Annotated in this window: 57 protein-coding genes; 34 read left to right on the top strand and 23 right to left on the bottom strand. The window is 74.0% G+C overall.

Annotation, left to right across the window (positions count from 1 at the left end; genetic code table 11):
• Positions 1-2899 (bottom strand): AfsR/SARP family transcriptional regulator (locus ABD944_RS37645; RefSeq protein WP_345185522.1); only part of this gene is annotated, 2899 nt, incomplete at its 3' end.
• 91 nt (positions 2900-2990) lie between these two features.
• Here ABD944_RS37645 and ABD944_RS37640 point away from each other — a divergent pair.
• Positions 2991-3863, top strand: a complete 873-nt coding sequence (locus ABD944_RS37640; protein ID WP_345185520.1) for an NAD(P)-dependent oxidoreductase — start codon at positions 2991-2993, stop codon at positions 3861-3863.
• Here ABD944_RS37640 and ABD944_RS37635 read toward each other — a convergent pair.
• On the bottom strand, positions 3838-5232 hold the full coding sequence (locus tag ABD944_RS37635) for a sensor histidine kinase (RefSeq protein ID WP_345185517.1): 1395 nt from the start codon (positions 5230-5232) through the stop codon (positions 3838-3840). The genes ABD944_RS37640 and ABD944_RS37635 overlap by 26 nt on opposite strands.
• Before the next feature lie 180 nt (positions 5233-5412).
• On the opposite strand from ABD944_RS37635, the gene ABD944_RS37630 reads away from it, so the two are divergent.
• Positions 5413-5928 carry an ATP-binding protein gene (locus ABD944_RS37630; RefSeq protein ID WP_345185513.1) on the top strand — a complete coding sequence of 172 codons (516 nt, stop codon included), beginning with the start codon at positions 5413-5415 and terminating at the stop codon, positions 5926-5928.
• Here ABD944_RS37630 and ABD944_RS37625 read toward each other — a convergent pair.
• Entirely contained in the window at positions 5912-6067 is a 156-nt protein-coding gene (locus ABD944_RS37625) for a hypothetical protein (RefSeq protein WP_345185511.1), read from the bottom strand. The two genes, ABD944_RS37630 and ABD944_RS37625, sit on opposite strands and share 17 nt — an antisense overlap.
• A 286-nt stretch (positions 6068-6353) precedes the next feature.
• On the opposite strand from ABD944_RS37625, the gene ABD944_RS37620 reads away from it, so the two are divergent.
• The 5 genes from ABD944_RS37620 (at position 6354) to ABD944_RS37600 (ending at position 9819) form a co-directional block, all read left to right on the top strand.
• Positions 6354-7691, top strand: coding sequence for an LCP family protein (locus ABD944_RS37620; RefSeq protein ID WP_345185507.1), 1338 nt, complete (start codon positions 6354-6356; stop codon positions 7689-7691).
• Positions 7692-7745: 54 nt separating this feature from the next.
• Positions 7746-7868, top strand: a complete 123-nt coding sequence (locus tag ABD944_RS37615; protein WP_345185496.1) for a hypothetical protein — start codon at positions 7746-7748, stop codon at positions 7866-7868.
• Positions 7869-7897: 29 nt separating this feature from the next.
• Positions 7898-8038 carry a hypothetical protein gene (locus ABD944_RS37610; protein WP_378189723.1) on the top strand — a complete coding sequence of 47 codons (141 nt, stop codon included), beginning with the start codon at positions 7898-7900 and terminating at the stop codon, positions 8036-8038.
• A 171-nt stretch (positions 8039-8209) separates the two neighbouring features.
• Positions 8210-8626 carry a DJ-1/PfpI family protein gene (locus tag ABD944_RS37605; protein ID WP_345185494.1) on the top strand — a complete coding sequence of 139 codons (417 nt, stop codon included), beginning with the start codon at positions 8210-8212 and terminating at the stop codon, positions 8624-8626.
• 77 nt (positions 8627-8703) lie between these two features.
• Positions 8704-9819: a hypothetical protein gene (locus ABD944_RS37600; RefSeq protein ID WP_345185491.1), complete on the top strand. Its 1116-nt coding sequence runs from the start codon at positions 8704-8706 to the stop codon at positions 9817-9819.
• Between the two features lie 21 nt (positions 9820-9840).
• Here the strand turns inward: ABD944_RS37600 and ABD944_RS37595 are convergent, their stop codons facing one another.
• A complete protein-coding gene (locus ABD944_RS37595) occupies positions 9841-10746 on the bottom strand; it encodes an arginase family protein (RefSeq protein WP_345185489.1) in 906 nt (301 codons plus the stop codon).
• A gap of 106 nt (positions 10747-10852) precedes the next feature.
• On the opposite strand from ABD944_RS37595, the gene ABD944_RS37590 reads away from it, so the two are divergent.
• The 3 genes from ABD944_RS37590 to ABD944_RS37580 all read left to right on the top strand — a co-directional run bounded on the left by ABD944_RS37590 (position 10853) and on the right by ABD944_RS37580 (position 14090).
• Complete coding sequence (locus ABD944_RS37590) at positions 10853-12445, top strand: CocE/NonD family hydrolase (protein ID WP_345185486.1); 1593 nt, start codon at positions 10853-10855, stop codon at positions 12443-12445.
• Positions 12446-13028: 583 nt separating this feature from the next.
• Entirely contained in the window at positions 13029-13280 is a 252-nt protein-coding gene (locus ABD944_RS37585; RefSeq protein WP_345185484.1) for a hypothetical protein, read from the top strand.
• Positions 13281-13289: 9 nt separating this feature from the next.
• Positions 13290-14090 (top strand): hypothetical protein, encoded by an 801-nt coding sequence (locus tag ABD944_RS37580; protein ID WP_345185481.1) that lies wholly within the window; start codon positions 13290-13292, stop codon positions 14088-14090.
• Positions 14091-14152: 62 nt separating this feature from the next.
• Here ABD944_RS37580 and ABD944_RS37575 read toward each other — a convergent pair whose 3' ends face one another.
• A complete protein-coding gene (locus ABD944_RS37575) occupies positions 14153-14344 on the bottom strand; it encodes a hypothetical protein (RefSeq protein WP_345185478.1) in 192 nt (63 codons plus the stop codon).
• Between the two features lie 104 nt (positions 14345-14448).
• On the opposite strand from ABD944_RS37575, the gene ABD944_RS37570 reads away from it, so the two are divergent.
• Positions 14449-14763, top strand: coding sequence for a hypothetical protein (locus ABD944_RS37570; RefSeq protein WP_345185473.1), 315 nt, complete (start codon positions 14449-14451; stop codon positions 14761-14763).
• Between the two features lie 83 nt (positions 14764-14846).
• Positions 14847-15203, top strand: coding sequence for a DUF488 domain-containing protein (locus tag ABD944_RS37565; protein WP_345185471.1), 357 nt, complete (start codon positions 14847-14849; stop codon positions 15201-15203).
• A 57-nt stretch (positions 15204-15260) separates the two neighbouring features.
• On the opposite strand, the gene ABD944_RS37560 is transcribed toward ABD944_RS37565, so the two are convergent.
• A complete protein-coding gene (locus ABD944_RS37560) occupies positions 15261-15689 on the bottom strand; it encodes a hypothetical protein (protein WP_345185469.1) in 429 nt (142 codons plus the stop codon).
• A gap of 283 nt (positions 15690-15972) precedes the next feature.
• Between ABD944_RS37560 and gdhA the strand changes: the two genes are divergently transcribed.
• The gene (gene gdhA, locus ABD944_RS37555) at positions 15973-17310 is read left to right on the top strand and encodes an NADP-specific glutamate dehydrogenase (RefSeq protein WP_345185531.1); all 1338 of its coding nucleotides are present in this window, start codon (positions 15973-15975) and stop codon (positions 17308-17310) included.
• 155 nt (positions 17311-17465) lie between these two features.
• Positions 17466-17957, top strand: coding sequence for a potassium channel family protein (locus tag ABD944_RS37550; protein ID WP_345185466.1), 492 nt, complete (start codon positions 17466-17468; stop codon positions 17955-17957).
• Positions 17958-17998: 41 nt separating this feature from the next.
• Here ABD944_RS37550 and ABD944_RS37545 read toward each other — a convergent pair whose 3' ends face one another.
• On the bottom strand, positions 17999-18697 hold the full coding sequence (locus ABD944_RS37545; RefSeq protein ID WP_345185463.1) for a hypothetical protein: 699 nt from the start codon (positions 18695-18697) through the stop codon (positions 17999-18001).
• Positions 18698-18819: 122 nt separating this feature from the next.
• On the opposite strand from ABD944_RS37545, the gene ABD944_RS37540 reads away from it, so the two are divergent.
• Positions 18820-19137 (top strand): DUF6191 domain-containing protein, encoded by a 318-nt coding sequence (locus ABD944_RS37540; protein WP_345185461.1) that lies wholly within the window; start codon positions 18820-18822, stop codon positions 19135-19137.
• 27 nt (positions 19138-19164) lie between these two features.
• Here the strand turns inward: ABD944_RS37540 and ABD944_RS37535 are convergent, their stop codons facing one another.
• Positions 19165-19785: a TetR/AcrR family transcriptional regulator gene (locus ABD944_RS37535; protein ID WP_345185458.1), complete on the bottom strand. Its 621-nt coding sequence runs from the start codon at positions 19783-19785 to the stop codon at positions 19165-19167.
• Positions 19786-19872: 87 nt separating this feature from the next.
• Between ABD944_RS37535 and ABD944_RS37530 the strand changes: the two genes are divergently transcribed.
• Together ABD944_RS37530 and ABD944_RS37525 are read left to right on the top strand one after the other, a co-directional pair.
• A complete protein-coding gene (locus tag ABD944_RS37530; RefSeq protein WP_345185455.1) occupies positions 19873-20646 on the top strand; it encodes an SDR family oxidoreductase in 774 nt (257 codons plus the stop codon).
• Positions 20643-21632, top strand: coding sequence for a threonine ammonia-lyase (locus ABD944_RS37525; RefSeq protein ID WP_345185448.1), 990 nt, complete (start codon positions 20643-20645; stop codon positions 21630-21632). The genes ABD944_RS37530 and ABD944_RS37525 overlap by 4 nt, the downstream gene beginning before the upstream one ends.
• Before the next feature lie 35 nt (positions 21633-21667).
• Here the strand turns inward: ABD944_RS37525 and ABD944_RS37520 are convergent, their stop codons facing one another.
• Complete coding sequence (locus ABD944_RS37520; RefSeq protein ID WP_345185442.1) at positions 21668-21790, bottom strand: hypothetical protein; 123 nt, start codon at positions 21788-21790, stop codon at positions 21668-21670.
• Positions 21791-21891: 101 nt separating this feature from the next.
• Here ABD944_RS37520 and ABD944_RS37515 point away from each other — a divergent pair, with 101 nt between their 5' ends.
• Complete coding sequence (locus ABD944_RS37515) at positions 21892-22314, top strand: VOC family protein (RefSeq protein WP_345185528.1); 423 nt, start codon at positions 21892-21894, stop codon at positions 22312-22314.
• 50 nt (positions 22315-22364) lie between these two features.
• Here ABD944_RS37515 and ABD944_RS37510 read toward each other — a convergent pair whose 3' ends face one another.
• Positions 22365-22811, bottom strand: a complete 447-nt coding sequence (locus tag ABD944_RS37510) for a nitroreductase family deazaflavin-dependent oxidoreductase (protein ID WP_345185440.1) — start codon at positions 22809-22811, stop codon at positions 22365-22367.
• Between the two features lie 206 nt (positions 22812-23017).
• Here ABD944_RS37510 and ABD944_RS37505 point away from each other — a divergent pair, with 206 nt between their 5' ends.
• The 3 genes from ABD944_RS37505 to ABD944_RS37495 are packed head-to-tail and all read left to right on the top strand — an operon-like array spanning position 23018 to position 26590.
• Complete coding sequence (locus tag ABD944_RS37505; protein ID WP_345185437.1) at positions 23018-25513, top strand: ATP-dependent Clp protease ATP-binding subunit; 2496 nt, start codon at positions 23018-23020, stop codon at positions 25511-25513.
• 49 nt (positions 25514-25562) lie between these two features.
• Positions 25563-26162, top strand: coding sequence for a CGNR zinc finger domain-containing protein (locus ABD944_RS37500; protein WP_345185426.1), 600 nt, complete (start codon positions 25563-25565; stop codon positions 26160-26162).
• Positions 26159-26590 carry a phosphatase domain-containing protein gene (locus ABD944_RS37495; protein WP_345185423.1) on the top strand — a complete coding sequence of 144 codons (432 nt, stop codon included), beginning with the start codon at positions 26159-26161 and terminating at the stop codon, positions 26588-26590. Before ABD944_RS37500 ends, ABD944_RS37495 begins: the two co-directional genes overlap by 4 nt.
• A 42-nt stretch (positions 26591-26632) precedes the next feature.
• Here ABD944_RS37495 and ABD944_RS37490 read toward each other — a convergent pair whose 3' ends face one another.
• Positions 26633-28240, bottom strand: coding sequence for a GMC family oxidoreductase (locus ABD944_RS37490; protein WP_345185421.1), 1608 nt, complete (start codon positions 28238-28240; stop codon positions 26633-26635).
• A 545-nt stretch (positions 28241-28785) separates the two neighbouring features.
• Between ABD944_RS37490 and ABD944_RS37485 the strand changes: the two genes are divergently transcribed.
• Positions 28786-29340: a lytic polysaccharide monooxygenase auxiliary activity family 9 protein gene (locus ABD944_RS37485; protein ID WP_345185418.1), complete on the top strand. Its 555-nt coding sequence runs from the start codon at positions 28786-28788 to the stop codon at positions 29338-29340.
• Positions 29337-30257, top strand: coding sequence for a glycoside hydrolase family 19 protein (locus tag ABD944_RS37480; protein WP_345185414.1), 921 nt, complete (start codon positions 29337-29339; stop codon positions 30255-30257). Before ABD944_RS37485 ends, ABD944_RS37480 begins: the two co-directional genes overlap by 4 nt.
• A gap of 174 nt (positions 30258-30431) precedes the next feature.
• On the opposite strand, the gene ABD944_RS37475 is transcribed toward ABD944_RS37480, so the two are convergent.
• The 3 genes from ABD944_RS37475 to ABD944_RS37465 all read right to left on the bottom strand — a co-directional run bounded on the left by ABD944_RS37475 (position 30432) and on the right by ABD944_RS37465 (position 32696).
• Complete coding sequence (locus tag ABD944_RS37475; protein ID WP_345185411.1) at positions 30432-31193, bottom strand: TIGR03943 family putative permease subunit; 762 nt, start codon at positions 31191-31193, stop codon at positions 30432-30434.
• Positions 31190-32221, bottom strand: a complete 1032-nt coding sequence (locus ABD944_RS37470) for a permease (RefSeq protein WP_378189704.1) — start codon at positions 32219-32221, stop codon at positions 31190-31192. Before ABD944_RS37470 ends, ABD944_RS37475 begins: the two co-directional genes overlap by 4 nt.
• Before the next feature lie 181 nt (positions 32222-32402).
• On the bottom strand, positions 32403-32696 hold the full coding sequence (locus tag ABD944_RS37465; protein ID WP_345185404.1) for a hypothetical protein: 294 nt from the start codon (positions 32694-32696) through the stop codon (positions 32403-32405).
• A gap of 232 nt (positions 32697-32928) precedes the next feature.
• Here ABD944_RS37465 and ABD944_RS37460 point away from each other — a divergent pair, with 232 nt between their 5' ends.
• Positions 32929-33423 (top strand): Rossmann-fold NAD(P)-binding domain-containing protein, encoded by a 495-nt coding sequence (locus tag ABD944_RS37460; protein ID WP_345185401.1) that lies wholly within the window; start codon positions 32929-32931, stop codon positions 33421-33423.
• Between the two features lie 118 nt (positions 33424-33541).
• Here ABD944_RS37460 and ABD944_RS37455 read toward each other — a convergent pair whose 3' ends face one another.
• Entirely contained in the window at positions 33542-34897 is a 1356-nt protein-coding gene (locus tag ABD944_RS37455) for a carbohydrate-binding protein (protein ID WP_345185398.1), read from the bottom strand.
• A 178-nt stretch (positions 34898-35075) separates the two neighbouring features.
• Between ABD944_RS37455 and ABD944_RS37450 the strand changes: the two genes are divergently transcribed.
• The gene (locus ABD944_RS37450; protein WP_345185394.1) at positions 35076-36083 is read left to right on the top strand and encodes a LuxR C-terminal-related transcriptional regulator; all 1008 of its coding nucleotides are present in this window, start codon (positions 35076-35078) and stop codon (positions 36081-36083) included.
• A 51-nt stretch (positions 36084-36134) separates the two neighbouring features.
• Here ABD944_RS37450 and ABD944_RS37445 read toward each other — a convergent pair whose 3' ends face one another.
• A complete protein-coding gene (locus tag ABD944_RS37445) occupies positions 36135-36590 on the bottom strand; it encodes a MarR family winged helix-turn-helix transcriptional regulator (RefSeq protein ID WP_345185391.1) in 456 nt (151 codons plus the stop codon).
• 77 nt (positions 36591-36667) lie between these two features.
• On the opposite strand from ABD944_RS37445, the gene wrbA reads away from it, so the two are divergent.
• The 5 genes from wrbA to ABD944_RS37420 all read left to right on the top strand — a co-directional run bounded on the left by wrbA (position 36668) and on the right by ABD944_RS37420 (position 42317).
• Positions 36668-37309, top strand: a complete 642-nt coding sequence (gene wrbA, locus ABD944_RS37440) for an NAD(P)H:quinone oxidoreductase (protein WP_345185379.1) — start codon at positions 36668-36670, stop codon at positions 37307-37309.
• Between the two features lie 116 nt (positions 37310-37425).
• On the top strand, positions 37426-38868 hold the full coding sequence (locus ABD944_RS37435; protein ID WP_345185372.1) for an MFS transporter: 1443 nt from the start codon (positions 37426-37428) through the stop codon (positions 38866-38868).
• 61 nt (positions 38869-38929) lie between these two features.
• Entirely contained in the window at positions 38930-39733 is an 804-nt protein-coding gene (locus ABD944_RS37430) for a carotenoid biosynthesis protein (RefSeq protein ID WP_345185525.1), read from the top strand.
• A complete protein-coding gene (locus ABD944_RS37425; RefSeq protein ID WP_345185367.1) occupies positions 39721-41190 on the top strand; it encodes a phytoene desaturase family protein in 1470 nt (489 codons plus the stop codon). The genes ABD944_RS37430 and ABD944_RS37425 overlap by 13 nt, the downstream gene beginning before the upstream one ends.
• On the top strand, positions 41187-42317 hold the full coding sequence (locus tag ABD944_RS37420; protein WP_345185364.1) for a glycosyltransferase family 2 protein: 1131 nt from the start codon (positions 41187-41189) through the stop codon (positions 42315-42317). Before ABD944_RS37425 ends, ABD944_RS37420 begins: the two co-directional genes overlap by 4 nt.
• Here the strand turns inward: ABD944_RS37420 and ABD944_RS37415 are convergent.
• Complete coding sequence (locus ABD944_RS37415; RefSeq protein ID WP_345185360.1) at positions 42268-42873, bottom strand: glycerol-3-phosphate acyltransferase; 606 nt, start codon at positions 42871-42873, stop codon at positions 42268-42270. The genes ABD944_RS37420 and ABD944_RS37415 overlap by 50 nt on opposite strands.
• 32 nt (positions 42874-42905) lie before the next feature.
• Here ABD944_RS37415 and ABD944_RS37410 point away from each other — a divergent pair, with 32 nt between their 5' ends.
• Entirely contained in the window at positions 42906-43646 is a 741-nt protein-coding gene (locus ABD944_RS37410) for a spheroidene monooxygenase (RefSeq protein WP_345185358.1), read from the top strand.
• On the opposite strand, the gene ABD944_RS37405 is transcribed toward ABD944_RS37410, so the two are convergent.
• The 4 genes from ABD944_RS37405 to ABD944_RS37390 all read right to left on the bottom strand — a co-directional run bounded on the left by ABD944_RS37405 (position 43619) and on the right by ABD944_RS37390 (position 48679).
• The gene (locus tag ABD944_RS37405) at positions 43619-44536 is read right to left on the bottom strand and encodes a phosphate acyltransferase (protein WP_345185355.1); all 918 of its coding nucleotides are present in this window, start codon (positions 44534-44536) and stop codon (positions 43619-43621) included. The two genes, ABD944_RS37410 and ABD944_RS37405, sit on opposite strands and share 28 nt — an antisense overlap.
• A 91-nt stretch (positions 44537-44627) precedes the next feature.
• Positions 44628-45533 (bottom strand): phytoene/squalene synthase family protein, encoded by a 906-nt coding sequence (locus ABD944_RS37400; RefSeq protein WP_345185353.1) that lies wholly within the window; start codon positions 45531-45533, stop codon positions 44628-44630.
• Positions 45530-47008: a phytoene desaturase family protein gene (locus ABD944_RS37395; RefSeq protein ID WP_345185351.1), complete on the bottom strand. Its 1479-nt coding sequence runs from the start codon at positions 47006-47008 to the stop codon at positions 45530-45532. Before ABD944_RS37395 ends, ABD944_RS37400 begins: the two co-directional genes overlap by 4 nt.
• 165 nt (positions 47009-47173) lie before the next feature.
• Entirely contained in the window at positions 47174-48679 is a 1506-nt protein-coding gene (locus ABD944_RS37390) for an SDR family oxidoreductase (RefSeq protein WP_345185348.1), read from the bottom strand.
• Between the two features lie 68 nt (positions 48680-48747).
• On the opposite strand from ABD944_RS37390, the gene ABD944_RS37385 reads away from it, so the two are divergent.
• Positions 48748-49047, top strand: a complete 300-nt coding sequence (locus ABD944_RS37385) for a hypervirulence associated TUDOR domain-containing protein (RefSeq protein WP_345185345.1) — start codon at positions 48748-48750, stop codon at positions 49045-49047.
• Entirely contained in the window at positions 49044-49178 is a 135-nt protein-coding gene (locus ABD944_RS37380) for a hypothetical protein (protein ID WP_345185342.1), read from the top strand. The genes ABD944_RS37385 and ABD944_RS37380 overlap by 4 nt, the downstream gene beginning before the upstream one ends.
• A 33-nt stretch (positions 49179-49211) precedes the next feature.
• Here ABD944_RS37380 and ABD944_RS37375 read toward each other — a convergent pair whose 3' ends face one another.
• Positions 49212-50528: a cryptochrome/photolyase family protein gene (locus ABD944_RS37375; RefSeq protein WP_345185339.1), complete on the bottom strand. Its 1317-nt coding sequence runs from the start codon at positions 50526-50528 to the stop codon at positions 49212-49214.
• A complete protein-coding gene (locus tag ABD944_RS37370; RefSeq protein ID WP_345185336.1) occupies positions 50528-51058 on the bottom strand; it encodes a TspO/MBR family protein in 531 nt (176 codons plus the stop codon). Before ABD944_RS37370 ends, ABD944_RS37375 begins: the two co-directional genes overlap by 1 nt.
• Before the next feature lie 263 nt (positions 51059-51321).
• Here ABD944_RS37370 and ABD944_RS37365 point away from each other — a divergent pair.
• Positions 51322-51594 (top strand): MerR family transcriptional regulator (locus ABD944_RS37365; RefSeq protein WP_345185333.1); only part of this gene is annotated, 273 nt, incomplete at its 3' end.

Here is a 51594-nt window from a genome sequence, read left to right as displayed (position 1 = left end):
GCCCGGCCGCGGCCGCGTGGTCGCCCGCCAGGGACCGGGCACCGGCCAGCCCCTCCAGCGCGAGCGCGATCGCGCGCGGGTCGCCGACGGCGGGGGCGCCGGCGAGCCCCTCGGTGTGCAGGGCCAGCGCCCGGTCGGCGTCGCCGCGCTCCTCGGCGACGAAGCCGAGCTGGGCGTGCGCGAACGCCAGGCCCGCCGTCCCGCCGATGCCGCGCAGCCAGTCGAGCCGGGCGCGCAGGTGCCTCTCGGCGGCGTCGAGGTCGCCGCGGGCCCGCGCGACCAGCCCGAGCCCGACCTCGGCGAACTCCTCGGCCGACCGCGCCATGTGCCGCCGCGCCAGGTCCAGGGCGCGCTCGTGCAGGTCGCGGGCCTCGTCGAGGGCGCCGGTGAGGAGCGCGACGCGGCCGAGGCCGGCCAGCCGGAACGAGGCCTCCGGCCACATCCGCGACTCCTCGGCCAGCCGGAGCCCGTCGCGGAGCAGCCGGGCGGCCTCGGCGTAGTCACCGGTGATCTCGGCGCGCCGGACGAGCGCGTCGGACGCCTCCAGCCGCCCCCACGGGTCGCCGATCTCGGCGAACAGCGCGGCGCTCCGCACGGCGTCCCTCTCCATGGAGCCCAGATCGCCATGCCCGACGGCCAGCTTGGCCCGTGTCGCGAGCGCGGCGGCCGTGAACCAGCGGTCGTCCCGCTCCCGGAACACCGCCAGAGCGCGGTCGACGCGTCGCTCGTTCTCGGTCAGATCTCCGTACGCCCAATGGACGTGGCTCAGAAGCCACTCGGCCCTGGCCTTGGCGAACGGGTCGTCGTGTTCGGCCAGCGCGGCCTGTCGAAGCTCTTCCGAATCGGCGCCTTCGCCGACCAGCATGGTGAAGGCGGTCAGCCACGTCGCGGCCTCGGTTCTGGCCGGTGACGCCTGCCCGTCGGCGGACAGGGCCCCGGCGAACGCGCGGCGGGCCTCCCCGAAGCGGCCCCGCAGGTACCAGTACCAGGCGAGCGCGTTCACGAGCCGGAATCCCGTCCCGTCGCCCAGCGCGGCGCGCAGGTTCGCGGCCTCCTCGTCGAGCAGCTTCAGCCAGCACCCCTGCTCGGGCCCGCGCAGCCGCTGCGCGGCCTGTTCGGCCAGGCCGGTGTAGTGGAGGACGTGGCGGCGGCGGAGCTCGTCCTCCTCGCCCGCCTCCCGCAGGCGTTCCAGCGCGTAGGCGGCGACCGACTCCAGCAGCCGGTACCGGCCCTCCTCCGTCCGGACGACGAGGGAGCGGTCGACCAGCCGGGCGAGCACGTCGACGCCGGTGTCGCCGACCGCCTCCGCCGCGTCCAGCGTGCAGCCGCCCGCGTGGACGGCGAGGCGCCGCAGCGCGACCCGCTCGGGCCCGGTGAGCAGCTCCCAGCTCCAGTCGATCACCGCGCGGAGCGTCCGCTGCCGGGTCGGGCCGCCGCGCCGGCCGCCCGCCAGCACGCGGAAGCGGTCGTCCAGCCGCGCCGCCAGCTCCCGCGCTCCGAGCGCGCGGACGCGGGTCGCCGCCAGCTCCAGCGCGAGCGGCACCCCGTCCAGGCGCCGGCAGATCGCCGCGACCCACGGTGCCGTGCCGTCGTCGAGAGCGAAGCCGGGGGAGGCCGCGGCGGCCCGCGCGACGAACAGCCGGACCGCGCTCGACTCCCGCAGTGCGTCCGGCGCGGTCTCGTGACCGGGCAGGTCGAGCGGCGGGACGGCCTCCAGCCGTTCACCGGCGATCCCCAGGGGCTCCCGCGACGTCGCGAGGACGCGCAGCCCCGGCGCGTCGGCGAGCAGCCGCCCGGCCAGCTCGGCGACGGGTTCGAGCACGTGCTCGCAGTTGTCGAGGACGAGCAGCGCCCGCCGCCCCCGCAGCGCCTCCGCGAACGGGGCCCCGCCGGACTCCTCGCGCAGCCCCAGCGTGCGGGCGACCTGCCCGGCCACGTCGTCGGGCCCGGTCAGCTCGACCATCCACACCCCGTCGGGGTGGTCGGCGATCGACCGGGACGCGATCTCCACGGCCAGCCGGGTCTTGCCGACGCCGCCCGGCCCGGTGAGCGTCACCAGCCGGTGCCCGGCCAGCAGGGCCCGGCCCCGCTCGACCGCGTCCTCGCGGCCGATCAGCTCGTCGAGCGCGGCGGGCAGCCGGGGAGCCGCCCGCGGCGGCGGGGCGGGGCCCTCCGCGAGCATCGACCGGTGGAGCTCCGCGAGCTCGGGGCCCGGGTCGGCGCCGAGCTCCTCGGCGAGCCGCTCGCGCAGCGCGTGGTAGCCCGCGAACGCCTCGTCCTGCCGGCCGGCCAGGTGGAGGGCGCGCAGGTGGAGGGCGTGGAGCGGCTCGCGGAGCGGATGGCGGGCCGCCGGCGCGGCCAGCTCGGCCGCCACCGCCGCGTGCTCGCCGAGGTCCAGCCGGGCGCGCGCGTGCCGCTCCAGCGCGACGAGCCGCCCCTCCTCCAGCTCGATGATCGCGGCGCGGGCGAACTCGGCGTCGGCGAAGTCGGCGAACGCGGGGCCGCGCCAGAGCGCCAGCGCGTCGCCGAGCAGCCGCCTGCGGGCGAGGGGGTCGGCGGCCTCGCGGCCGAGCGCCGCCGCGAACCGCGCGGCGTCGACCGCCTCCGGGGCGGCGTCGAGCACGTAACCGGGCGGGCGGGCGGCGACGAGGCTCCGGCCGCCCGGCTCGCCCACCTCCAGCGCCTTCCGGAGCTGCGAGACCCGGGCCTGGAGCGTTCCGAGCGGGTTGCGGGGCGGCCGGTCGCCCCACAGCGCGTCGATCAGCCGGTCGACGGACACGGGCTCTCCGGGCCGGGTGAGCAGGACGGCGAGCAGCGTCCGGACCTTCGCCTCGGGCACGCGCACGGGCGCCTCGCCGTCCGTCCACACCGCGAGCGGCCCCAGCACCCCGAAACGCACGACGTCAGGGTAGTCGCCGCTACGGACAGACCCGCAGCACGTCCGTAGCGCCCAAGGCGAGGGTGGAGGAAACACACACCCAGGAGGACACGTGAAGTCTCCAGTGACCGTCATCGGTCTCGGACCCATGGGCGCGACGATGGCCAAGACGTTCCTTGCGAAGGGCCGCCCGACCACGGTCTGGAACCGGACGGCGTCCAAGGCGGCCCCTTTGGTGAAGGACGGCGCGACCCTCGCCCCCACCGCCGCCGACGCCCTCGCGGACGCCGAGCTGGTCGTCGTGAGCCAGACCGACTACAAGGCGATGTACGACTCGCTCAACGGCGCGGACCTCCAGGGACGCGTCATCGTCAACCTCAGCTCCGGCAGCCCCGGCGAACTGCGCCGTGCGAGCGAATGGGCGTCCGAGCGGGGCGGCGTCCTGGTCACCGGCGGCATCATGGTGCCTCCGCCAGGGATCGGCCAGCCGGGGGCGTACGTCTTCTACAGCGGTCCGGAGCAGGTACTGGACCGCCACCGCGAGGCCCTGGGCGAGCTGGGGGACGTCACCTTCGTCGGTGAGGACCCGGGCTTGTCGATGCTCTACTACCAGTCGCAGCTCTACCTCTTCTGGTCCACCCTGACCGCCTACATGCACGCCGTGGCCTTGCTGGGCTCCGCGGGAGCCTCCGCCCGGGAGTTCCGCCCGTTCGCCACGTCCCTGCTGCTCGACCTGGCCGGCGACGGGCCGATGGGCTTCGTGAAGCACCTCACGGGAGAGATCGAGGCCGGCGTCTACCCGGGCGAGGACAACACCCTGCGGATGCAGGCCGTCGGCGCCGACCACGTCGTGGAGGCCGCCCGCGAAGCCGGGATCGACGTCGCGGGCCCGACCGCCCTGCGGAACCTGTTCTGGCGTGCCGTCGACGCCGGTCACGGCGAGGACGGGCTGTCCAGCGTCATCGAGGCGGTTCGCTGCCCGTGACCAGCGGGAGGCGCAGGACGAACCGGGCGCCCCTGCGGGAGTCGGCGATGCGCAGGGAACCGCCGTAGATCTCGGCGATCTCGCGGGCGATGGGCAGCCCGAGACCGGTGCCCTGGGGGTCCCGGGCGCGCGACTCGCTGAGGCGGGCGAAGCGCTCGAAGACGCGTTCGCGGGCCTCCTCGGGAATCCCGGAGCCGTCGTCGAGGACCTCCACGACCGCGTCGCCGCCCTCGCGCGCCACGGTCACCTCGATGCGCGACTCGGCGTGCCGCTCGGCGTTGCCCAGCAGGTTGCCGAGCACCCGGCTCAGCCGCACCGGGTTGGCGCGCACGACCACGCCGGGCTCCAGCCGCGTCCTGATCGGCACGTCGCCGGCCCGCAGGCCGACCTCCCGGCGGACGAGGCCGGCGAGGTCGACCGGCTCCACGGGCTTCGGCGTGCGGGCGTCGAGCCGGGACAGCTCCAGCAGGTCGGCGACGATGTCGTTCAGGCGCCGCGTGTCGCGGAGCGCGGCGCGGACCGCCGGCTTCCAGTCGGCGTCGTCCGGCTCGCCGAGGGCGACCTCCAGCCGCGTCTGGAGGCCCGCGATCGGGTTGCGCAGGTCGTGGGAGGCGTCGGAGACGAAGCGGCGCTCCCGGTTCACCGCCTCCTCCAGCCGGTCCAGGGTGGCGTTGACCGTCTCGGCGAGGCTCTGGATCCCCCCGGCGGCCTGCGGGACGGGCACCCGGTGGTCCAGGCCCCGGGCGTCCAGGTCGGCCATCTCGGAGCGGATGATGTCGACCGGGACGAACGCCTGCCCGATCGTGTGCCACGTCCACCACGCGATCAGGCTGAGCAGGGCGACCAGCAGGCCGAAGAGGGCGACGGGCAGCAGCCACACGTTCAGCAGGCCGGGCAGCGGCGCCGCGGCGATGACCATGACGTCCGGGCCCCACGGGGACGTGCGGATGCGGAGGCCGAACGCCCACACGCACCCCCTGGGGAAACGGGGGCAGACCCGCTGGTCGATCAGCAGTTCGCCCCTCGCCAGGTCGGCGGTCGCGAGCGCGCGACGTCCGCGGATCGCGTCGCTGGCGGCCACGACCCTTCCCCCCGGGGTGACCACCTGCACCAACTGCGCCTCGTTCGGGCGGACGTCGATGACGCCGGGGTTCCGGCCCCTGGAGAGGTCGAACGCGATCCGTTCGGCGGTCCGCTCCGTCTGGCGGCCGACCCTGTTCTCCGCCCAGTCCCGCGCCAGCAGCAGCATCAGGACCAGCGCCAGCACCAGGATCAGCGCGGACACCGCGACGGTGATGAGCGTCGCGCGTCCCCGCACCGAGAAGAGCAGCGGCGTGCCCCAGAGTCGGGCTTGACGCCGCTTCCCCATCGTCACAGTGGATTCCCGGAACCGTCCACACCGTCACTCTAAGTGACGCGACGTGAGATGCTCGCACCGCGTGCGGCACCGGTAGAGGCGCCGTGAACAGGACAAGGGCCGCGATCCGTACTTCGAGGGTGACGGGCAGCTTTCCGGACGTGAGGGCGGCCGGGACGGGGAGGCGGTGCTGTGGTCGGGACGCGGGACCGTGTGGTGATCGGCGAGATCACGTTGCCGGGCGTGCGGCGGTCGGTCGGGTGCGCGCGGGGCTTCGTCCGGAACGCGGCGGCCGGTCATCCCGCCCTGGACGACATGGTGCTGGTGGTGAGCGAGACGGTCGCGAACGCGATCGCGCACACGGCGTCCGGGCTGGAGGGCGGGCTGGTGAGGGTCGCCGTCCTGGCCGGGCACGGCGCGTACAGGCTGGAGGTCGCCGACCAGGGCGCGGCCGGCGGGCGCCCCCACGTGAAAGGAGGGGACGCCGACGACGAGCAGGCGGGGGAGGGCGCCGAGTCGGGACGCGGGATGCGGATCGTCGAGGCGCTCGCGTCGCGGTGGGGATTCCGCGCGGACGGCGTCCGGACGGTGGTGTGGGCGGAGTTCCCGGCCGGGGAGGCCCTGCCCGCCCCGGGGGCGCCGCAGGCCCCGGCCGCCGCGGTGCAGCGGGGCCGGGGCCGGGGGACGCCGGTCAGCGGCCCCGGTTGAGCTGCCGGGTCGGCATCTGCCGGGCGTTGCGGCGGTTGTTCGCGAAATTCGCCGACCTGAAGTCGGAGTTCTTCCGCCTGCCCTTCTTTCGGGATTTGGCGAAGGGGCCGCTGTTCATTTCCTGGTTCATGGCACGCATGAAGGAATCACCTCCGGGCACGTCTGAATTCGGCCGTGAAAGGCCGCGAGAAGGTGTGGCAGGGCGCGCCGCGTCGCCGCAGGACACACGCGTGCCATGCGGAAGAGGGGCGCGATGGAGAGAGACGGGAGCGGGCCCACGGCAACGCCGGGGGCGGCTCAACCGGAGAAGTATCAAAGCTTCATGGGGAACATTCAGCCATAACCCCGAGCGGTGTGTCAACCATTAATTCCCGCGGGCGTGAACTCGAAGGCGGGGGAGCGGCGATACATGGCGGGAGGGCTTCATGAAGCTGCTTGCTTGGATCGCCGTCGCTGCGGCCGCGGTGATGGTGACGGGCGGCCTGTCCGCGTACGGGTACTACTGGCGGCTGCAGAACGCCGTCCAGCATGAGGACGCGGACCGGTTGATCGGGGGAGACCGGCCCAGGAAGCTCAACGGCGCGATCAACATCTTCGTGCTGGGGTCGGACACGCGCGAGGGCGCCAACGCCCAGTACGGGCGGGGCCTGCGGGGCAAGCCGCCCGCGTCCGACACGATGGTGCTGCTGCACCTGTCGCCGGGCGGCGGCCAGGCGATCGCCGTCAGTTTCCCCCGCGACCTGATGGTGTCCATCCCGGCGTGCACCCGCCGGGACGGGACGAAGGCGCCGGGCAGCGCGGTCGCCCTGCTGAACGAGGCGATCGGCCGCGCGGGCCCCACCTGCACGGTCCACACCGTCGAGCGGCTCACGAAGATCCGCATCGACCATTTCGTCCAGGTGGACTTCACGGGCTTCAAGCGGATCGCGACGGCGGTCGGCGGGGTGCCCGTGTGCGTGACGGCCGACGTCCACGACAAGGACTCCGGGCTCACCCTCGCCAAGGGCAGTCACCGGCTGAAGGGCGAGGACGCCCTGGCCTACGTCCGCAGCCGCAAGGGCTTCGGAGACGGCAGCGACACCGAGCGCATCCGGCGGCAGCAGCACTTCTTCGGCGCGCTCGCCAGGGAGGCGATGAGCGCGGGCGTCCTCACCGATCCGGGCCGCCTGAACGCACTGCTCAGGGCGACGGCCGAGTCCCTGACGACCGACAGGGGGCTGTCCGTCGCGGAGATGCTGAAGATCGCCCAGGGCATGCGCGACCTCGACGCGGGGAAGCTGCGCTTCGTCACCGTGCCGTCCGCGCCGTACCCGCTGGATCACAACCGCGTGGCGCTCACCCGGCCCGCCGCGGACGAGTTCTTCGACGCGCTCCGCAAGGACGTGGTGGCGCCGGCTCCGGCGAAGGCCCCGGCCGTCCGGCCCGGGAAGGTGCGGGTGTTCAACGCGTCCGGGGTCGAGGGCCGCGCCGCGCAGGTGGCGGCGCAGCTCGGGGACGCCGGCTGGCAGGTCGCCGGGGTCGGTGACCTCCCTTCCCGTCCGCGGGCCACCGGCGTCCGCTACGGGACGGGCGCGGAGGCGCAGGCGAGGGCGCTCGCGGCCCTCCTGCCCGGCGCCCGGGTCGCGCCGCGCGCCGGGACGCCCCCCGGCGTCGTCGACCTCGTCATCGGGACGGGGTTCACCCGCGTCCGGACTTCCGGCGGCGTCCCGGTCCAGCGCGGCGAGAGCCGGGCGAGCGACGAAGGGTGCGAGCGGGTGGCGTGATGTGTGGGGTGCCCGTCGTGGACGCCACGGGGACCCCGGTGCCAGCCTGGAGCCATGCGCGTCGCCTTCGTGATCTATGACGGCTTCCAGATCCTGGACCTGACACCATCGCCGGCCTGGCCGAACGTTCCGGTCTCAGCACGCGGCACCTGCAACGCCGGTTCACCGCCGAGCTGAGCGTCCCGCCCGCCGCGTATGTGGAGCGCGTGCGGATCGAGGCGGCCCGGCGGGCGCTGGCGGAGGGGGACGAGCCGGTCGAGACGCTGCGCCGGGCGTTCCACCGGCATGTCGGCGTCGCGCCGTCGGACTACCGGGTTCGGTTCAGAGGAACGAGGGAGTACGCATGACCACGTATGGGCTGCTGGTGTTCGAGGACGCCGAGGAACTGGACTTCGTGGGCCCGTGGGAGGTGTTCACGGCATCGGCCATGGTGCGCGACCAGGGCGACAAGGCGGTGCTGGTCGCCGAACGGACGGAGCCCGTCCGCTGCAACAAGGGCATGAGGGCCAGACCACACCTTGGACGACCACCCCGCGCTGGACGTCCTCCTGGTTCCCGGCGGGCGCGGCGCCAGGGAGACGCAGGTGAACAACCCGTCCGTCACCGGCTGGATAGCGAAGGTCGCCGAACAGGCCGATTGGGTGACGAGCGTATGCACCGGGTCTTTCCTGCTGCACGCCGCAGGTCCGGCCAAGGGACGCAGGGTCTCGACTCACTGGGCTTCCGAGGACGCTCTGGAGGCCCGCGGGAACGTGACCGTCGTCCGGGACGCGCGCTACGTCGTCGACGGCGACCTCGTCACGAGCCAAGGCGTCTCGGCCGGGATCGACATGGCCCTCTGGCTGGTCGGACGCATCCACGGCCGCGACCACGCGCGCGAGGTTCGCCGCTACATCCAGTACGAGCCCGCGCCCCCGTACCTGGCGGACGAGTAGAGGGCCGGGACGACCCGATCGGAACGAACATTCGGCCATACCGGTGATGATCTTCGCTTATCGGCATAATCACCCGAATGGCGATGTCGCTTCCGGTGCGGTTCCGCAGCGATGGGGTGCGGGTGGCGGTAGAAACCGACCCCCTGCACGCCCCGCTGCGCGACTTTCTCATCAACGACCTGGGCGAGGACGTCTCCGCGATAGCGCGCGCCCAGGGACGGCTGAGCGACGGCGCGGTCCGTCCCTGGCAGGAGCAGTACCGCTACCACCGCCTCGACTTCGACGGCACGACCGTGCACGTGCGCGACGTCGCCGGATGGGCGTCCTGCGACCTCGACCCGGCCGTCCTGCGACGGTGCCTGGACGAGTACCTCCACCAGGTCGGCGCCCTCAAGAGCCGCCGCAGCCTGGAGCGCGAACTCGGCGGGCAGGGCAACGGCGAGCCGATGGCGGCGTCCCTCGCCCTCGGGTCGGTGTCCCGGCGGACGCAGGGATGGGGCCTCGTCCAGACCCCGCGCGCCGTGCTGGAGGATCTGGCCGGGCTGACCCCGCACCCCGACGCCTGCCTCCCGCACGGCGTCATGGAGACCGGCTCCGGCGCCTGCTGGGCCGACCTCGCCGTCCTGGACGAGGCGGGCAAGCGCCTCCGCGGCGGCACCAAGACCTTCATGCCGAAGGGCGTCGAGGCGGAACGCGTCATGGGCGAACTGGGAAACGCCCTGACCCGGGCCCGCTTCCTCGACGGGATCCCCGGGGCGTGGGCGGGCACGGTGGCGGGGGTGCCGGTGCACGGCTATGTCGATCCGGATGCCGTCCTGCGGCTGCCCTGCCAGCCCATCGAGATCGGCGGCGTCGTCCGGCGCGTCCGGGTGTTCTTCCCCGAACTCGCCGATTCCGGTGTCGACCTGGCGGCCGCAGCGTCCAGTGCGAGCGCGTTCACGCCCTCGGTGCACGGACCACGGCACGTCCTCACGGCGTTCCTGCTCCACGACGTGCAGAGCCACCGCCACCATCTGGAGGTCGTCCGCGCGGCACGTCCCGGCTGGGAGCACACGGGGAACGCCTGCCACATCCGCATGGACGTCCAGACCGTCCGCCTGGAGCATCTCTGGCTGCCAGGACACACCTGCGAGCTGCCGACAGGCGAGTTCGCCAGCGTCCTCTACGAATACGAACGCCTGACGGCCCCCTGAGCCCGGCGGCGGCGACCCGGCCTAGGAGAGCGCGGCGACGAGCGTGTCGGTGAGGGCCGCGCCGGCCATGCCGTCCGGGTCCCGTTCCGGGTCGTAGATGGCCACGTGCAGGCCGACCGCGCGCGGGCTCGCCGCCAGCGTCCGCAGGACGGACGTCAGCTCCTCGAACGACAGGCCGTCCGGGTTGGGGGAGTCGACGGCCGGCATGACGCTCTTGTCGAGGATGTCGGCGTCCAGGTGGATCCAGTACCCCTCGATCGGGGCGGCCTCCAGATGCGCCCGGGCCCCCTCGGCGGCCGCGTCCGCGCCGTGCTCGCGGATGTACTCGATCGGGAAGCGCCGCACGCGCGAGGCCTCGAAGGCGTCCAGGTCGAACAGCTCGAAGTCCTCCGGTTCCCGCTGGACGCCGATGTGCGCGACGTGCTCCTCCTCCACGTAGGGGCGCAGCCCCCCGGCGTCGGTGAGAGCGGCGGGGCCGTGCCCGGTGACGAGGCCGAGCGCCGTCCCGCCGGCGACCAGCCGGCCCGCGGCGGCCGCGGGGTCGCGCCGCGGCGAGTAGTCGTCGTGCCCGTCCAGGTGCGCCAGCCCGTACACGCCGCGGCGGCGCAGCGCGAGCATCGGGCCGAGCAGGATGCCGCAGTCGCCGCCGAGCACGACCGGGAAGTCGCCGCGGTCCAGCACCTCGCCGACGCAGACCGCGAGCCGCTCGGTGTAGTCGACGAGGCCGGGTCCGTTCAGGTAGCCGGTCTCGTGGTCCGGGCCGAACACGTAGGGCGGCGGGTCCACCCGGCCCGCGTCCTCGGCCCGCAGGCGGCCGACGACGCCGTGGCCGCGCAGCGCGCGGGCCAGCCGCCGCACGCCGGGCTCGTGCCCCTCGCGCGGCGGACGGAGCCCCAGGTTGGACGGTGCGTCGAGCACTGCGATCATTCTTGCAATCTAGAACACCGGGACACCCCGGCACATCGCCGGGCAGCCGGAACATCGGGAAAAGCCGGAACATCGGTGAACGGCCGGAACAACGGGAAGGTGTTCGATGACCGCATCGGGACGACTCGTCGACCGCCTCCTCGGTCTCCCGGAGTCGCCGTCCCCCCGCGTCGAGTCGGCGCGGAACCTGCGGGTGCCCATGCCGGACGGCGTCGTGCTCGTCGCCGACCTGCACCGGCCGCGCGGCGCGGGACCGCTGCCCGTCGTGCTGATGCGCACCCCGTACGGCAAGCGGCAGGCCGTGGTCCGGCTGTTCACCGGGGTCCTGGTCCGGCGCGGGTTCCAGGTCGTCGTGCAGGACGTGCGCGGCGTCTTCGGCTCCGGCGGCGAGTTCCAAGCCTTCCACAACGAGAGGGACGACGGCCTGGCGACGCTCACGTGGCTCCGCGCGCAGCCCTGGTGCGACGGCAGGGTGGCGATGGTCGGCGCCAGCTACCTCGGGTTCACCGAGTGGGCCGTCGCGCCCTACGCGGACCCGCCGCTCACCGCGATGGGGGCGGGCATCACCGCGTCCGAGTTCGCCAGTTCGTTCTACCCCGGTGGTGCGCTCGCCCTGCACAACACGCTCGTCTGGTCATCGTTGATGGGGACGCAGGAGGAGAGAAGGCGGCCCTTCCACAACAGGCGCGTGAAGCACGCGATGCGGCACCTGCCGGTAGGGGAGGCCGACCTGGCGGCCATCGGCCGTCCCGAATCGTTCCTGCGCGAGGTCGCGGCCCATGCCGAGGCGGGCGACGACTTCTGGAAGGCCACCGACCACAGCGCCGCCGTTCCCGCGACCACCACGCCCACCACGATGGTCACGGGCTGGTGGGACCTCTTCCTGCGCGGCCAGCTCAGGGACTTCGCCGCCCTGCACGCGAAGGGACGGCAGGTCCGCATCACCATCGGGCCCTGGGGGCACGATGCCAAAGCCCTTCGCGCGACGCTCCACGACCAGGTCTCCTGGCTGAACGCCCACCTGAACGGTGACAAGGCCCAACTCCGCAGGGCGCCGGTAAGGCTGCACCTGCAACAGGCCAACACCTGGCTGGACTTCGACCAATGGCCCCCGCCCGAAACCAAGCCCACGCCGCTCTACCTCTCTCACGGCCTCGTTTGGGACGAGCCTGACGCGGCCCCTGCCACGTTCACCTACGACCCCTTCGACCCGACCCCGAACGTCGGCGGCCCGCTCCTGTCACCGGGCAAGGGACGGCAGCGCGACAACGCCCCGCTCGAACGCCGCGACGACACGGTCGTCCTCACCGGCGCGCCGCTGCCGGAGGACCTCGACGTGATCGGACCCGTCTCGGCGACGATCCACGTGCGCACCAGCACCGGGCGAGGCGACCTGTTCGTCCGGCTCTGCGACGTCGACCGGGACGGCGTCTCCCGCAACGTCACCGACGGCATCCTGCGCATCACGTCCACCGGGACCGTGCGCGCCGAGATCGAGATGCATCCGACCGCGTACCGCTTCCGGCGCGGCCACCGCCTGCGCGTCATGCTCGCGGGCGGCGCGTTCCCCCGATTCGCCCGCAACCACGGGACTCGGGAGCCCGCCGGGCAGGCCGTCGCGTCCCGCCGCACCCGCTTCGAGATCCTCCGCGACGCCGCGCACCCCTCCGCCGTCCACCTCCCTCTCTGGAGACCCTGAGCCGGGCGAGGGGCCGGGACCGCCTGACCGCCGCCCAGCGCGCCGAACGCTCAGCGTGTTCCGCTCATCGCACACGGTGGCCCACTCGTCGACAAGGCCGGGCAAAGCCCCGATGTGCCGGCGACCCTCTCGCTACGTTCTTCACATCCGCCGAACGGCCGGCGCGAGCCGCTTCGGGGGGAGCGGCCGGTTCTGCGTCCGTGCCGGGACCGCGACGGCGGAACGGGGGGAGAGGGGTCACTCGGGGGGAGTGGCCCCTCCGTCCGTTTCCAGGCTCTGAACCGGCAGCGGGCGGGCGCACCCCCGGCGTGTCGGGAGCCGCGAGGTCCGGCGGCGCGGGGCGGGCGGCCGCCGAATAAATGGGGATCTCCCCTCGCGGGTCTCGCAGCGTCTTGTCGCCAATTCAGGTAAAGGAAGCTTCACTTCCGTCCCAGCATCCCGTTCAACGCTTCAAGGGAGCTTAGATCGTAGGGTCGGGCGGACGTTTCCGATTTGACGGAGAACGGTGCCTCTGCGGGGCCGGACGGAAAAATTGACTCCCAGGGGTTCGACTTCCGGGCACGGCTGCGGAATGGTCTCCCGCATGGATTCAAGAATTCGAGCCGCCGGCAGGGCGTCGGGCCCCGTCAAGTGGCTGCTGGCCTTTCTCGGCGCCCGCGAGAAGGCCCTGCGCACGCACTCCGGGAACGCCTCCGGCCCGGCCGAGTGGCTGCTGGTCTTCCTGGAGGTCGAACGCGCCGGGCTCGCGGCCCGGCGGCGCCCCGCCGCCCTGCCGTCCCGGCGCGGCAGGACCGAGGAGCCACCGTTCGGCCGGCTGTCCGCCCGCAGCGCGTAAAGGAAGATCATGACCATCGAGATGCTCCTCGCCGCCCTCATCGGCGGCGCGATCGGCTTCGCCGAGCTCGTCGCGCGCTACCGCGACCGGCCCGCCGCGGCCCTGCTCTCCCCGGGCGGGCTGCTGTTCGTCTTCGTCAACGCCAGCGCGTCGACCGTCGCGCTGATCGCGGTGACCGCCTCCGGCTGGACGTTCGGGCTGCCTCCCACCACGCCCCCGGCGAGCCTCGTGGTCGTCCGGGTCATCGCCGCCGGACTCGGCTCCGCGGCGGTGCTGCGCATGTCGTTCGCCCCCGCGCAGGGCCGCGGCGCCGGCACCGGCCCCGTCGCCCTCCTCAACGGCATCCTGCGGATCGCCGACAGCGAGCTCGAACGCAAACGCGCGCTCAGCCGGCTGTCGCACGACGACCTGGCGGGGCTGTCGTTCGAACGCGACCACGCGGCCCTCGCGGAGCTGTGCTGCCACCTCATGCGGGAGTTCGACCTCGCCGAGGCGCAACGGCTCGGCGGCCTGGCGGCCGAGCTGAGCGGCCGCGAGGACCTCACCGACGCCGACAAGCTCGACTGCTGGGGGCTGGAGCTGGCGCGGCTCGTCGGCGAGCGCGCCCTCCGGCAGGCGGCCCGGCGGCTGCGGGACCGGCCCCGCGCAGAGGCCCGCCCGGCGGCCGAACCCGACCAGCGCCCCGCCGCCCCGGCGCCCGAGCACGACTACCTGGCCGAGACCGCGCCGCGACCCTCGGTCGCCAAGACCTCCCGCCTCGCGCCGAGCGCGAACGGCAGGACGGAACGCAAATCCTTCAGCGACGCCTGACGCCCCGTGAGGTACCGGTGCGCCCCCTGGCCGGGCGCACCGGTATTTTCTCCGGCGCGCCGCTATCTCGGCCGGACGGAAAGGGCCGCCTCGGAATCGTCGCGCGCCTCCAGCGCCGCCGCGATGCGGTGCAGCGCCTCCGCCACGGAGACGAGCGCCTGCACCTGCGCGGCGGCCATGAGATTCCCCGGCGAGGGATCGGCGGCCTGGGCCTCCGCGGCCGCCTCGCAGGCCTGCTGGTTCCACCAATGCACGTGCCGATTCTATTCGGTGTCACGAATGCGGCCCATTGCGCCGCGCCGCCCCGCCGCCGGCACGGAAAAGGCTTTGCCGGCACCGGAATTGAAAGGACCCCGCCGTGACCACCGAACCCCGCGCCGCCCCGTCCGCCGGCCCTCCGCGCTGGACCGGGAAGCCGGTTCGGGGGCTGACCGCCGCGGAACTCGCCGAGGCCCTCGAATACCTGGAAAGGCACCGCCCCGACGACGACGTCCTCGGCCGCGCCCTCGCCGGCGAGTTCGCCAGCCGGACGGCCGCCGCCGAGTTCGCCCGCCGCGCCGCTGCCGGCCGCGGACCGGCCGCCGGAGGGCCCCGGCCCGCCTCCCCGGATCTCGACGGGCCGCGCCGCCCGCCCCTGACGTCGCCGCCGGGACGCCCGCGAACCTCGCAGTGAGCCGGAACGCCCGGAAGGGGGCCCGCGCACGCACGGGCCGTGGGGCCGAGCGTCACTTCCGTGACTCCGGGTATGGAAGCGCCATGGACGTACGGCTGCGCAGGGTGTACGAGGAGCCGTCGGCCGACGACGGCGCGCGGATCCTGGTCGACAGGGTGTGGCCCCGGGGCCTGTCGAAGGACAAGGCCCGCCTGGACGAGTGGGAGAAGGACGTCGCCCCCTCCACCGAACTCCGCAAGTGGTACGGCCACGACGCCGCCAGGTTCGAGGAGTTCACCCGCCGCTACGACGCCGAACTGGCCGAGCCGGAACGCGCCGCGGCCCTCAACCACCTGCGGGAACTCGCCCGGAAGGGCACGGTCACCCTGCTCACGGCGACCAAGGAGATCGACCGCAGCCAGGCGGCCGTCATCGCCGCCCGCCTCCGCGACTCCTCCTGACCGGCCCTCTTTCACGAAGCAGGGACCCGGCGGCGACGCCGGGCCCCTGCGACTGCCTCAGCCGCCGTCGAAGACGCGGACGTAGCGGCCCTCGACGATGCGGTTGTAGATGGCGGGACCTGTGAGGTAGCCGACGAGGCCGGCGGCCGCGGTGGCCCCGTCGATGACACCGGTGTCGATGGCGACAGCACCGATGATGCCGCTGCCGACGATGAACAGCGTGCTGATGGCATGGGCTCGGCGGACGGCCCGGTAGATCGCCTCCCTGGTCCGGGCGCTGATCCTGCGCTGGAACCAGAGGAGCTGCAAGGCCCCGATATGGCCGAGAGCGGCGCTGACGGCGAAGGCGAGGGTGCCGTCGATGCCGCGGCCGGCCCCGGTGAGGGCCTCGACGAGGACGCTGACGAGGATGCCGGCGGTGGTGCCGGCGACGCCCCCGGCGAGGCAAGCGGCGCCGAGGGCCAGTAAGGACACGCGTCTGCGCATGGCTGTCTTCTCCTTTTGGTTTGTGGTGGCGCCCTTGCCAGCGCGCCGTTACGGGCTTCGTGTCAGACCGTGTCGAGTCCGGGCGGTGAGGCATGCACCGCCAGAGCGGCGGCCGGAAGAGGCCCGCGTTCCCGCCATGAGGACGCGGCCCCGGCGCCGGCGGCGAGGGGTGCTGCGGCGGGGCGTCCTGGTGGAGTCCGGGACGGGTTCTAGAGTGAGGGGGTCTCAAGGAAGGATCCTCACCATGCCCCTCGCCTCACGCCTGCCGGCCCCGCCCGAGACCATGGCGGTCCTGGAGGAGACCTACGCGGGGGTGCTGCGCCGCGATCCCGGCGAGGCCGAGTTCCACCAGGCCGTGCACGAGGTGCTGGAGTCGCTCGGCCCGGTGCTGGCCGCCCGGCCGGGCCTCGCCACCGCCAAGCTGGTCGAGCGGGTGATCGAGCCGGAGCGCCAGATCATGTTCCGCGTCCCGTGGCAGGACGACAACGGCGAGATCCACGTCAACCGCGGCTTCCGCGTCGAGTACAACGGCGCGCTCGGGCCGTACAAGGGCGGGCTCCGCTTCCACCCCACGGTGAACCTCGGCATCGTCAAGTTCCTCGGCTTCGAGCAGATCTTCAAGAACGCGCTCACCGGGCTCGGTATCGGCGGCGGCAAGGGCGGCAGCGACTTCGACCCGCACGGACGCTCCGACGCGGAGGTCATGCGCTTCTGCCAGTCGTTCATGACCGAGCTGCACCGCCACGTCGGCGAGCACACCGACGTCCCGGCCGGTGACATCGGCGTCGGCGCCCGCGAGATCGGCTACCTGTTCGGCCAGTACCGCCGCGTCACGAACCGGTGGGAGGCCGGGATGCTGACCGGCAAGGGCATGCTGTGGGGCGGCTCCGCGGTCCGGACCGAGGCGACCGGCTACGGCAACGTGATGTTCACGGCCGAGATGCTGCGCCGCCGCGGCGAGGACCTGGACGGCCAGCAGATCGTCGTCTCCGGCTCCGGAAACGTCGCGATCTACACGATCGAGAAGGCGCAGCAGCTCGGCGCCAACGTCATCACCGTCTCCGACTCCGGCGGCTACGTCGTGGACGAGAAGGGCATCGACCTCGACCTGATCAAGCAGGTGAAGGAGGTCGACCGGGGCCGCGTCTCCGACTACGCCGACCTGCGCGGCTCCTCCGCCCGGTTCGTCCCGGGCGGCCGGGTGTGGGACGTCCCCGCCGACATCGCGCTGCCGTCGGCGACGCAGAACGAGCTCGACGCCGACGCCGCCGCGATCCTCGTCCGCAACGGCGTGAAGGCCGTGTCGGAGGGCGCCAACATGCCGACCACCCCCGACGCCGTGCGCGTCCTCCAGGAGGCGGGCGTCGCCTTCGGTCCCGGCAAGGCCGCCAACGCGGGCGGCGTCGCGGTGAGCGCACTGGAGATGCGGCAGAACGCGAGCCGCTCCTCCTGGCGCTTCTCCCAGGTGGAGGAGGAGCTGCTGGCCATCATGACGAGCATCCACGACACCTGCTACGAGACCGCCGACCGGTACGGCGCCCCCGGCGACTACGTGGTCGGCGCCAACATCGCCGGCTTCGAGCGCGTGGCCGACGCGATGCTCGCCCAGGGCCTCATCTAGGGAGCCACGGCCGCCCGGAGGCGCCCGCCGCCTCCGGGGCGGTCGTCTCCCGGCCCGCCGGAGGGCTCAGGGGCGCCGGTCCTGGGCATGGACGGAGAGTGACCGCGCGATCGCGAAGAGCCCGCTTCCGGCCCCTGGCCCGGGTGGCGGTGCGCATGACGCTGATCACGGTGGCTCTGATCGCCGTCTACTTCACGGCCCCGTTGAACAGGTCGTTCACGGTGGTGACGGGCGTGGTGCTGACCACGGCGCTGCTCTCCCTGGGAGTGCTCGTCGCGTGGCAGGCGAGGTCGATCGCGCGCTCGCGCTCCCCGAGGCTCCGCGCCGTCGAGGCCCTCGGGACGACCGTCGCGCTGTTCCTTCTGGTGTTCGCCTCCAGCTACCGCCTGATGAGCCACGACACGCCGCCCGGATTCTCCGAGCCCCTGACGCACATCGACGCCCTGTTCTTCACCATCACGATCTTCACTTCGGTCGGTTTCAGCGACATCGTCCCCGTCTCGCAGACGGCCCGCGCCCTGACGGCCGTCCAGATGCTCGGCGACCTGGCCTTCCTGGGCATCGTCGCCAAGGTCTTCCTTGAGGCGATGCAACGAGGCGTCGAACGCAAGACGGACGAATCCCCCGAGGGCGGCGAAGACCTCTGAGAGCCGCGGCGAAGGCTCCGTGAGCCCGCCGCCGGACGCCTTCACTGGCTCGGGGCCAGCCACGTGAGCCGGAGCTCGCGGGCCGTCCGCGCTGCCAGCTCGTTCAGCTGGTCGGCCTCGGCGCCCGGGGGAAGCTCGGAGGCGTACGCGGCCGCCGCTGCCGCGGTCTGGGGACGTGCGCCGAGCGCGGCGCGCAGGTGGTACGACCTGCGCAGCTGGTCGAGCCCGGTGCCGTCGCCCTCCACCAGTGCCAGGGCCCCCAGGTGCCGGATCGCGTAGGACTCCAGCAGGAGATCCGCGTCCTTCAGCGCGGAATCGAGGGCCTCGGTGTAGCGCGCCTTCGCCCGATCCGAGTCGTCGTCGAACTTCTCGATGACGATGCCCGTCCAGAACGTCGCCCAGCTCGCGACGCGTTCGTCCTCCAGCGAGGCGGAGAACCCGGCACGCGCCCGCGCCTCGTCGTCGGGGCGGGGGTCGAGCTCGAAGAGCAGGCGGGTGTAGGCGAGCTGCGCGTCGTAGAAACCCCCGAGCGCAGGATCGTCCTGGGACAGCGCGGCGACGGCGTCCTCGGCCTCGGCCGCCTTGTCGAGCCGCCAGAAGAACCTGTCCGTCAGAACCTCCGCCCGGAGCGCCACCGTCTCGGCCGCCGGTGATTCCAGCGCCAGATCCCAGAGCCCGGCACGCGTCAACGACCGCGCGGCGCTCGCGGCGCCGTCAATGTAGGTGGTGTTCAGGTTCATGCCGCCTACTATGGGGATCGGCAAGGTAGGTAGTCAAGGTCCGTATGTCACCTACATCACCGCACCGCCATCGCGGGGGCCGGAGATCGCAACCGCCGTGGAGGCGGGATCGTTGGAGGAACGTGGCACTCATCGGCTTCATGACGATCCCCGGACTCGTTCTCGGACTGGTCGCCTTCGCCGCCCTCGATCGCGCGGGCCTGTGGGCGAACCGCAGGTTCCGCCTGCCCTGGAGAAGGGACGAGGTGGGGCGGCCGATCTCGGCGATCGCCGTCGGGGAACTCGACGCCTTCTTCCACGGCACGCACCGCCACCAGCAGGAGCAGCGCCGTTCCTCCCTGATGCTGCGGGACGAGGAGAACGACGGCGCGCCCCCGCGAAGCCGCGTCGATCTCGACGCCGGAACCGCCGTCGTGCGGCGTCCGCCCGACTCCGCCTGAGCGACCGCCGCTTCGGCCGGGCGGGGGTCAGCGGCCCTGTGGCGTGGGCCAGGCGGCGAGGGCCAGTTCGGCGATCTCGGTCAGCTCGGCCGCTGAGGCTCCGTCGCAGGCGCGCTGCGACATGCCCTGGATGACGGCGGCGAAGTACGAGGCCAGGGCGCCGGGATCCGTCGCGGCGGGCAGCTCGCCGGCCTGCCGGGCCGCCTGGAGGCGGGACCGGAAGACCTCCAGGTTCCTGTTCCGCAGATCGCGCAGGAAGGCCGCCACCTCGGCGTCCTGCGGGGTGACGTTGGTGGCCGCGCTGATCGTCAGGCAGCCGGCCGGGTGGGACGGGTCGGCGTAGTTGGCGGCCGCCTCGCGCAGGATCCGGGCGAAGGCGCCGTAGGCGGTGGGCTCCTCGTCGAGGGCGACGCCCATGAAGGCGCCCGCGGGGGACCGCCCGTAGCTGTGCACCACCTCTTTGAACAGCGACTTCTTGTCGCCGAAGGCCGCGTAGAGGCTGCCGGGCCTGATGCCCATCGCCTCGGTCAGCTCGCCGACGGAGGTGGCCTCGTAGCCGCGCTCCCAGAACAGCCGTGTGGCCGCGGTCAGCGCCGCGTCGCGGTCGAACGCCCTCGGCCGCCCTCGCTTCACCCGTGTGTCGCTCACCCCCACATTCTAGAGCGAACACTCAAGAAGTCGTGCTACCTTCTTTTTTGAGTCATCGCTCAAGAATGTGGAGAGGGGTTCGCGACCATGGACGCACGCGCTCTTGAGGGCAAGGTCGCGCTGGTCACCGGTGGGAGCCGCGGCATCGGACGGGCCATCGCGCAACGCCTCGGCCGGGACGGAGCGGCCGTCGCCGTCGCCTATGCCCGCGACGAGGCGGCCGCGAACGAGGTGGTCGAGCGCATCCGCAAGGACGGCGGCCGGGCCTTCGCCCTGCGGGAGGAACTGGGGCACCACGGCGACGCGGCCCGGCTGTGGGAGGCCTTCGACGCCCAGGCGGCCGAGCACGCGCCGGGCGGGGGCGTCGACATCATCGTCAACAACGCCGGCATCGGCCGCAGCTCCGACCTGGCCTCGCTGACCGAGCGCGAGTTCGACGAGGTCTTCGCCGTGAACGTCCGCGCACCGTTCTTCATCGTCCAGCAGGGGCTGCCGCGGCTGCGCGACGGGGGCCGGATCATCAACATCTCCAGCGGCGTGTCCCGCATCGCCATGCCGGAGATCATGGCTTACGGCGCCACCAAGGGCGCGCTCGACAACTTCACGCTCAACCTCGCCAAGGAACTGGGCCCCCGGGGCATCACGGCGAACTCGGTCGCGCCCGGCATCATCGACACCGACGTCAACGCGGGCTGGCTGCGCGGCGATCCGCAGGCCGAGGCCCGCGCGGCGTCGCTGGCCGCGCTCGGCCGGGTCGGACGGCCCGAGGACGTGGCCGACATCGTGGCCTTCCTCGCCTCCGACGACGCGCGCTGGGTGACCGGACGGGTGATCGACGCGACGGGCGGGTCCTGCCTGTGAGCCCTCCGCCGGAGACGCGGCTCGACACCGCCCGGATCCGGGCGGCCCGCCGGGTGATCGACCCGGTCTTCCTCGACAGCCCCCAGTACCGCTGCGAGGCGCTGGAGCCCGACCTCGGGTGCGCGGTGACCGTCAAGCTGGAGACGGCGAACCCGGTCCGCAGCTTCAAGGGCCGCGGCACCGAGCTCGTCGCCGCCCTGCTCGACGAGAACGGTCCGCGCGCGGCGGTGTGCGCCAGCGCGGGCAACCTCGGCCAGGCCCTCGCCTGGTCCGGGCGCGCCCGGGGCCTCGACGTCACCGTCGTGGCCTCCCGCTTCGCGCCCGCGGCCAAGCTCGACCGCATCCGCGCGCTGGACGCGCGGCTGGAGCTGGTGGACGGCGACTTCGACACGGCGCGCGAGCGGGCGGCGGCCATCGCGCGGCACGACGGCGTCCGGCTGGTCGAGGACAGCCTGGACATCGAGACCTGCGAGGGCGCGGCGACCATCGGCCTGGAACTGGTGGAGGCCGCGCCGCCGTTCGACGCCGTTCTGATCGCTCTCGGCGGCGGGGCGATGGCCACCGGCGTCGGACACGTGCTCAGGACGCTCGCGCCCGGGGTCGAGGTGATCTGCGTCCAGCCGGCGGGCGCGCCAGCGATGACGCGTTCCTGGCACCGGCGGCGCGTCGTCACGACCGAGTCGACCGACACCATCGCCGACGGCGTCGCCGGACGGCGTCCCATCCCGGACGTCCTGGACGACCTCCTCCTGGTCGCCGACGACGCCGTCCTGGTCGAGGAGGCGTCGATCGTCGCCGGAATGCGGGGGCTCTTCGAGCATGCCGGTCTCGTGGTCGAGCCGTCGGCCGCGCTCGGCGTCGCGGCGATCCTCGAAGACCGCGACCGCTTCGCCGGCCGGCACGTCGTCACCATCGTGTGCGGCGGCAACGTCGACCCGGACGCCCATCGCCGCTGGGTCGGCGCGACCCCCGGCCCCGGGCCGTGACGTCCGCGGCCGGGGCCGCCGGGCCGGCGCGGCGGTCAGTCCCTCCGCAGCCAGGCGAGCATGATCTCCACCTCGCTGAACCGCCAGCCCTCCGGCGTGCGCGCGACGTCGTCGGTGAAGACGGTGGCCGCGTCCTCGTGCCGCGCCTTATACGGCATCTCGTTGGCGATGCCAACGAAACAGTGCCGGGGAAACCCGGAACGGCCGGAGCCGCCGGCCGCGAACCCTTCGAGGAGAACGGCGCATGACGCTTCAACGGATGGACCACATCGGCATCGTCGTCGACGACCTCGACGCCGCCGTCGCGTTCTTCACCGAACTCGGCATGGAGGCGGGAGGAAGAATGCCGGTCCAGGGGCAGTGGGTGGACCACGTCGTCGGGCTCGACGGCGTCGAGGTCGAGATCGTGATGATGCGGACCCCGGACGGCCACGGCGCCGTCGAGCTGACGAAGTTCCACGCGCCGGAGCCGATCGGACGGGAGGAGGAGGCGCCCCCGAACACGCTCGGCCTGCGCCGCGTCATGTTCGCCGTGGACGACATCAGGGACACCGTCGACCGCCTGCGCGCCCACGGCGGCGAACTCATCGGCGAGATCGACCGGTTCGAGGACCTCTTCCTGCTCTGCTATCTCCGCGGCCCGGCGGGCATCATCGTCGCCCTGGCCGAACAACTGAGGTGACGCCCGCCGAAGGCCGGTGGCCGGGCCGCTGACCCGCCCCGCCCGGCGGGTCAGCGGCGGGTGAGGCGGACGATGGGGTACTGGCGGTCCGACTTGCTCTGGTACTTCGCGTAGCGGGGCTGGGCGGCGGTGATGCGCTCCCACGCCTCGTCGCGGTCGGCGCCGTCGAGGCGGTGCGGCGTCACCGGCACCGCGCCGCCGCCGGCGGGCTCGATCGTCGCCCGCTCGGGATGCGCCATGAGGTTGGCGTACCAGTCCGGGTCCTGGCCGCCGCCGCCGGACGCGACGACCAGCCAGGCGTCGTCGCCGTCGGGGAACCACGACACGGGCGTCTCGCGCGCCCGCCCGCTCCGGCGGCCCACCGTGTTCAGGACCAGGACGTCCATGCCCATGAACGTCCCGCGGCCGCGCCGGATCTTGCGCGTGATGCGGGCGTTCATCGTCTGCTGCAACCACCGTGACACGGCCCCGGGCTTCCCGCTCCTGCGGGCTTTCACCTGCTGATTCTGTGCCATCGCCTGCCTCCGGTCGGCGGTGCTGGTATCCGTTGACTTCACGCTAGGCGCGGCCCGGTCAAGGGCGCTTCTCGATTCCTGACCGCTTGCCGCGGGACGGTTGGCGTGAGGGTTTCCTGGGGCATGCCATGGGCAGGGGGATGTCCGTTGTTATGACGTGTCCTTCGACTACCGGGGGGTTTTCGGAGATGACCGCGGGATGGTACGGGCCGGGGGGATCGGATCCGTTCGAGGAGATGCTCGCCCGCTTCTTCGGGTCGCGCGCGCAACGGCGGCCCATGGAGCGGATCAGCATCGCGCGGCTGATGAGCGAGCCCGCGCGGGAACTCGTGCGGGACGCGGCCGCGCAGGCGGCGCAGTGGGGCAGCGACGATCTGGACACCGATCACCTGCTGTGGGCGGCGACGCGCCAGCAGGGGACCCGGCAGTGGATGGTGCGGGCCGGCGCCGACCCGGACAAGATCCGGGACGAGATCGAGGACCACGCGCGGCGCGGAGAGCCCCGGGAGGTCCCGCCCGAGCTGACCCCGTCCGCCAAGCGGGCGCTGCTCGACTCGCACCAGGTGTCGCGGGCGCTCGGATCGTCCTACATCGGGCCCGAGCACCTTCTGTTCGCGCTGGCGCTGGACCGCGGGTCGAGCGCGGGACGGATCCTCGACCACGAGCACGTCACGCCCGACTCGCTGCAGCAGGCGGCGTCCGGCGGAGGCTCCGGGCAGCCGCCGGCCGGCGGCGGGCAGCCGAGCGGGACACCCACGCTGGACGAGTTCGGACGCGACCTCACCGCCCTCGCCCGCGAGGGGCGCATCGACCCGGTGATCGGGCGCGAGGACCAGATCGAGGAGACGGTCGAGGTCCTCTCGCGGCGCACCAAGAACAACCCGGTGCTGATCGGAGACCCGGGGGTCGGCAAGACCGCGATCGCCGAGGGGCTGGCCCAGCGGATCGTGGACGACGAGGTCCCCGAGACGCTGCGCGGCAAGCGCATCGTCCAGATCGACCTGGGCGGCGTCGTCGCGGGCACCCGCTACCGGGGCGACTTCGAGGAGCGGCTGAAGAAGCTCGTGGACGAGATCCGTGAGCACGCCGATGGCCTGGTCGTGTTCATCGACGAGATCCACACGATCGTGGGCGCGGGCAGCGCGGAGGGCGCGATGTCGGCGGGGAACATGCTGAAGCCCCCGCTCGCCCGCGGCGAGCTGCACGTGGTCGGCGCGACGACGATCGACGAGTACCGCCGCAACATCGAGAAGGACGCGGCGCTGGAGCGGCGCTTCCAGCCGATCCTCGTGCCGGAGCCGAGCGCGGACGACAGCATCGAGATCCTGCGGGGCCTCCGCGACCGGTACGAGGCGCACCACCAGGTGCGCTTCACCGACGAGGCGCTCGTCGCGGCCGTCGACCTGTCCAGCCGCTACCTGACCGACCGGTTCCTTCCGGACAAGGCGATCGACCTCATCGACCAGGCGGGCGCCCGCGTCCGGCTGCGCAGCACGCGCAACGGCGGGCGCCGCGAGCTGGAGCAGCGCCTCGACCAGCGGCGCCGGGAGAAGGACCAGGCCGTCGCCGACGAGGACTACGAGCGCGCCTGCGAGCTGCGCGACGAGGTCTCCCGGCTGGAGAAGGACCTCACCGAGACGCGCGGGAACGGCGCGCCGGCCACGGTCCCGGAGGTGACCACGGAGGACATCGCCGAGGTGGTCTCCCGGATCTCCGGCGTCCCCGTCACCCAGCTCACCCAGGCCGAGCGGGAGCGCCTGGCGGACCTGGAGGGCCACCTGCACCAGCGCGTGGTCGGGCAGGAGGAGGCGGTCGCGGCGGTGGCGCGGGCCGTGCGGCGGTCCCGCGCCGGGATGGGCGATCCGAACCGGCCGATCGGCGGGTTCCTGTTCCTCGGCCCGACCGGCGTCGGCAAGACCGAACTGGCGAAGGCGCTGGCGGAGGCCCTGTTCGGCAGCCAGGACCGGATGATCCGGTTCGACATGAGCGAGTTCCAGGAGCGGCACACCGTCAGCCGCCTGATGGGCGCTCCGCCCGGATACGTCGGCTACGAGGAGGCGGGGCAGCTCACCGACGCCGTCCGCCGCCAGCCGTACTCGGTGATCCTGCTGGACGAGATCGAGAAGGCGCACCAGGACGTGTTCAACGTCCTGCTCCAGCTCCTCGACGACGGCCGCCTCACCGACGCGCAGGGCCGCACGGTCGACTTCCGCAACACCGTCGTGATCATGACGAGCAACCTCGGCTCGGAACTGATCACCGGCACGACCGAGATCGGCTTCGGCGCGTCCGGCGACGGCGGCGGCGCGCTGCGCGACCGGATCATGCGGCGGCTGCGCGAGTCGTTCCGGCCCGAGTTCCTCAACCGGATCGACGAGATCATCGTCTTCCGGCGGCTGGAGCAGGGCCAGCTCCGCCAGATCACCGACCTGCTGCTGGACGAGACGCGCCGCCGCCTGCGCGCCCAGGACGTCTCCGTCTCCTTCAGCACCGAGGCCGTGGACTGGCTCGCCGAGCGCGGCTACCAGCCCGAGTTCGGCGCCCGTCCGCTGCGCCGCACGATCCAGCGGGAGGTGGACGACCGGCTCTCCGACCTGCTCCTGTCCGGCGACCTGGGCCCCGGCGGACACGTCGACGTGTCCGTGGTGAACGGCGGCCTCCAGTTCGACGTCGCGACTCGGTAAGGTCTACAGTCCTCCTATAACCCTTACTGACGCGGGTGCGGGAGGACGTGTGCTCATTCCGATGGCCGACTACGCGGCGGGCGTCGAGGTCGCGAACGACCTCGTCGCCACGTCGCCGGACGTGCGGGGGGCCGAGGCGCTCTCCGGACCCGGCGACCTGGCCGCGCTGCTCTCCGGATACGACTTCGCCGCCTATGACGTGGTGCCCCTTGAGCCCGCCGCCGGCGGGGCCGGGGCGCCGAGCGCGGAGGACGTGGAGAAGGTCCGCTTCCTGCGCCGCGAGGTGCGGGCCGTGCTGGAGTCCGGGACGGAGGACGAGGCGGTGGAGCGCGCGGCGATGCTGGCCGGGCACGTCGGGCTCGCGCCGGTGCTGCGCCGCGACCCCTCCGGCCGGTGGCAGTGGCACGTCCCGACGGCGCGGGACGCGTCCCTCGTCGCCGAACTGGCCGCCGTCGTCGGCGTCTCGCTGCTCGGCCTCGTCAGGGCGCTCGGCCACGGCCGTTTCCGCGCGTGCGCCGCCCCCGGCTGCGGCGGAGTGTTCGCCGACGCCAGCCGCGCCGGGCGCCGCCGCTACTGCATGCCCGAGGTGTGCGGGAACAGGGTCAACGTCGCCAACCACCGCGCGCGCCGCCGGGCGGTGACCCGATGACGCTCGACGGTGCGATCCCGCTTCCCGACGGGACCCTGATCCGCGGGCGCGGCCTGCGGCGACCGCTCCCCGACGGGCCCGTGCCCGACTTCGGGCTCTACCTGGGCTCCGGCCGCCTCCGCCGCAGGCACGCGCCGGAGCTGGACTGGCCGTCCGCATGGATCGACTGGCCGGACTTCCTGCTGCCCCGTGACCGGGACGAGGCCGTGCGGCAGATCCGCGCCCTGCACGAACGGGCCCGCTCCGGCGCCGCCGTCGAGGTCGCCTGCGGAGGCGGCGTCGGCCGCACCGGAACGGTCATCGCGTGCCTGGCCGTCCTGTCCGGGACGGCCCCGTCCGAGGCCGTCGCCTGGACGCGTCAGCACCATCATCCCCGCGCCGTCGAAACCCCCTGGCAGCGCCGCTGGGTCATGGCCTTCCCGTCCTGAACCGCCGGTCCAGGACGGGAACGCCTCCGGCTCGCCGGGGGGTCAGCCCGCGTCGAGGATCAGCTTCGCGGCGTGCTCGCCGATCATCATGCTGGGGGCGTTGGTGTTGCCGCCGATGATGCTCGGCATGATCGACGCGTCCGCCACGCGGAGGCCCTCGACGCCCCGCACGCGCAGCCTGGGGTCGACGACGGCCCGCTCGTCGGCGCCCATCCGGCACGACCCCACCGGGTGGTAGACGGTCGTGGCGCGGTTCGGCAGCTCCCTGGCCAGCGCCTTCCGGTCGGCGTACCGCGGCCCGGGGGAGAGCTCCTCCTTGACGTCCCCGGCGATGGCCTGGTTCGCCATGACCTCGCGGACGAGCTCCATGCCGTCCAGCAGCAGCCGGGCGTCGTCGGGCTCGGTGAGGTATCCGGGGTCGATGACCGGCGCGGCGGACGGGTCCGCCGAGCCCAGCCGGAGCGTGCCGCGGCTCTTCGGGTAGATCAGCGTCGGCATGATCGTGAGCGCGGAGCGCTTGTCGACGGCGTGCCGCACCGGCGCGTCCTGGTTCGGGAACGGGTACGACCACGGCAACGCGTGCAACTGGATGTCGGGGATGGCGCCCGCCTGCCCGCTGCGGACGAAGCCGACCGCCTCGAACACGCTGCGGGCCACCCACGTCCCGCCCCGCGTCCACTCCTTGGCGACGCCCCTGGCGAAGTAGGGCGCGGTGCCCTTGTGGCGGGCCGTGTCCATGACGAACGTCATCGGCACGAACATGTGGTCGTGCAGGTTGTCGCCCACGGGAAGGTCGGCGCGCACCTCGATGCCGTGGTCCTTCAGGTGGGCGGCCGGGCCGACGCCGGACAGCATCAGCAGGTGCGGGGAGCCGAACGCCCCCGCCGAGAGGACGACCTCCCGGGACGCCCGGATCGTCGCGGTGCCCTTCTTGCCGGCGACCTCGACGCCCGTGGCCCGCCCCTTCTCGATCACGACCCGCCGCACGGTCACGTTCGTCAGGACCGTCAGGTTCGCCAGGCCGTGGTCGTCCAGGTAGCCGACGGACGAGCTGTAGCGCAGGCCGTCCGCGACGCTCTGCTGGAAGACCCCCACGCCCTCCTGCTCGGCGCCGTTGTAGTCGTCGTTGCGCTTGACGCCCGCCGTCTGGACGACCGCCTCGATGAACGCTTCGGAGGCGGGAGTGAGGTCACGCTGCCGTGTCACCTGGATGGGGCCACCTGAACCACGCAGGTCGGAAGCCCCGTCCTCCCAGTTCTCCAACCGCCGGTAGCTGTCGAGGACGTCGTCGAAGCCCCACCCGGTGCAGCCCTCGGCGGCCCAGTCGTCGTAGTTCCTGCGGTGGCCGCGCACGAACAGCATGCCGTTGATCGACCCCGAACCCCCGAGGACGCGCCCCCTGACCTGCGGGATCTTCCGGTCGAGCGCGTTCTTCTGCGGGGCGCTGTAGAAGCCCCAGTCCAGCCGCTTCTTCAGCTGCGGGACGTTGTGGAAGACGGCGATCAGCCCCGGCTTGCGGACCAGCGGCGTGCGGTCCGGACCGCCCGCCTCCACCAGGACGACGCTCGCCCCGGACTCGGCCAGCCGCTTGGCCAGCACGCAGCCGGCGCTGCCGGCCCCCACCACGACGTAATCAGCGCTCCGGTCCATGTGTTCCTCTCAGCGGACGCCGTGCAGCGAGGCGACCGCTAACGAGGGCCCGCGCCTGGCCCTTGTCGGCGCCGCCGTCCCGGCCGGACGCGGGAGTTCCCGCCGGTCGGGCGACAGAAATGGGTGGCCCGATCGTAGAAGGGCGGGGACGGGCCTCCAAGTGGTGTCCCGGTGACCGGAACCTCACCGTCGCCGACGCCCTGTCCCGGGCCTCCGGCGGTCCGTTGGCAGAAGTCGCCGACCCCAGGCGTCCGGTTGCGGGGAATGGTGCCGAATCTCCCGACCGGAATCGGGTGGTTCGCTTCCCTGCCTGCACTGGTCCGGCCGGGCCGCCGCGGCGCCGTTCCGGCTGTTTCCGGCGGGCTCTTGCCCGCGATCGGGCACGGGGTTAGCGTTCGCTCAATCCGATAGGAAAGTTTCCTATCCGATGGAGTGTTCATGCCCCGCCCCCGCGCCCCGCCACCGCGTTCGTCGACTGCTCCCCCCGCGGCAGGCCCTGCCGCGACGACGTCCCATGACCACCCCCATCACGCGAGGACCCCCGCATGGAAACCACCCCCCGCACGAAGAAGACCCCCCGCACGAAGCGCTCGCGCAGAATCGCCGCCGTCACGGCGGGCGTCGGAATCGCCCCCCTCGTCGCCGTGGTGATCCCGGCGACCTCGGCCTGGGCCCACGGGTACGTGTCGGCGCCGATGAGCCGGCAGGCCCAGTGCGCGCAGCGCATCGTCCAGTGCGGCTCCATCCAGTGGGAGCCGCAGAGCGTCGAGGGCCCGAAGGGCCTGCGCAGCTGCAGCGGAGGCAACGCGCGGTTCGCCGAGCTCGACGACGACGGCAAGGGCTGGAGGGCCACGACGGTCGGCCAGACGGTGACCTTCACCTGGACGTTCACCGCCCGGCACCGCACGTCGAACTACGAGTACTACGTCGGCGGCAGGCGCGTCGCCGTGGTCGACGGCAACAACCAGCAGCCCCCGTCCACCGTCTCGCACTCGGTCAACCTCGGCGGCGTCACCGGGCGGCAGAAGGTGCTGGCGATCTGGAACATCGCCGACACGGCGAACGCCTTCTACGCCTGCGTCGACGTGAACGTCCAGTGACGCCGGCACGCAAGGCGCGGCGCGTCCCCCTGCCGGCGGGCGCCCGGCTGACCGGTGCGCTCCTGCTCGCGGCGGGGACGCTGTCGGCCGTCCTGCCGGCGGCGCCCGCCTCCGCCGCGGCCTGCGCGGCGGCGTGGAGCTCCTCCGCCGTCTACACCGGCGGCGCCGCGGTGTCCTACAACGGGCACAACTGGTCGGCGAAGTGGTGGACGCAGAACGAGACCCCGGGCCGCGCCGACGTGTGGGCCGACAAGGGAGCCTGCGGGTCGTCCGACCCCGGCGATCCGCCCGGCCAGGGCGGGTTCGTGGTGAGCGAGTCGCAGTTCAACCAGATGTTCCCGAGCCGCAACTCGTTCTACGGCTACAGCGGTCTGACCGCGGCCATGGCCGCGTTCCCCGCGTTCGCCGCCACCGGAAGCGACACGGTGAAGAAGCAGGAGGCCGCCGCCTTCCTGGCCAACGTCAACCACGAGACCGGCGGGCTGGTCTACATCGTCGAGCAGAACACTGGGAACTACCCGCACTACTGCGACGCGAGCCGGCCTTACGGGTGCCCGGCGGGGCAGGCGGCCTACTACGGGCGCGGTCCCATCCAGCTGAGCTGGAACTTCAACTACAAGGCGGCGGGCGACGCCCTCGGCATCGACCTGCTGAACAACCCGTGGCTCGTGGAGCGGGACGCGTCGGTCTCGTGGCGGACCGGGCTCTGGTACTGGATGACCCAGAACGGCCCGGGCACCATGACCGGCCACAGCGCCATGGTCAACGGCCGCGGGTTCGGCGAGACGATCCGCAGCATCAACGGCGCCCTGGAATGCGACGGCCGGAATCCGGCCCAGGTGCAGAGCCGGGTGAACGCCTACCAGCGCTTCACCCAGATCCTCGGCGTCCCCGCGGGGAGCAACCTGACCTGCTGAAACGACCCCGCACGCAGGACACGGCCCGCCGGTGAGCCCCAGCCCGCCGTCGGCCGGGGCCCTGACGGCGGCCCGCACCCGGAACCCCGGGTGCGGGCCGTCCGCCGTGCCCGGATCCGCGAAGGCTGGTGGGCCGTGCGGTGAAAGAGTTGTTGACGGCCGTGGCGGGCCCGGTCACTCGTAGGGGTCGCCGGGCCTGCCGATCCGCTGGAGGGACCGCCCGCGCAGCGTCTGGACGACGGTTGCCCGCCGCCCGGTCGCGGGCGGCACCCACACCCCGTCGACCCGCACCCACGTGTCGGCGGGCGGTCGCGGCAGGCCCCGCACGATGACGGGGAACGGGATGGCGTCGCCCGCGCAGCACGCGACCTTCAGCCGGGTGAGGCGCCAGCCGCGCTCGCCCTTCGCCGGCGGGGTCACGAAGCCCGTCAGCCGCACCGGGACCCCCTCGAACGAGGCGGGGTCGCCGGTCTGCGCCAGGTAGGCGCGTCCGATGAACTCGCCCATGCTCATCGGGGCGGGCGCCCCTGTCCTCGGCAGCGGGGCGAAGCCCTCGGCGGGGGACGGCGGGGGCGGTGCGGCGCCACCGGCGCCGCGCGCGGCGGTGAACGAGCCGAGCGCGGGCGGCGCGATCACGAAGATCGCCAGCACCGGCGCGCAGAGCAGCCACGCCACGCCCGGACCGTGCGCATGACCGCCGCCGTGCTCGCCGTGGTGTTCGCCGCCGTGTTCGCCGCCGTGCCCGTCGTCGCCGGTGTCCCGCCATTCCCGGCGCAGGCCGGCGGCGCCCAGCACGACCAGCGCGATGGCCGCGGCCACCAGCGGATAGCGGAATCCGGGCCGCACGTAGTTGACGTACTCGCCGCTGCCCAGCGTGATCCACAGCATCGCGCCGCCGAGCAGGACCAGCAGCAGGTTCTGGGCGGGCCTGCTCATGACACCAGCCCTCCCACCAGCGCGCTGACGCCCACCGCCAGGCAGAACGTCAGCGGGACGAACCGGACCGCGAAGCTCCGGCCGAAGAACCCCGCCTGGAGGGCGATCAGCTTCAGGTCCACCATCGGGCCGACCACCAGGAACGTCAGCCGCGCGGTGGTGGAGAACTGCGACAGGCTGGCCGCCACGAACGCGTCGGCCTCCGAGCAGATGGACATCAGGACGGCCAGCACCGCCAGGAGCAGGACCGACACCACGGCATCGCCCGCCGCCGACGAGACCCAGGACGAGGGCACCGCGGCGTTGATGGTCGCGGCCGCCGCGGCGCCCACGACCAGGAACCCTCCGGCGTGCATGATGTCGTGCCGCATGGCCTGCCGGAACGCGTCGAGGCGTCCGGCCGCCCCGTGCGCGTGGGGACGGGACGGCACCTTGAGCCATTCGCGCCTGCCCAGCAGCAGCCACGCCCATCCGGCCAGCACGGCGACCAGCAGGGAGGCGGCGAACCGTCCCGCCACCATCTCCGGCCGTCCCGGGAAGGCGACCGCGGTGGCGACCAGCACGACCGGGTTGATGGCCGGGGCGGCGAGCAGGAACGTGAGCGCGGCGGCGGGTGCCACCCCGCGCGCCATCAGCCCGCCCGCGACCGGCACCGACGCGCACTCGCACCCCGGCAGGACCGCCCCCATCGCGCCCGCGACCGGCACCGCCGCGCCCGGCCGGCGCGGCAGCACCCGCCGCCACACCGAGGCCGGGACGAACGCGGTGATCGCGGCCGACAGCGCGACGCCGAACACCAGGAACGGCAGCGCCTGCACGCACACCGCCACGAAGATCGTCGCCCATGCGTCCAGGGCCCGCGCGCCGATGTGCGGCGCCGCCCACGCCCGGCCGAGCACGAGCGCCGCCGCCAGCGCGCCGAACGCCCAGGCCGCACGGGCGCCGGGCGCCGCGCCCCGCCCGCGCCCCCATTCCGCCGGAGGAAGCACCTCCTCCTCGGCCAACCGCGGGCCGGTGCGTTCGATCATGCGGTCCATCGTCCCAGAGCCCGCCCCCGCGGGGCTCGGGATCCAGGCTGCGCCGCATAGTCCCGGCCCACTTCACCGGCCAGGTCACGCGTTCGCGCGCGCGGCCGAGGCCACTTCGAGACAGCCCTGGACCGCGCCCGGCCGCGCCGGCGGCCTGCGGCCGCCGGTCACCGCGCGGGCGCTAGCGCATCGCGTGGGACGCGCGGCCTCCGACTCTCTCGTCCATCTCGCCGCGCTGCATCGGGATCTCCGTGCTCTCCTCGCGCATCTCCTCCAGGCGCATGGCGACGCCGATGGCGAAGAAGGTCGGGGCCCATTCGCCGACGAAGATGCCCCAGCGGTCGGCGCGGTCCATGCCCCTCTCCTCCAGCTGGTTGGAGAGCGCCCACGACGCGAACGCCAGGGCGATCGAGCCGAGTCCGGCCGTGTACATGTGGTGCGACTTCAGGCCCCGCTTGTGCAGTGTCTTGATCATTTTCCCCCCTTGGTCGGTCGGGCCGTACCCGGGCGTTCACCGGCACAAGCGCGCATTGACCGGTTTTTGCCCACTCCGGACGCGGGGGTATCCGTCGCCGCGGACCGGTGGCCGAACCGTAGGAGGCGGGGGGAGTACCCGCCCGCCCGCTGGGTACCGCGAGGTGCGTCGACGACCGACCTCCCCTCACCTGACGTGCAGGGCCGCCCCTCCGGCGGCCGGAAGGACCCGTATGGAGAAGACGGCCGGACCATTCCTGGCGATCTATCTGAACGACCATCTCGCGGGCGCGGCGGCCGGAGTGGGACGCTCTCGCGCGCTCGCCCAGGCGCACCGGGGCAGGCCCGAGGAGGAGCGGCTGCGGCGGCTGGCGGACGAGATCGCCGCCGACCGGGGAGCGCTGCTGTCCATCATGGCGTCGCTCGGCGTCCCCGTCCGCCACTACAAGAGCATCGCGGTGTCCGTGGCCGAGATGGCGGGACGGCTCAAGTTCAACGGCCGCCTCAGGGAGCGTTCCCCGCTGACCGACCTGGTGGAGTACGAGTTCCTGCGGCTGGCCGTCGAGGGCAAGGCCGCCGGATGGCGCACGCTGGTCATCCTCGCCGACCGGACGCCGGAGCTGGACGCGGCCGAGCTGGAGAAACTCCACGACCGCGCCCAGGCGCAGATCGATCTCCTCGAAGACCTCCGCAAGAGCGCCGTCAAGGACGTCTTCATCGCCGACTGACCCGCCCGGTCGCCTGCGCCCCCGCGAAGGCGCGGGCGTGCTCGGCCGACCCTTCGCGACCTGTGACGGCATGAATCCGGCCTTCCCCCAGCATCACGCTGGGGGAAGGCCGGGCGCGTCAGACGCGCTGCCAGAGCGCCGGGACGTTCTCCGGCGTCCAGCCGGGCTGCGCCTGGTGCGACTGGATGCACCTGTAGCTGGAGCCGTTGTAGGTCACGACGTCGCCGACCTGGTAGACGGTCCCCGCCGCCCAGCTGCCGCTCGGCGGGTCGTCGGGTGGGTTGGACGTGCCGGTGTAGAGCGTCAGACCGTAGGCCTGGAGCCCCTCGTTGACCGGTTGGAAGAATGTCGTCCCGCCGCTGCGGCAGTCGCCGGAGCCGCCGGAGGTCGTCCCCTGCGCCTGGGTGCCCGAGATGAACGAGCCGCCCGAGTCGCCGGGCTCGGCGCACACGTTCGTCTGGGTGACCCCGGAGACGGTGCCCTGCGGGTAGGTGACGCTGGTGTTGAGCTGCTGGACGGTCCCGCAGTGCCAGCCGGTGGTGGAGCCGGAGCGGCACACCGGGGAGCCCGTCTGCGCCACCGTCGAACCGGAGACGGCCGGGTCCTGGACGGAGCCGTAGCCGTTCACGCGCGCGACCGGCGACCAGTTGCCGTTGGCCGCGACCCAGGCGTAGTCGTTGCCGGGGAACGAGGAGCCCTGGAAACTGCCCTGCTGGACCTGGTTGTACCCGCTGGTGGACGTGCCCGGCTGCCCGCAGTGGCCCGCGGTGATGAAGCCGGGCGTCCCGCCGCGGGTGACCGAGAAGCCGATCGAGCAGCGTCCCGAGCCGTTCATGGAGTAGGCGTCGCCGCCGCGCAGGTCGTAGTAGGTGCGCGGCTTGATCTTCGAGCGCCTGACGGCGACCTCGGCGAGGTCGACCCCGGCGGCCTTCGCGAAGGCGCGGGCCTCGGCGGGCGCGGAGCTCAGCACCACGACGCGGTTGGCCTGGACGTCCACGTACCAGACGGGAGAGTGGGACGGGGCCCTGCGCGCGGCGGCACGGTCGAGCCTCGCCTTCGCGGCGGTGAGGTCGGCCAGGCTGCGGCCGACGACGGTGGCCCGCGCGCCCTGGGCGGTGATCTCGGCCGTCCGGGCGGGGTCGGTGGTCGCGACGTGCAGCGTCTCGGCGGTCCTGCCGCTGACCCAGCTGCCGGCGAAGGCGCCGCCGAGCCTGAGCCGTAGCTTCCCGGCGGTGACGCCGGAGCCGAACTGGTTGACCAGCGCCTGCTTCGCCTGCGCCGCGGTGAGGCCGAGGTCGCGCTGCATCGCCTTCAGCATGGCCTGCGGCACGTTCGCCGCCGTCGCCGCGGAGTAGGGGGCCGGACGGGCGGGCCCGGCGGAGTCCGGCTGGGCGACCGCGACGCCCTGCGCGCCGGCCAGACCCAGCGCGCCGGCCGCGAGCACGGCGACGCGCATGCCGCGTCTGTGAGACATGGTCTCTCCTCGGGGGTGGGGGTGCGGCAAACGTAGATGTCCTCGCGCGCAACGAGAAAGGCTCTCCGCCCCCACGTTCTGGCGAGTTATCGCCGGTGTCGGAATGCGCCACCGATCCGTTCGCCGCGCACGGCCTGGAAGTCACGCTCCATCGGCCATAATCCGGGTCATGTTCCCCGTGACCGCAAAAGATGAGAATCCATTCGCGGCTCTCGGTGTCACCGCCTCTCAGCAGACCCTTTACGTCGTCCTGCTGTACAACCCCGGCAGCACGCTGAGCGAGTTGGCGGGGATGTCGGAGGCGCCGCCGGCTCGCCTGGCGGCGCTCCTCCTGGAAATGGAGGCGCTCGGCATGATCAGCGCGGAGGGCGCCGCGGGGGCGGACGCCGCGGCGGACCGTGCGTACTCCGCCCATCCTCCGGACGCCGTGGTCGAGACGCTCATCCGCAGGCGGGAGGCGGAGTTCATCCGCGCGCGGATCGAGGCCAAGCGGATCAGCGGCGACCTGCTGGCCGCCGAGCAGCGGTCGAACCCGGAGAGGCTGGTGGAGGTCGTCGACGGGCTGGACGCGGTGATCCAGCGCTACGAGCAGGTGCAGCGCGCCGCGGTCAGGCAGGTGAAGGCCATCGACAAGCCGCCCTACGCGGTCGACCCGGTCAGCCCGAACGAGATCGAGCGCGAGCGCCTCGCGGAAGGCGTGGAGTACCGCGCCATTTACACGCCCGAGGCCCTCGCCATCCCCGCGCGGATGGATCTGGCCCGCCGGGATTCCGGCTTCGGCGAGCGATCCCGCATCCTGGAGAATCCGCCCGCCAAACTCGTCATCGTGGACGACGAAATGGCGCTGATGCCGCTGCGGGGCGACGATCCCAGCATCACCGCCCTCATCCGCCCGTCGACCCTGCTCGACATTCTCATCGACGTTTTCGACACCTGCTGGGAACAGGCGACGCCGCTGCGTTTCGACGGCGAGCCGGGCTCGGCCGGCGTCCGGCCCCGGTTGTCCGAGGCGGACCGGCATCTGCTCACCCTCCTCGCCGCCGGGCTCAAGGACGAGGCGGTGGCCCGCCACACCGGAATGGGCGCGCGCACGGTCAGCCGGCACGTCGCCCGTCTCCTGCGGACCCTCAACGCCCGCACCAGGTTCCAGGCGGGCGTCCACGCCGCCCGCCGCGGTCTGGTCTGACGGCCGCAGGGCTCACCCCTCGGCCCGCGATCCGAACACCCGCGCCCGGCGTCACCTGCCCGGTCTCGGGCGTGCGCGCCGGGGGTCGACGTTGGCGGTCAGGGTTCCGAGCACGCCGGGCAGGTCCGCCACGGTCTGCTCGGGCAGGCCGGCCACGGTCTCCTCCGCCAGGGCGCACCACAGCTCCCTGACCCGTTCCGCCAGGGCCGCGCCCGAGTCGGTGAGCTCCACGATGCTGGCGCGCTTGTCGGAGGGCGCGGGCCTGCGCCGGACGTGCCCGGACGCCTCCAGCTTGCGGGTCATGAGCGTGACGCTGGGCGGCTCGCAGCCGAGCGCCTCGCTGAGCTGGGCCTGGATCCGCGGGCCGGTCCGCGCGAGTTCGAGCAGCAGCGCCTCCTGCCCGGGATGGAGGCCGAGCGGGGTCAGCAGCGCCGCGGCCCGGGCCCGGTGGCGCAGGCTCAGCAGGCGGATGGCCTGGTTGATCGCGTCGGCTCGGTCGAAGTCCACGGCCCCTCCTTGACGGATTAGTTATGCGCATAACATTATGCGCATAACTAATTCTATCGCGAGGCCGAGGAGCCGACATGTCCGTGAAGGTCGCCGTCATCCACTACAGCTCGACGGGCGCCGTGCACGCGCTCGCCGAGGCCGTCGCCGAGGGCGCCGCCACCGCCGGCGCCGAGGTCAGGCTGCGGCGGGTCGCCGAGCTGGCGACCGACGCCGCGATCGACGAGAACCCGCGGTGGCGGCGGCACCTGGACGCGGTCGCCGCGGTCCCGGAGGCCGCCGTCGAGGACCTCGCGTGGGCCGACGCGTACGCGTTCGGCACGCCGACCCGCTTCGGCGCGCCCGCCGCGCAGCTCAAGCAGTTCCTCGACCAGAGCGTCGGACTGTGGCGGGAGGGCGCGCTGGCCGACAAGCCGGTGACGGCGTTCACCGCGGCCTTCAACCGCCACGGCGGCGCCGAGGCCACGATCATCTCGCTGGCCAACGTCTTCTACCACTGGGGCGCGCTGATCGTCCCGCCCGGCTACACCGACCCGGCCGTCTACGCGGCCGGAGGCAACCCCTACGGCACCTCGGCGGTGACCGGCCCGTCCGGCGACGGGCCCGACGCCGCCTCCCTCGACGCGGCCCGCTACCAGGGCCGCCGCCTCGCCCGGACCGCGATCCAACTGCGGGCGGGCGCCCGCGCCGCCGAAGAGGACGCCCGAGTCCTGACGTGAACGGCCGCCGAGCCGTGTCAGAGGCGATCTCACCCCGGCACCGCCGGGACGGTGCGGGCATCGGGCGGCTTCGCCCACCGGGCCCCGCCGCATTCCACTCGATCGAGGAGGCGCTTGTGTCGTCCGAGTTGTCGGCGAAGGTTGCGGACCGCGGGTCCGGGAGGGCGGGGAGCGGGCCCGGCCGGGTGGTGCTGGCGCTGGTGTGCGCGTGCCAGTTCATGGTGATCCTGGACGCGTCCATCGTCAACGTCGCCCTGCCCTCCGTCGACCGGGACCTCGGCTTCACCGCCGCGGGACTGGCCTGGGTGGTGAACGGCTACCTGCTCACGTTCGCCGGGTTCATGCTGCTGGGCGGACGCGCCGCCGACCTGTTCGGCCACCGCCGGACGCTGGCCGCCGGACTGCTGCTGTTCTCCGCCGCCAGCCTGGTCGGCGGCCTGGCGACCGCACCGCAGATCCTGGTGGCGGCCCGCGCCGTCCAGGGCGTGGGAGCCGCCGTGCTGGCCCCGGCGACGCTGGCCGTGATCAACACCGGCTTCACCGGGGACCGCGAGCGGGCGCGGGCGTTCGGCGCGTGGTCCGCCGCGGGCGGCGTGGGCGGGATGGCGGGCGCGGTCGCGGGCGGGGCCCTCACGACCGGCCTGTCCTGGCGGTGGGTCTTCCTGGTCAACGTGCCGATCGGCGCGGTGCTGATCGTGGTGGCCCTGGCGTCGCTGCCCGGCGCGCGGACCGTCCGGCGGGAGCCGCTCGACCTGCCCGGCGCCGTCACCGGGACGGCGGGGCTGGCCGCGCTGATCTACGGGGTGATGCAGAGCACCGGCCACGGCTGGACGTCCGCGCGGGTCGCGGGCCCGGCCGCGGCGGGCCTGCTCCTGCTCGCCGCCTTCCTCGTGGTGGAGGGGCGCTTCGCCGCCCGGCCGCTGATGCCGCCGCGGCTGTTCGGGATCCGGGGGGTGGCCGCGGGCGGCGGCATGCTGCTGCTCTTCGGAGGGATCACCGTCGCGATGTGGTACTTCACGTCGCTGTTCCTGCAGAACGTCCTGGGGTACGGCGCGCTCCGGGCCGGGCTCGGGCAGACGCCCGCGGCCGTGGTGTTCATGGTGGTCGCGCGCTTCGCCGCCGGGCTGCTGCCGCGAGCGGGCGCCCGCCTCCTGGTGCCGGCGGGCTGCGGCTTCCTCCTCGCCGGGTTCGGCTGGCTCTCGCAGGCCGGAGCCGGCAGCGGCTACGTCACCGGGGTGCTCGGGCCCACGCTGCTCGTCGCGGTCGGGATCGGCCTGACGTTCCCCACGCTCATGGCCGCGACGACCGCGGGGGTGCCCGAGGGCGACGCGGGGGTGGTCGGCGGGCTGGCCAACACCGCCGTGCAGGCGGGCGGGGCCGTGGGCCTCGCGGTGCTGGCGGCGGCCGCCGCCGCGCGGACGCGGGCGGCGTCCGGTTCGCCGACGGCGGCCGCCGCCCTCGCCGCCGGTTACGACCGGGTCTTCCTCATGGCGGCCGGGCTGGCCCTGCTCATCGCCGCGGCGGCTCTGCTGCTGCCCCGCGGGCGGACCGCGTCCTGATGATCGATGCATCCGCCCGGCCGCCTCGGTACGAAGGGGTCGTGTGGGCTTTGTGCGCAGAATGCGGCTCGGCTGGGACACGCCGGCGTCGCGACCCCTCGGACTGCTCGGCGCCGGGCTGCTGGCCGCGATGGTGGTCGCCCAGGTCGCGTCCGGGCTGAGGCCCGAGCCGGTCCGGCTGACCAGCGTGGTCGTGGTGCTGCTGGCGGCGAGCGCCGTGGCGTTCCTCGCCGACCGGCGGGGCCCCGGGCGCGCGGCCGGGGCCTTCGCCGCGACGGTGGCCATCGGATTCGCGGCCGAATGGGTCGGCATCCGCACGGGCCTGCCGTTCGGCGAGTACTCCTACACCTCGGTGCTGCGGCCGCAGGCGGGCGGCGTGCCGGTCGTCGTGGCGGCGGCGTGGGGCGGCATGGGGCTGGCCGCGCACGCCGTCGCGACCGCGATCGCGCCGGGGAACCGGGTCGCGCGGTGGGCGGCGGGGGCCGCGGCGCTGACGGCATGGGACCTGTTCCTGGACCCGCAGATGCTGCGGCTCGGCCTGTGGACGTGGGCGGACGGCGGCCCCTACCGGGGGGTGCCGCTCAGCAACTTCGCCGGATGGCTGGCGGTGTCCTTCCTGGTCATGATGGCGATCGACCTGACAGTGGGACGGGAGGACACCCCCGTCCCGGCGCTCGGACCCGGCCCGGCTCGCGGCCAGGGCCCGTCCCGGGGGCTCGTCACGCTCTACTCGGTGATGGCGGGCATGGAGACGCTGGCGTTCGCGGCGGTGTTCGAGCCGCGGGACCCGCTGGTCGCGGCGGCGGGCGGGGTGGCGATGGGGGCGTTCGCCGTCCCGGCGTGGAGGCGCGCATGGCGGAAGTGATCGTGGTCGGCGGCGGGGTCGGCGGCATGACCGCCGCGCTGCGGCTGGCGCGCGGCGGCCACGAGGTCCGGCTGTACGAGCGGCTGGACCGGCTCGGCGGGAAGCTGGCGGAGTACGAGCGGGACGGGTTCGCCTTCTCGCTCGGGCCGTCCCTTCTGACCATGCCGCGCCTGTTCCGGGAACTCGGCGTGGACGTCCCGCTGGTGGAGCTGGACGAGCTGTGCCGCTACCGCTTCGCCGACGGGTCGCGGCTCCGTGCGTTCCGCGACCCCGACCGGATGGAGCGGGAGGTCGACCGCCTGAGCCCCGGGCAGGGCGCGGCCTGGCGGTCCTTCTACCGCTGGGCGGAGAAGTGCTACGCCGCGTCGGAGCGGACCTTCTTCGCCGGGCCCCTGGGCCGTCCTCCCGAGAAGCCCCGGATCCGCGACCTGTTCTCGGTCGCGCCGGGCCGGACGCTGGACGGCCTGGCGCGGCGCTTCTTCGACGACCCGCGGATGCGCCAGTACGCCGGCCGGTACGCCACGTACGCGGGGTCGAGCCCGTACCAGACGCCGGCGGCCCTCGGCTGCGTCCCGGCCATCGAGCACGGGGACGGCGGCTGGTACGTGCCGGGCGGCCTTCCCCGGATCGCCGACGCCCTCGCCCGGCTCCTGACCGATGCCGGCGTCGAGGTCCGCACGGGCACCGAGGTGGCGGAGGTCATCGCCGGCCGTTCGGCGGTCTCGGGCGTGGTGCTGGCGTCGGGGGAGCGGGTGGGCGCCGACGCCGTGATCGTCAACGCCGACGCCGCCGCGCTGTACGGCTGGCTGCTGCCCGACCGGCGGCGGCTGCGCAGGCTCGCCGGGCTCGGCCTGTCGTCGTCGGCGTTCCTGCTGCTCGCGGGGGTGGACGGCCGCACAGAGGACATGCCACACCATTCCGTCGTCTTCTCGGCGGACTACCGGAAGGAGTTCGACGACATCTTCCGCCGGAACGTGCCGCCGGACGACCCGACCGTCTACGTCGGCTGCTCGGCGGTGGACGACCCGACGCAGGCCCCGTACGGGGCGGAGAACTGGGTGATGCTGGTGAACGTCCCGGCGCGCGACCCCGGCCGGTGGCCGATGTCCCGCGAGTCCTACCGGGACCTCGTGCTGGAGCGGCTGGCGAAACGCGGGCACGACCTCTCGGGACGGCTCCGCTTCGTCGACATGTTCACGCCCGCCGACCTGCGCGACCGGTACGGCGCGTGGGGCGGCGCCATCTACGGCACCGCCTACCAGGGACGTTTCGCGCCGTTCCGCAGGCCGGGCAACCGGGGACCGCGGCGCGGCCTCTACCTGGTGGGCGGGTCGGCGCATCCGGGCGGCGGCCTCCCGCTCGTCGCGATGGGCGGGCGGATCGTCGCCTCCCTGGTGAACCAGGACTTCGGCGGCGCCCGCCGCACCGCGTCCCACGAAAGGCCGGAAACGCGATGAGGCCGCTGACCGTCCTCCAGGCGGCCGCCGCCGCGGTCGTCGCGGCGCGGCTCGCCCGGGGGCGCCGCCGTCGCGCGCCGCTGGGGCCGGGGGCGGCCGGACCGCCGCCGGAGCGGGTGTCGGTGGTGATCCCCGCCCGCGACGAGGAGTCCCGCCTCGAAGGGTGCCTGGCCCCGCTGCTCGCCGACCCGGTCGTGGACGAGGTGATCGTCGTGGACGACGAGTCCCGCGACGGCACCGCGCGGCTGGCCAAGAGGCTCGGCGCCACCGTCGTCCCCGGCGCGCCGCTGCCGGACGGGTGGGTCGGCAAGCAGTGGGCCCTGCACCAGGGCGTGCAGGCCGCGACCGGCCCGATCGTCGTCCTCCTGGACGCCGACATGCGTCCCAAGGCGGGCCTCTGCGCGGCACTGGCGGCGCTCTTGGACGGCCACGACCTGGTGAGCGCGGGTCCTCGCTTCATCTGCGACAACGCGGTGGAGCAGGCGCTGCACGCCTCGCTGCTGGCCACGCTCGTCTACCGTTTCGGCCCGATCGGGTCGACCGGACCGGGGGCGTCCGCGGAGCGCCTGCTCGTCAACGGCCAGTGCATGGCCTTCCGCAAGGCGAGCATGCGGGAGGCCGACGGGTTCGCGCGGGTCAGGCGCCATCTCACCGACGACGTCGCGCTCGGGCGGCTGCTCGCCCGCGACGGCTGGCGGGTCGCGTTCGTGGACGCGGGCCCGCTGCTGGAGGCGGACATGCACAGCTCCGCCGCGGACGTGTGGCGCGCGTGGGGAAGGTCGATCGCGCTGCGGGACGTCACCCCCGCGGCCCACATGGCGGGCGACCTGGCCGTGGTCTGGCTGACCGCCGCGCTCCCCGTCCTGCGGCTCGCGGCGGGACGGCCCACGCCCCTCGACCTCGTCCTGCTGGCGCAGCGGCTCCTGCTCGTGACGGCGCTGCGCGGCAGCTACGCGCGGGCGAGCCCCGGCCTGGCGGCCTCCCCGCTCCTGGACGTGGCGACGGCCGTCCGGCTCACCTGGTCGGCGCTGCTGCCGACGCGCACCTGGCGCGGCCGGGACTACGGCCCGGCGTCGGTCAGGCCCGCCGCCCCGCCAGCGCGGCCTGCCCGAACCGCAGCCCGATGAGGCACATCAGCGCCCCGGTCCCGGCGACCTGCCCGACCGGCGCGAAGAACAGCTGCAGCACCGGCAGCGAGAACACCGCGAGGCGGGTGCCCCACGCGAACGAGAAGGCGGCGGTGCCCGCGAAGAGCAGGAGGAGGCCGAGCGCGAACGCCGCCGGGCAGATCACCGCGAACCCTCCCGCGAAGGTGAGGATCGAGCGGCCGCCCCGCCGTCCGGCGAACACCGGCCAGGCGTGGCCGGCCATCGCCGCGCCGACCGCCGCGTACACCGGCAGGACGCTCGCCCCGGCCACCGAGCCGAAGCGGCCCGTGTCGGCCCCGCTCACGAGGAGGCCGACCAGCCCGGCCGCCGTCCCCTTGAGCATGTCGCCGGCGAAGACGGGCACGGAGGCCTTCCGGCCGAGCTGCTCCATGACGTTCCAGAAGCCGGGGTTGCGGTCGCCGACCTCGCGCGGGTCGAGGCCGTGGGCGCGGCCGACGAGCACCGCGACCGGCACCGAACCGAGCAGGTAGCCGCCGACGACCGACACGACCACGGGAATCACCGCCGTGAACACCGGAACCACCTCATGAACACCGGAACCACCTCATGAACACGCAGATCATCGCCTCGTTCCACCTCGCCAGGTACGCGGGAACGGACGCCATGCGGCACATGGCGTTCGACCGTCCGGTGCTGCGCGGCACCGGCGGGCTGCGGTTCTGGCGGCTGCTCGGGACGGGGAAGGGCCCGTCCATGAGCCTCGGCGCCGACCTGCGCCGCTGGGCCCTGTTCGCGGTGTGGGACGGCGAACCGGCGCTGGAGCGCTTCCTCGCGCGTTCGCCGATCGGGGCGCGGTGGCGGGAGGAGGCCGAGGAGGCCTGGCACGTGCGGCTCGCGCCGCTGGCGTCCCGGGGCCGGTGGGGAGGGGCCGACCCGCTCGCCGGAGCGGCGGTCCACCCTGCGCCGCACGGCCCGGTGGCCGTGCTGACCAGGGCTTCCATCCGTCCTGGACGGCTCGTGGCGTTCTACCGTTCCGTGCCGGACGTGGACCGCCTGCTGCGCGGCCAGGACGGCTGCCTCGCCTCGGTCGGGATCGGGGAGTGGCCGCTCGCCCGGCAGGCGACGTTCTCGCTGTGGCGGGACGAGGCCGCCGTCCACCGCTACGCCTACCAGGGGAGCGCCCACCGGGCCGTCATCGGGCGCGTCCGCCGCGAGGACTGGTACAGCGAGGAGATGTTCGCCCGCTTCGTTCCTTACGGCAGCGAGGGCGCGTGGGACGGTCGCGACCCGCTGCGCCCCGCCGACCCCGAAGCCGACGGTCACGGCCCCGGCCCCGTGGCCCACTGACCCTCCGCGGCCAGGTCGCGGGCCACCACGCAGGCGCGGGTGACGGCCGCCGCGCTCGACGAGCCGTGCGCGACGACGACCGTCCCGGTCAGGCCCAGGAGCGCGGCGCCTCCGTGGGTGTCGGCCGCGTACAGCCGTGCGACCGCCTCCAGCGGCCCGGCGTCGACGGTCCCGGCGCGGGCGACGAGGCCCAGCGTCGTGCGGACGCAGCCCTCGATGTTCTTCAGCACGACGTTCCCGGTGAACCCGTCGGTGACGACCACGTCGACGGTTCCGGCCAGCACGTCGTGGCCCTCGACGTTGCCGTGGAAGCGCACCGGCGTCTCCGGCAGCAGCCGCGCCGCGTCCCGGACGAGCCGGTTGCCCTTGCCGGGCTCCGCACCGATCGACAGCAGCCCCACCGACGGATCGGCCACGCCCAGGACGCTCCGCGCGTACTCCGCGCCGAGCGTCGCGAACTGCGCCACCATCTCCGCCGACGGGTCGGCGGTGCCGCCCGCGTCGACCAGGACGGTGAACCCCGACAGGGCGGGCAGGGCCACGGCCAGCGCCGGGCGCAGCACGCCCTCGCGCCGCCCGAAGGCGCGGACCGCGCAGGTCACCACCGCGCCGGTGGACCCGGCCGACACGAACGCCGCCCCCTCGCGCCGCGCCAGCTCGCAGCCCACCATCAGGCTGGACTTCGACTGGAACGCGGCGTTCGAGCCCCGCTCGGCCATGGGGATCACGTCGTCGGCGTGCCGCACCTCCAGCTCGCCGACGCCGCCGTGCCGCCGCAGCTCCTCGTCGATCTCGTCGGCCCGTCCGACCAGCAGGACGGGGACCGCGTGCTCGCGACGCGCCGCCAGCGCGCCCGGCACCGTCGCGGCGGGCCCATGATCGCCGCCCATCGCGTCCAGCACGACCCGCGCCGCGCCGCCCGCCCCCGCCGCGCCGCCCGCCCCCGCCGCGCCGCCCGCTCGCGCAGCGCCGCCTCGTATGTCAGACCATCCCGGCGGGGACGCGCCGCTCGGCCCGGCCCGCGGCCGACGCCGCCAGCAGGTGCCGCGCGTAGATCACGGCGCGGCGGCGGCGGGGCACCCGGGCCCGCGCGGCCAGCACGTCGTGGCCGGAAGCGGCGATCTCGTCCAGGATCCCGCCGTAGAGCTCGTGCGCCGCGCGGATGCAGGGCCGCGAGGACGGCACCAGCAGCTTCACCCCCTCCAGCGCGCGGCCGTAGTGCTCCCGCGCCCGGCCGGCCTCGAACTCCACCAGCTCGCGGACGCCGGGCGTGCACTCCCCGGAGGCGAGGTCCTCCTCGGTCACGCCGAACCTCTTCAGGTCGTTCGTCGGGAGGTAGACGCGGCCGCGGCCGAGGTCCTCGGCCACGTCCCGCAGGAAGTTGGTCAGCTGGAACGCCCGGCCGAGCTCCCGGGCGGGCTCGCGCGCGGTCCGCGCGGCGCCGGGCAGGGTCTCCAGGACGGGCAGCATCATCAGGCCGATCGCCGCGGCCGACCCCTCCATGTAGTCCAGCAGGTCGTCGTAGGTCGCGTACCGGGTGACGGTCAGGTCGGCGCGCATCGACTCCAGGAACGCGTCGATGTCCTCGCGCTCGACGTCGAACGACCGGACGGTGTGCACGAACGCGGGCAGCACCGGGTCGCGGACGTGCTCGCCTGCCAGCGCCGCGTCGAGCCGCTCCCTGACCCGGTCGAGTGCCGCGGCGCGTCCCTCCGCGCCGGCGGCCTTGTACTCGTCGACGATGTCGTCCACGTGGCGGGCGAACCCGTACAGGGCGTGCACGTGCCGGCGTTTCCACGCGGGCAGCAGCAGCGTCGCGAGGTAGAAGGAGCGCCCGTGCCGGGAGTTCAGGCGGCGGCAGTGCTCGTAGCTCGCGGTCAGCGTCATCGGGCGCCCTCCAGGATCCGGGCGGCGGCCAGCCTCCCGGAGATCAGCGCCGGCGGGACCCCCACGCCCGGCGCGGTGTACATCCCGGCGAAGTGCAGCCCCGGGACGCGGCGGCTCCGGCCCGACGGGCGGAACCACGCCGTCTGCCGGAAGCGGTGGTCGAGGGCGAAGGGCGTGCCCGCCGAGTGGCCGAGCCGCTCCCACGCCGGCGGGTCGAACGTCTCCCTGGGCGCCGCCGACAGGTCGCCGTACCCGAGGTCGGCGAGGCGGCCCAGCAGGCGGTCTTGCAGGGAGGGGGCGAGGCGGCCCCAGTCGGCCCCGCCCGCCAGGTTGGGCGCCGGCTCCAGGACGCTCAACGTCGAGTGCCCGGCGGGTGCGGCGGTGTCGTCGGACTCGGGATACGTCACGAGGAGGCTCGGGTCGGGCTGGGGACGTCCGGCCGCCAGGGCGGAGAAGACGCCGCCCCATTCGCGGCCGAAGTGCAGGGTGTGGTGGGACTGCCGGGGCAGCCGCCGATCCAGCCCGAAGTGCATGACCAGGCAGGACGGCGAGTACCGCGGCCTGCGCAGCCGCCAGTCGCCGGCCCCTTCCGGGAGCAGGCCGGCGTGCGCCCTCGGCAGGTCGCAGGCGACGACGACGCCGCTCGCGGGGATGCGCTCACCGGTGTCCAGCCGGACCGCCGTCACCCCGTCCGCGCCGGTCTCGACGCGTTCGGCGCGGACGCCGTACCGGATCGAGGCGCCGGCCTTCTCCGCGACGGCCGCCAGCGCCTGCGGCACGGCGTGCATGCCGCCCCGGGCCGGGAAGTAGACGCCGCCGACGGTGTCCATGTGCGCGACGACCGCGTAGATCGCCAGCGCCTTGTGCGGCGGCAGCCCCACGTAGAGCGCCTGGAAGGTGTGGGCCCTGACGAGCCGCTCGTCCTTCAGATGACCGGCCACGAAGCGGTCCAGGCGCCGGAACCCGCCCGCGGCCGCCAGCCTGAGCAGCGCGTAGGGGCGCGCCATGCCGCGCAGCCGGGTCATGTCCGCGTCGATGAACGACGACCACTCCGCCTCGAACATCTCCCCGAGCCGCCGCCGGAACCGCAGGTACCGCGCCGCCTCGTCGGGGCCGCACAGCTCCCGGACGCCCGCGGCCATCCGCTCGGCGCCGCCCACCACGTCCAGCCGGGACCCGTCGTGGAACGCCAGCCGGTAGAACGGGTCCAGGCGCCGCAGCGGCAGCACGCTCTCCAGGTCAGCGCCCGCCGCGCCGAACGTCTCGGCGAGCACCTCCGGCATCGTGAGCACCGAGGGGCCGGTGTCGAACCGGTACTCGCCGGCCGGCCCGGCGTTCACGGTGCCGCAGCAGCCGCCCGGCACGTCACGGGCCTCGACCAGCACGACCTCGCGGCCGCGCGCCGCCAGATGGATCGCGGCGGACAGGCCGCCGAGACCCGCCCCGACCACGACGACGGGGCCCCGCCCGCCCATCAGCCCGCCCTGTGACGGCCGCCGTGCGGGCGCGCCGCACGATGTCGGGTTCGCACTTTTCTCTCCATCATCGTCCCGGGTGAGTTCTGCACGGTTCTTCAGGTCTGCACAGTTCTTCGGGACGCGGGGACCGGTCGGTTGCATCACCCCGCGGGCGGCCCGGCCTCAGCGGGCCCGCACCGCCGCGCGCGGCCTCGGCGCCTCGCCCCGCTCGGCCGCGCGGACGATGCCCGAGCACATCCCCCCGAAGATCCGGTCGTGGAACGGGCGGAACGCCCACCAGTACGCGTGCCCGGCGAGTCCCCGGGGATGGAACAGGGCCCGCTGCGTGAGGGACGTGCGGGAGCCGTCGCGGCGCACGACGAACTCCAGCCAGGCCAGCCCCGGGAGCCGCATCTCGGCCCGCAGCCGCAGCAGCCGCCCCGGCTCGATCTCCTCCACGCGCCAGAAGTCCACGGCCTCCCCGATCCGCAGCCGGCGCGGGTCGCGGCGGCCGCGCCGCAGGCCGACCCCGCCGACCAGCCGGTCGAGGACGCCCCGGGCCTGCCAGGCGACGGGGAAGGAGTACCAGCCGCGATCCCCGCCGATCCCCTCGACCACCTCCCACAGCCGCTCGGGCGGCGCGTCCGTCCAGCGGACCTGCTCGTCGGTGTAGAGGCTGCCGCCCGCCCAGTCAGGGTCGGTCGGCAGGGGGTCGCTGGGCGCGCCGGGCGTGCTCGCCGACGACCAGCGGGTCGCGACGTCCGCCTCCCGGACGCGGCGCAGCGCCAGCTCGACCGAGCGCTCGAACCCGACCGGCCCGCCCGGCGGCGGCGGCACGTACTCGGCGAGGTCGTTCTCCCTGCACACGACCTCGTTGCGCAGCGACTCCACCAGCGGCCGCGCCAGCGCTCCGGGGACGGGCGTGATGCCGCCCACCCACAGGCTCGACAGCCGCGGGCTCAGCACCGGGACCGGCAGGATGATCCGCTGCTTGAGCCCCGCCGCGCGCGCGTAGCCGCGGATCATCTCGACGTAGGTGAGCACGTCCGGCCCGCCGATGTCGAACCCCCGGTTCACGTCCTCGGGCAGGTCGGCGGCCGCCACCAGGTAGTACAGGACGTCCCGGATCGCGATCGGCTGGATGCGGGTGCGGACCCAGCGCGGCGTGACCATCACCGGCAGCCGCTCGGTCAGGTAGCGCAGCATCTCGAACGACGCCGAGCCCGAACCGATGATCACCGCGGCGCGCAGCCACGCGGTCGGCACCCCGCTCTCCAGCAGGATGCGGCCGACCTCGGCGCGGGACCGCAGGTGCGCCGACAGCTCCTCCTCCGGCTCCATCCCGCCGAGGTAGACCAGCCGCCCGACCCCCGCCTCCCGCGCCGCGCCGGAGAACGTGCGGGCCGCGCGCCGGTCGGCCTCGGCGAAGCCGCCGCGGCCGCCGATCGCGTGGATCAGGTAGTAGGCGACGTCCACGCCCTCCAGGGCCCGCCGGGACGACTCGGGATCGGTCGCGTCGGCCTCCACGATCTCCACCCGGTCGGCCCACGGGTGGTCGCGCAGCCGCCGGGCGGAGCGCGCCATGCACCGCACCCGGTGGCCGGCGTCCAGGAGTTCCGGCACGAGGCGGCCTCCGATGTAGCCGCTGGCCCCGGTGACGAGACAGGTTCGCCCATTGCCGGCGTTCATGTGGTCCTCCATGGTCGGTTCTCGCTGGGACGGGTAACGCCACCCGTACGACCGAACGGGGGGACGAAGTGAGCAAGCGGGGGAGAGCCGGCAAGCGGGGGAAAGAGCCGGAGCCGGGGGACGAGGTCGGCTGGCGCAGTCACGGGTCCACGACCGAGGGACGCGTGGAGAAGAAGATCACTGACAGGCGGGAGGAGGCGGGGCGCACGGTGGCCGCCTCGCCGGAGGAGCCGCAGTACGTCGTCCGCAGCGGGAAGAGCGGGAAGAAGGCCGTCCACAAAGGCTCGGCGCTGCACCAACGGAAGGGGGACGAGGGCAAGGGGAGCGGCGGCGAGGGCAACGGCCGCGAAGGGAAGAAGTCCGGATGAGCGACGAGGAGACGGCCGACGAGTTCGGCCGGGTCGCCCACCGCCATCTCGCGCGGCGCCCGTCGGGCGAGGCCGCCGAGACCCGCTGGCGGTACTCGCTCATGACCCGGGGGCACGATCCGCTGAAGTGACCCGGGAGCGAGGGGCGCGGGCACGGGGCTCGCCTACCGGTCGTCGGGGTCGATGATCGGCGGCGGGTAGCCGAGCTCCCGCCGGCGCTCCTCGTCCAGCGTCCAGGGGCGGTGGACGCGCGAGCCCTCGACGCCGGCCAGTTCGGGGACGTATCTGCGCACGTAGTCGCCGCGCGGGTCGAAGCGCGCCGCCTGCCGGAGCGGGTTCATCACCTGGTCGGGCCGGGTGCTGTTCCCCGTCCCGGCGACCCACTGCCAGTTCCCCGCGTTGTCGGCGACGTCACCGTCGACGAGCCACTCGTTGAAGTGGCCGAGGCCCCTGCGCCAGTCGACGCCGAGGTCGCGGGTCAGGAACGAGGCGGTGATGAGCCGGGCGCGGTTGTGCATGAACCCCTCACGGTGGAGCTGGCGCATCCCCGCGTCCACGATCGGGACGCCGGTCGTGCCGCCGCACCAGGCGGCGAAGGCGTCCTCGTCGTCCTTCCACCGCCGGTCCCGCGCCCGGTAGTCGCGCCGCGGGAGGTCGGGGAAGGCGGCGGCGACCTGGTGGTGGAAGTCCCGCCACGCCAGCTGGCGCCGGTAGGCGTCCGGCGCGGCCTCCGCCAGTTCCCGCGGCGAGACGCAGCCGAACTTCACGTAGGGGCTGAGCCGCGACGTGCGGTCGGCGGCGAGATCGTCGCGGACGTCGTCGTACGCGGCGGCGTCGTCGCGCAGCCACGCCCTCATGCGTTCGCGTCCCGCGCCCTCCCCGCCGGGCGCGAGGTCGGGGGACGGGGAGCCGGAGGTCAGGTCGGCGAGCCGGGGCAGCGCGCCCGGCTTCACACCGGACGGCAGCCGGACCTTCGCGGGCGCGTCCGCGGCCGGGCGCCACCGGGCCGCCTCCCAGGCCCGCCAGTACGGGGTGAACACCTTGTAGTGGTCGCCGCTGCCCGGGGTGAGGTCGCCGGGCGTGACCACCGTGATGCCGGGGTGTACCGATATGTCCAGGTCGAGGCCGTCCGCGCGCACGGCCTCGCGGAGGCGGTCGAGGCGCCGGGCCCCGTACGCCGTCCGCTCGTCGGCGAGCATCAGCGAGCGGGCGCCGGTCTCCCGGGCCAGCCGGACCGCCTCCCCGGCCGGGTCGCCGCGCCGCACCACCAGGTCGCCGCCGCGCTCGCTGAGCGACTCCCGCAGGTCGGCAAGGCTTTCGAGGAGGAACCGGACGCGGTTGGGCGCGGCGAACGGACCGTCCAGGATCGCGTCGTCGAAGACGAAGACCGGGACGACCCGTCCGGCCTCGCAGGCCGCGGCCAGTGCGGGATTGTCGCGTACCCGGAGGTCGCGGGTGAACAGCATCAGCGAGGTTTCCATCACCTGAGTCTTCGGAGCCGCGGGCGCGAACGGTTGCGGTAGGCGATGTCGCCGTTCAGCGCGGTGGCGAACCCGCACCATGCCGCGTAGGGGAGCAGCGCGGCGGCGGCGACGCGATCGGTGCGGGCCGAGCGGCGGATCAGCTCGGCGTTGCTGACGTCCAGCAGCAGCGTGCCCGCGACCCCCGCGTTAGGGCTGCGGCGGCCGAAGAACAGGTGGTTCCAGCCGGCGTTCAGCACCAGGTTGACGCCGAGGCTCGCGGCCAGGGCGCGGCGCCGGCGGCCCCGGGCCCTCAGCAGCGCGCGCCCGCCCGCCCAGGCGACCGTCGCGTACAGCGGCGTCCACACGGCCCCGAAGGCCCAGGAAGGCGGCTGCCACGGCGGCTTGTCCAGTGCGCGGTACCAGCGGCTGTCCGGGTCGACCGCCCTGGCCCCGGCCGCGGCGGTCACCGCCACCGCCGCCGCGGTGGCCCCGTAGACGGCCCACCGGCCGCGCGCCCGGACGCGATGCCCCTCGCTCGTCGCAGTCATGGCCGTGACCCTTCCCGCTCCGGCGGTGTCCGCACGTCCGCCTCCGGCGGTGTCCGCACGTCCGCGCCCGTGCGGGCTCTCGCGCAGGTCAGCGCCGAGGCCGGCGCCGCCGCGATGCAACCGGAGGAACCGGCTCCGGCGAAGACCAGTCAGACCGCACGACCGCTGGGACCGCACGACTGGGAAGACCGTACGACCGGTGGCATCGGCCCACCGGGGACGTCGTACGCTGTGCCGTCGGAGTAGCACAGGAGACCGAACGCATGCGTGGGGAGACGGACCGGGAACCGGGACTGGGCGTCGGCGCGGTGGCGCGGCGCCTGGGCTTGGCGGCCGCCACCCTGCGCACGTGGGACCGCAGGTACGGCATCGGTCCGAGCGGGCGCAGCCCCGGCGGCCACCGCCGCTACACCCCCGCGGACGTGGCGCGGCTCGAAGCGATGCAGCGGCTGATCCTCGCGGGCGCCGGGCCGGGCGTGGCCGGCCACGCCGCGCTGCGCGAGCCGCCCGGCGCGCCGCGCCGGCCGCGCGGGCAC

The sequence above is a fragment of the Actinomadura verrucosospora genome (assembly GCF_039540335.1).
GTDB lineage: Bacteria > Actinomycetota > Actinomycetes > Streptosporangiales > Streptosporangiaceae > Spirillospora > Spirillospora verrucosospora.
This window is presented reverse-complemented; position numbering and strand designations above follow the sequence as displayed.

Bases quoted from the DNA above. Each gene is read 5' to 3' on its own strand.
- ABD944_RS37635 (WP_345185517.1), bottom strand. From the start codon at position 5,232: ATGGGGAAGCGGCGTCAAGCCCGACTCTGGGGCACGCCGCTGCTCTTC.
- ABD944_RS37625 (WP_345185511.1), bottom strand. From the start codon at position 6,067: ATGCGTGCCATGAACCAGGAAATGAACAGCGGCCCCTTCGCCAAATCC.
- ABD944_RS37620 (WP_345185507.1), top strand. From the start codon at position 6,354: ATGAAGCTGCTTGCTTGGATCGCCGTCGCTGCGGCCGCGGTGATGGTG.
- ABD944_RS37615 (WP_345185496.1), top strand. From the start codon at position 7,746: ATGCGCGTCGCCTTCGTGATCTATGACGGCTTCCAGATCCTGGACCTG.
- ABD944_RS37600 (WP_345185491.1), top strand. From the start codon at position 8,704: ATGGCGATGTCGCTTCCGGTGCGGTTCCGCAGCGATGGGGTGCGGGTG.
- ABD944_RS37595 (WP_345185489.1), bottom strand. From the start codon at position 10,746: ATGATCGCAGTGCTCGACGCACCGTCCAACCTGGGGCTCCGTCCGCCG.
- ABD944_RS37590 (WP_345185486.1), top strand. From the start codon at position 10,853: ATGACCGCATCGGGACGACTCGTCGACCGCCTCCTCGGTCTCCCGGAG.
- ABD944_RS37585 (WP_345185484.1), top strand. From the start codon at position 13,029: ATGGATTCAAGAATTCGAGCCGCCGGCAGGGCGTCGGGCCCCGTCAAG.
- ABD944_RS37580 (WP_345185481.1), top strand. From the start codon at position 13,290: ATGACCATCGAGATGCTCCTCGCCGCCCTCATCGGCGGCGCGATCGGC.
- ABD944_RS37565 (WP_345185471.1), top strand. From the start codon at position 14,847: ATGGACGTACGGCTGCGCAGGGTGTACGAGGAGCCGTCGGCCGACGAC.
- ABD944_RS37560 (WP_345185469.1), bottom strand. From the start codon at position 15,689: ATGCGCAGACGCGTGTCCTTACTGGCCCTCGGCGCCGCTTGCCTCGCC.
- gdhA (WP_345185531.1), top strand. From the start codon at position 15,973: ATGGCGGTCCTGGAGGAGACCTACGCGGGGGTGCTGCGCCGCGATCCC.
- ABD944_RS37550 (WP_345185466.1), top strand. From the start codon at position 17,466: ATGACGCTGATCACGGTGGCTCTGATCGCCGTCTACTTCACGGCCCCG.
- ABD944_RS37545 (WP_345185463.1), bottom strand. From the start codon at position 18,697: ATGAACCTGAACACCACCTACATTGACGGCGCCGCGAGCGCCGCGCGG.
- ABD944_RS37530 (WP_345185455.1), top strand. From the start codon at position 19,873: ATGGACGCACGCGCTCTTGAGGGCAAGGTCGCGCTGGTCACCGGTGGG.
- ABD944_RS37520 (WP_345185442.1), bottom strand. From the start codon at position 21,790: ATGCCGTATAAGGCGCGGCACGAGGACGCGGCCACCGTCTTCACCGAC.
- ABD944_RS37515 (WP_345185528.1), top strand. From the start codon at position 21,892: ATGGACCACATCGGCATCGTCGTCGACGACCTCGACGCCGCCGTCGCG.
- ABD944_RS37505 (WP_345185437.1), top strand. From the start codon at position 23,018: ATGACCGCGGGATGGTACGGGCCGGGGGGATCGGATCCGTTCGAGGAG.
- ABD944_RS37495 (WP_345185423.1), top strand. From the start codon at position 26,159: ATGACGCTCGACGGTGCGATCCCGCTTCCCGACGGGACCCTGATCCGC.
- ABD944_RS37490 (WP_345185421.1), bottom strand. From the start codon at position 28,240: ATGGACCGGAGCGCTGATTACGTCGTGGTGGGGGCCGGCAGCGCCGGC.
- ABD944_RS37485 (WP_345185418.1), top strand. From the start codon at position 28,786: ATGGAAACCACCCCCCGCACGAAGAAGACCCCCCGCACGAAGCGCTCG.
- ABD944_RS37475 (WP_345185411.1), bottom strand. From the start codon at position 31,193: ATGAGCAGGCCCGCCCAGAACCTGCTGCTGGTCCTGCTCGGCGGCGCG.
- ABD944_RS37470 (WP_378189704.1), bottom strand. From the start codon at position 32,221: ATGATCGAACGCACCGGCCCGCGGTTGGCCGAGGAGGAGGTGCTTCCT.
- ABD944_RS37465 (WP_345185404.1), bottom strand. From the start codon at position 32,696: ATGATCAAGACACTGCACAAGCGGGGCCTGAAGTCGCACCACATGTAC.
- ABD944_RS37460 (WP_345185401.1), top strand. From the start codon at position 32,929: ATGGAGAAGACGGCCGGACCATTCCTGGCGATCTATCTGAACGACCAT.
- ABD944_RS37455 (WP_345185398.1), bottom strand. From the start codon at position 34,897: ATGTCTCACAGACGCGGCATGCGCGTCGCCGTGCTCGCGGCCGGCGCG.
- wrbA (WP_345185379.1), top strand. From the start codon at position 36,668: ATGTCCGTGAAGGTCGCCGTCATCCACTACAGCTCGACGGGCGCCGTG.
- ABD944_RS37430 (WP_345185525.1), top strand. From the start codon at position 38,930: ATGCGGCTCGGCTGGGACACGCCGGCGTCGCGACCCCTCGGACTGCTC.
- ABD944_RS37425 (WP_345185367.1), top strand. From the start codon at position 39,721: ATGGCGGAAGTGATCGTGGTCGGCGGCGGGGTCGGCGGCATGACCGCC.
- ABD944_RS37420 (WP_345185364.1), top strand. From the start codon at position 41,187: ATGAGGCCGCTGACCGTCCTCCAGGCGGCCGCCGCCGCGGTCGTCGCG.
- ABD944_RS37410 (WP_345185358.1), top strand. From the start codon at position 42,906: ATGAACACGCAGATCATCGCCTCGTTCCACCTCGCCAGGTACGCGGGA.
- ABD944_RS37405 (WP_345185355.1), bottom strand. From the start codon at position 44,536: ATGGGCGGCGATCATGGGCCCGCCGCGACGGTGCCGGGCGCGCTGGCG.
- ABD944_RS37400 (WP_345185353.1), bottom strand. From the start codon at position 45,533: ATGACGCTGACCGCGAGCTACGAGCACTGCCGCCGCCTGAACTCCCGG.
- ABD944_RS37395 (WP_345185351.1), bottom strand. From the start codon at position 47,008: ATGGGCGGGCGGGGCCCCGTCGTCGTGGTCGGGGCGGGTCTCGGCGGC.
- ABD944_RS37390 (WP_345185348.1), bottom strand. From the start codon at position 48,679: ATGAACGCCGGCAATGGGCGAACCTGTCTCGTCACCGGGGCCAGCGGC.
- ABD944_RS37380 (WP_345185342.1), top strand. From the start codon at position 49,044: ATGAGCGACGAGGAGACGGCCGACGAGTTCGGCCGGGTCGCCCACCGC.
- ABD944_RS37375 (WP_345185339.1), bottom strand. From the start codon at position 50,528: ATGGAAACCTCGCTGATGCTGTTCACCCGCGACCTCCGGGTACGCGAC.
- ABD944_RS37370 (WP_345185336.1), bottom strand. From the start codon at position 51,058: ATGACTGCGACGAGCGAGGGGCATCGCGTCCGGGCGCGCGGCCGGTGG.